Source organism: Salibacterium qingdaonense, from assembly GCF_900114715.1.
Classification (GTDB): domain Bacteria; phylum Bacillota; class Bacilli; order Bacillales; family Marinococcaceae; genus Salibacterium; species Salibacterium qingdaonense.
The window spans coordinates 1-57,671 of sequence record NZ_FOTY01000019.1 but is presented as its reverse complement, the minus strand read 5'-3'; the positions used below and the strand labels follow the sequence as shown (position 1 = coordinate 57,671).

Here is a 57,671-nt window from a genome sequence, read left to right as displayed (position 1 = left end):
TGTTTGTCTTTTGTCCCGGACTCTTTATCTTTCAGTTTAGTTCTGCATCACAAAATCTTTGTCAGCCGTTTCTTCCCCGTCAAACCGGCGGAGAACATTGTATTTCGTGTCCCGCTGGATCGGGGTCCGGCCTGTTTCACGGATGAGACGGAGGATTTCGTTCGTATTCACTTTATGTGTCGTGCCGGCGGCCGATACGACATTTTCCTCCATCATCGTACTGCCGAAATCGTTGCAGCCGTAATCGAGCGATTTTTTCCCGGTAACAGGGCCCATTGTTACCCAGGAAGACTGGAAGTTAGGAATGTTGTCCAGGAACAGACGGGAAATCGCAACGTTTTTCAAGTAACCTTCCGAGGAAATGATTTCCCCTTTCATGCCGTTATTCCCCGGCTGGAATGTCCATGAGATGAACGCCAGAAAGCAGTCGGCTTCATCCTGTGCGTCACGAATCCGCTGCAGGTGCAGGGCTCTTTCTTCATATGTTTCAGTAAGCCCGATGACCATCGTGGCTGTGCCGTGCATACCGACTTTCTTCACTGTTTTCATGCACTCAATCCACTGCTGCCAGGATGACTTCATGCGGCTTACTTTATGCCGCGTTTTTTCCGTCAGAATTTCTGCGCCGCCGCCCGGTACTGAGTCCAGTCCGGCATTTTTTAGTTCCTTCAGCACGTCTTCTATAGAAAGACCGGATACTTCCGACATTTTATAAATCTCCGACGGAGAGAATGAATGCATTGTCATGCCCGGGTAGCGGGCTTTGATTTTTTTCAGAAGGTTGGTGTAGTATTCAAACGGAAGATCCGGATTGGTTCCTCCCTGCATCAAAATCTCTGTGCCGTCCACGTCCTGTGTTTCCCCGATTTTTGCGAGGATTTCTTCGTCTTCCAGCACATAACCCTCTTCCGACCCCGGCTTGCGGTAGAACGCACAAAAACGGCAGTATGTATCACATAGGTTGGTATGGTTGACATTCCTGCCGATAACAAATGTCGTTTCCTCTTCCGGGTGCCATTTTTTTGTTATTTCGTTGGCAGCTGCGCCGATTTTTTCCGTCTCATCGCTTTCATACAGCTTGACAGCGTCTTCTGTCGTGAGGCGTTCGCCCCGCAGCGCCTTATTCAAAATCGGATCGATGCTCATTATAACTACCTCCACTTAAAAAATGTGACTCTCGTGCTCGTGGTCTGCATCTTCCTTCTTTTCCTATATTACCATATTTTCCATGGTACGGGGCACTCATTACGAAATTCTTCACATTTCCCGGCGGTTTTTTCCGTCTACAAATACAGGGGTCGTCATATGCCGGATCCGCTCCATAATCCGTTTCGCCTTCAATTCTTCGATCCCGCCTTTCTGGGAATAAGCGAGATGATTTTCCAGCTCATCGTAATCATAATTCGATGTATAAATCGTCGGCAGTTTTTCCATGAGGCGGTAATGAAGAATGACTCCAAGGACGTCATCCCGGATCCAGGCCGATGTCGTCTCAGCACCGATATCATCGAGCATCAACACTTCAGCGTTTTTCACTTCATCCATTTTCTCCTGAACGGTACCATCGGACAAAGCCTGCTTCATTTCCCGGAAAAAGTCGGGAGCATACACAATCATGGAGGAAATGTCACGCGCCATCAGCTCATTGGCAACAGCACCTATCATGAAGGTTTTGCCGACACCGAATTTGCCGTGCAGATACAGACCTGTGGCGTCTTCACCCGGCGTTGTCTCAAAAGCGAATTTAAGACAGGCATTGCTGGCGGAAAGACGGCTTGCATGATCCTGATCGATATCCTCAAACGTTGCTTCGAGTATTTCTTTGGGGATGTACATACTTTTGATCAAGGACTGCTGCCGTTTTTTTTCATCCGCCTGCTGCTTCAGCTGACACGGATGATAACGGACGGTAAGCTGTCCGGTTTCTGAGTACAGTTCCGGCTGATATCCCTGCATCATGTTCGGGCAGTTCTCAAGCCCCGGACAGGCATCGCAGTGTTCCCGCTCCCGTTTGTATTCAAAAAGTTTCATCATATTATTTTCAACCATGGAACGGTCAATTTCCTCATGCTGCTGTAGAAAGGACTGGATTTTGGGATATGCCAGTACTTCTTCACGCAGCTTCTCATATCGGCGGCGCCAATTTGAATCTTTCATGTATTGGTCCAGCGAAGACCGAATGGAATCCATACGCGTTCACCTCATTGCTGCCGGCTGCTTTTACGCAGCCTGAGCATTTCCTCGAATTGCTGTTTCTCTTTGTTGAGTTTCTCTTCATCCTCAGCTCCTGATGCTTTTGCATGTGCCTGCTCGTTCTGTTTATCCTGTTCGAGCCATTTCGGCAGTTTGTCTTTTCTTACGTAAGGCCGGGGCTGCGTGCCTGCAGCCTGGGCAGCTTTGGCCTGGCCGCGGTGTTTTTGCTGCTGGTACTCCCATTTGGCCAGCTGCATGGCGTCTTTCACCGTGTTAATCTGTTTGCGCGCCCACTGCCCGGCTATTTTCTGAACAAAATTCTGGTTCAGCTTCATATTGTTCATCCGCATCACATAATCGATCAGTACATTAACGACGCCGGGCTGAAGCTGGTAATCATGCATGAGGGATTCCACAAGCTTCACATCCGCCTGCGGCACTTTGGCACCATCAGCAATGGTTTCCAGAAAAGTAACCGGGGACGTCTGTTCACAGAAAACGGCCATCTGATCATTTTCATCGGCCGGTTCCTTATCATCCATCATACGGTGTTCTTCGGGCTGGGTTCTTCTTCCCAGGGCAGGTGGTTCATTGCCGTATTCGTTCCGGTACCATTCCTGTACCTGACGGCGGAATTCCTGTTCATCCAGCTTCTCCTCGTTATCCAGCGAGCGCTGGACGATCCTGCTGATCTGCAGGGGCTGCAGACGGTACACAAACGCCATACGCTGTATCGCTCTTTTCGCCTGCTCATCAAGAAGCTTGTCCCCATCAATAAAAACAGGAAGATCGGCTTTCAGCAGCTCGAAATCAAAGTCTTCCTGCCGGAATGGAAGATCCCCTTGATGCACAAGTCCCTGATAGGCATGATAATATTCTGTTTCTGTATCTGCTGCAGCCGACACCATCTCCGAATGATGAAGTGACGTATAAATATCATTAAATGCTGCTGTCACTTCGGTATAAGCCTCTTTATCCACCGATTCCATCATAAAACGGCGGCGCAGTTCAATATAGCGGTTTTTTCCGAGCCTGTTAAACAAAAATACACTCAACACATCATTTTGAAAAAACTGAGCCGGTGTCATTGGAGGCTGCAATTCATAGACAAACAATGTTGATGTCTCTTCTTTTCGTTGAAACGTCCGAAGCAGACCAATTCCTTCAAGACCGCGGCGGGCTTCGTAAATGTCGTCAAGCGGCTGATTCAGCATTGCCATCAGCTCATGGTGCACCGATTCACTGCTTGTGAAACTATCCTTTTCCAGTTTGCTCCAAAACATCGTGTAAAGGGAGACCGCCGTTGTTCCAATTAACGGCTGATACAAAAGCTGCAGTGTTTTGTGTTCCCGCTCCCCAAGTTGATCCGCCGTCTGTACTTTAAACCGGTCCACCGGAAGAAGTTCTGTCCAATGCGGCATCTCCAGCTGTCCTCCCCTTCCTTATCGTTCCCGGAACATACCGGCAGCTTTATTCTTCATCTTTTTTGATCAGGTCTTTCAATTCGTCGATAAACACGTTAATATCTTTGAACTGACGGTACACAGAGGCAAACCGAACGTAGGCCACGTCATCAACTTCAGCCAGACGTTCCATCACCCTCTCTCCGACTTCTTCACTTTTGATTTCAGATTTTCCCTCACTGCGGAAATCGTGTTCCACGTCACTCACAATCTGCTCAAGCGTCTCCAAAGCAACCGGACGTTTTTCGCACGCCCGGATCAGCCCCCGCAGTATTTTCTCGCGGCTGAATTCTTCACGGGTCCCCTCTTTTTTCACGACAATCAGAGGAAGTTCTTCTACAATCTCAAACGTCGTAAAACGATACCCGCAGGCGTCGCATTCCCTGCGGCGGCGTATGGACTTTCCTTCACTGCTCGGTCTTGAATCCAGTACCCTTGTCCCATTGGAATGGCAGGACGGACATTGCATTCTATCATCTCCACTACATGAACGGCTGCAGGCGTCCACGTTCGTTCATTCATATGTTTCATCATACCATTAACAAAAGCGGATTGGAAAGGCGGAGGCAGAAGGAGAAAATAGGTAAAGTATTGCTATTTGTTACACGACCTGATAAATTTCAGCTTCACACTGCGTTGTTCTCTCATGCGGCTCCGGTAAAAATAAAACAGCCAACCAGAAGAATCCGGTTGACTGTTTCAGCACGATGGCACATCTATCGTCATTTCAAACACTGACTGTGGATTCTTTTTTCAGAAACCGGCCGACATAACGTGCCAGATCCACGACACGGCAGGAGTATCCCCATTCGTTGTCATACCAGGCTATGATTTTGACCTGCCTGTCATTTTGCACCATCGTGGACATTCCGTCGATAACAGCAGAACGCGGGTCTTTGTTGTAATCGATGGAGACAAGCGGATCGCGGCTGAAACCGAGAATGCCCTCAAGCTCTGAAGATGCTGCCTCTTCCAGCCGCTTGTTCATTTCTTCTTCTGTAACAGTTTGTTTCAAATCTATAACCATATCTACAAGGGAAACATTTGGTGTCGGAACCCGGAGTGCCATACCGTTCAGTTTTCCCTGCAGCTGCGGAAGCAGTGCACCGATGGCAGAAGCAGCCCCGGTTGATGTCGGAATAATCGACTGGCCGCAAGACCGGGCGCGGCGGAGGTCTTTGTGCGGGTTGTCGATATTCATCTGGTCATTTGTGTAGGAATGCACTGTCGTCATCAAACCGCTTTCAATTCCAAACGAATGTTCCAGTATTTTTACGACAGGAGCCATACAATTCGTCGTACAGGAAGCATTGGATATCACATGGTGCTCCTCCGGATCATAATCCTCTTCGTTGACTCCCATTACAATCATGGCGTCTTCCTGTTTCCCGGGTGCGGTAATAATCACCTTCTCTGCTCCGGCTTCCAGATGGCGGGCAGCTGCTTTTCGTTCTTTGAATGCCCCGGTCGCTTCCACCACGATGTCTATGTTCAGTTCCTCCCACGGAAGATTTTCCGGACAGCGTTCATTCACAATCTGAATCCGCTTTCCATTTACAATAAGGGCATCACTGTCCACCCTTACTTCTGCTTCAAACAAACCGTGTGTGGAGTCATATTTCAGCAGGTGGGCCAGCGTCTCTGCCGGATACCCCGCATTCACCGCAGCTATATCCAGTTCATTCTCCGTGACTGCTTTACGGAACACCATCCGGCCGATACGCCCAAATCCATTCACAGCTACCCTAGGTTTCATACAAACATTTCCTCCTTTTATTGTGATATACATTTAATTCTTTTATATAAAATTAGTGTATCACATTTAAAGTAAATTGTGACATACTAATTTCAAATTATGATACCTTTTTTATGAATGATGCAGCAAAAATCGTATGTACGGAATCCGACACCAACTAAAAACCCCCCCCTTCACGATGAAGAGGGGTGGATATTCCATTTTTTCAGTATATGTTCAAGCTGGGCAAGCGAATCTTCCTGTGTATCGTTATTATCAATTACGACGTCTGCATATGTCCTTTTATCAGACATGGAAAGCTGAGAGGCCATACGTCTTTTGGCATCTTCTTCGCCGGCCTGATCGCGTTCCATTAATCTTTCTTTCTGCTGCTTTTCATCGACGTATACGAGCATCACTTTATCTACCATAAACTGCAGGTTGTTTTCGATAAGCAGTGGAAGATCAAGCACGATAACCTCATGTCCCTTCTTCTGCAGCTCGGCCTTGTTTTGCAGAATACGCTGGCGGATGGCCGGATGCATAATCTGATTCAGCATCCGGCGCTGGTTTTCGTCAGCAAAAATGCGGTCAGCCAGTTTTTTTCGATTCAACGTTCCATCTACTTCAAGAATGTCTATTCCAAATTGTTCCAGTATCTGTTCATACGCTCTTTCTCCAGGTTCCACAACTTCCCGCGCCGTCTGATCTGCGTCAATAACAGGGAAGCCGTATTGATGGAGAGCATCGGAAATGAAACTTTTTCCGCTTGCGATGCCTCCGGTCAACCCGATAATCATGTTCTTCCTCCTTTTACTGCCTGTTCACTGTAAATTCCACAATCCCATTCCTATCAGCAGAATACCCGGCAAAAAAGAGAACTGCTTCGTTAATCCTGTTCCGGCAAGGATTCGTCCGCCTTTCCTGCCAAGCGATAAAAATATCGCGCACATCACACCAACAGCGCCTGCGAGGTAAATGGGTGAGTATCCAAGCAAGGCTGCACCCATTCCCGCTCCCAGCGCGTCCAGCGACAATGCAGCCCCCAGAAATACGGCTTCTTTGACACTGATTGTCCCGGAGTGGTCCCAATCCGCTTCATCCGGCTTCTTTAACACGGTCATAAACTGTACCCATGCTCCTTTTTCCCGGTTTGTTTGAGGACCTGCAGGGGATGCATCCTGCTCCCGGAATACTTGAATAAGTGCCCATAACCCAATCAAAATCAAAATCAGGCCGCCCGCAGCTTCTGTTATCCAACCTGGAAGGTACTGTTTCAAAAACCCGGCTGCAGCCCCGCCGCCAAGAACGGATAAAGCAGAGCAGACGCTGATGCAAACGTAGGAATAAAAAGGCAGTTTCAATCTGCGCAGCCCGTAAGAAAGGCCGGCCCCGAAACTGTCTACGCTCACGGCAAAAGCCAGCACACATAACGAGAATAGTGACGCCATCGGAAGAGCCCCTTCCTGCTGTAATCTACGTTACTATATGGCAGGGGGGGCGCAGGCGTTCATATACGTCGGTCAGCGTCTTTGACAGCCTGGGCAGTAATGGGTACCGCGTCCGGCTGTTATGTTTTTTTCCACAGGGGTTCCGCAATGGCGGCAGGGTTCGCCGTTCCTTCCGTAAACATTCAATTCCAGTTGAAAATATCCAGTCTCCCCGTTTCCGTTCACATAGGAACGTACGGAGCTTCCTCCTTTTTCCACAGCTCGTTCCATGGTTTCGGTTATTCTGCGGCGGAGCAGGTTGACGCGTTTCTGCGATAATCCCTGCGCCCTTGCGTCCGGCCGTATACCTGCCTGAAACAGAGCTTCATCCACATAAATATTGCCAAGCCCGGCAATTTCCCGCTGGTCGAGAAGTACCGTTTTGATATCACGGGTCGTCTTTCGGAGGCGGCGGTAAAGGTATGCACCCGTAAACTGCTTGTCTTCAAAAGGTTCGGGACCGAGCTGCCGGAGCGGTAGTTCCTGCTCTTGGCGCCCCTTTTCAAACAGGTGCATCGTACCGAATTTCCGGACATCTTTGTAACGCAGCTCGGTTCCGTCTGTAAAATAAAAGCGCACGTGGGTGTGTTTATCCGGAGCCTCTGCTCCTGCCATTTCATATTTTCCTTCCATACGCAGGTGGGAAACGAGAACATAATCATCCAGATGAAACAAAAGAAATTTTCCGCGGCGTCCGATACGGTGAATGGTCTGTCCGCATACGAGCTGATTAAATGCTTGGACATCGTCCGGTTTTTTTATCATTTTAGGCCAGTTCACTTCCACGTCCCGAATGGCTTTCCCTCCAGTAAGCTCCTGGAGGGTACGTTTGACCGTTTCTACTTCCGGCAGTTCCGGCATCTTTCTTTTCTCTCCTCACTACTTTGCATCGTACCATGTTCCGCCGGTGGACACATCCGCTTTGAGAGGAGCATCGAGCTTCATCGTCTGCTCCATCATTTCCGGAACGAGGGTTTTCATCATTTCCATCTCCTCCGGCGGAACTTCAAATATCAATTCGTCATGCACCTGAAGAAGCAGCCTGCTTTTCACGTTCTTTTTCTCAAGCTCCCGGCTGACGTCCACCATCGCTTTCTTAATAATATCGGCTGCTGTTCCCTGAATCGGAGTATTCATCGCTGTCCGTTCAGCGAACGAGCGCATATTGAAATTACGGCTCGTAATCTCCGGAAGATACCGTCTCCGATGCAGAAGGGTGGTAACATATCCCTGTTCGCGGGCTTGTTCTTTAATGTCGTCCATGTATTCTTTTACTTTCGGATAACTCGCCAGATAACTGTCAATAAATTCTCCCGCTTCCTTCCTTGAAATGCCGAGACTCTGGGACAGACCGTAATCAGAGATACCATAGACAATACCGAAGTTTACCGCCTTTGCACTTCGCCTCATATTGGAGGTGACATCATCTGCAGCTGCGCCGAACACATCCATTGCCGTTTTTGTATGAATATCCATATCCCGCTGGAAAGCATCAAGCAGCCCCTGATCTCCTGCAATATGTGCAAGTACACGGAGTTCAATCTGCGAATAGTCCGCCGCGAGCATCTGCCACCCTTCTTCCGAGGGAATAAACGCTTTGCGGATTTTTCTTCCTTCTTCCAGCCGGACTGGTATATTCTGCAGGTTCGGCTCCGTCGAACTTAAACGACCCGTCTGGGTGATGGCCTGATTAAAAATCGTGTGAATCTTATGAGTGTCAGAATGAATGACTTTAAGAAGTCCTTCAATATAGGTGGATTTCAGTTTGGAAACCTGCCTGTAATGAAGCAGCTTCGGAATAATTTCATGCTGGTCTTCCAGTTTTTCAAGTATATCGGCAGAAGTCGAGTAGCCGGTCTTTGTTTTCTTGATCACCGGAAGGCCGAGTTCTTCAAAAAGAATCGGACCGAGCTGTTTCGGTGAATTAATATTGAACGTTCTGCCCGCCAGCTCATGAATGTCACTCTCGAGTTCTGACAGTTTCTTATCAAGCTCTTCCCCCATCGTTTCAATACGGGACTTGTCCACCTGTATACCGTTTGTTTCCATTTCTGCCAGAACGAGTGAAAGAGGCATTTCAAGATCGGTGAACAATGCATGCTGTTCATTGACTTTCAGCTCGTCTTCCAGTGTATCCTTTGTCGTAAACAGCGCCTCTGCTTTCCGGACAAGGTGATCAGCCAAATCGGCTTCGCCCGGTTTTTCCCGTTTTGCTCCCTTTCCGTATACAGCTTCATCGCTGTTCACGATCCTCTTATGTTTTCTGGCCGCGATATCGGCAGGACTGTGGGAAGAAACGGACGGATCAATGAGATAAGAAGCAATCAGCATATCAAACGTCACACCGGTCAATGTGATGCCCCGCCAGCCAAGCGCTACGACACCGCGTTTCGTGTCGACCATGTATTTCTCCTGTGAACTGTCCGCCACCCACTTTTGGAATATATCGGATTCAAGAGCAGTACCGGCTGGAATGTAATACCGGCCGTTTTTATTCACAACGGCGATACCCCATATCTCTGCATGATGGTAATTATCATCAGGCACTTCAATCATTAAAGCTGACGGAGAAACGAGCATGTCTTCCGTGATTTCGTCCACGATGTCATGCGGCAGTTCATCCATTTCTTCTGCCTCTTCTTCGTAACCGAACCTGGACAATAACGTATTAAATTCCATCTCTTTGAAAAAATCGGTTACGGTTTTTTCATTATAAGGTTCCCGTTTCAAGGATTCCAGCGTCAAGTCAAGCGGCGTGTCACGGTATATAACAGCAAGTTTCCTGCTCATCTCTGCCTGTTCCCGGTTTTCTTCGAGGCGTTCTTTCATTTTTTTACCGGAAATCTGGTCGATCGATGCCAGAACATTATCGACACTTCCGTATTCGGCGAGAAGTTTTAATGCTGTTTTCTCCCCGATACCCGGGACGCCGGGGATGTTATCGGAATTGTCCCCCATAAGACCTTTCATATCGACAATACGTTCCGGAGCGAAACCATACTTCTGTGCTATTGTTTCTTTGTCATACGTTTCGACGTCGGTAATTCCTTTTTTCGTTAAAGCGACAGAAGTCTGATCCGAGACGAGTTGAAGCAGGTCCTTGTCCCCTGTGAATATTTTAACATTCCATCCTTTTTCCTCTGCCTGTCTGGACAGAGTTCCGATAATATCGTCTGCTTCAAAATTATCTTTTTCTGTATAGGAGATCTGAAAAGCCTCCAGCATCTCCCTGATCACCGGCAGTTGTTCCGAAAGCTCCGTTGGTGTCTTCTGGCGTCCGGACTTGTATTCACCATATGTTTCATGGCGGAACGTTGTTTTCCCCGCATCAAACGCTACCATCAGGTGGGTCGGTTCTTCCTCCTCGAGTATTTTGAGAAGCATTGTCGTAAATCCATACACTGCATTCGTATAGACACCTTTTTCATTATTCAAAAGCGGCAGCGCAAAAAAAGCGCGGTACGCAATACTGTTGCCGTCGATCAGTACTAATTTATCCAAGTACTTCCACCTCCACTTTTCACTCCGAACTAGCATCCGTACTCATTTTACCACAGCTTTAAGAGAAAAAGAAAAAGAGACCGGGACAAAAGATAACGATGCGCAGGAAAACACGAAAGTCTTGAGTCGCTGTTCAGGAATCACATAGCAGCGACGCGGGCTTTTTGCTGCGTCGGCCCGTGCGTTTCTCCGCTGAACGCAGCCTCGATCCGCTCATGATGACGTTTACCGGGGCACGAAACCCTCTAAAGTGCTTTATGAACCATTCATAATGACGTTTATGGGGGCACCGAATACTAGAAAGTGCCTCTGGCGATGTCCCTAACGACGTTTTCGGGGGATCGAAACTCCCTAAAGTGCCTTCGGACTATTCAACCCTTCCTTCACGCAGCGGCAGGCGCGGTTTCGATTCCGGCAAACGGGCCCTGGAACGGCCGGGGGCCGCCGGCTTTAACAAGCAGCTGATCCGGCAGAACCGCGGCCGCAAGCCGTGGTCAGGCATAGAAGACACGATGAGCGCCAGCGAATCGATGTCGCCCTTGTACTCCGGAGTACAAGCGAAGTATGTTAGCGCAGCGGTTTGTCTCAAAAACGAAGAATGCCGAACGATTAAAAAATCGTTCGGCATTCTTCACTTCTTTTAAAGGTTTTCCCCTACGGTTGTTGATTATCCAAATATAGGAAGCGTTTCGTTGGACTCCGCCTTTCCTGCCCGCTTTCCGCGGGCGTCGCCTCAGCTACCGGGAAAATCACCCGGTGATCTTCGGCTGACGCTTCTCCCGCTGGAGTCGGGCAGACGGCTCCGTCCAACGAAAAAGAAGGGGGGATACATGCTTTGATCACAGATGCACCCTCCTCATAGAACCCTTTCCCATTCCTTTATATGGCAAATCAACAGGCGTGGTTTTCCCCAGTCTCTTCTTTTTTTATTCTACATATCCCATCAAAATACGGGCATACGGTGAATCGGAAGGAAGTACTATCACTGTTTCCTCATCCACTGTTGTTTCGTATGTCTGCAGTGTTTTGTACAACTCATAAAACTCCGGGTCCCGGCTAAAAGCCTCATTATAGACAGCAGCTGCTTCCGCTTCGCCTTCTCCGATAATTTCCTCGGCATCGGCTTCTGCGCTTGATATCAGCTCTTTCACTTCCCGATCGGTATTTGCCCGTATCCGGTTGGCTTCCGCATCTCCTTCAGACAAATATTCCTGTGCGGTGGATTCGCGTTCTGAGATCATCCGCTGATATACCGCTTCCTCATTATCTTCAGGGAGGTCTGTCCGCTTCATACGTACATCCGTGACCGATATTCCGTAATTATCTGCGGCCAGCAGCTCATTCACCCGTTCGCCGACCATTTCATTCACATCCCCGCGCGTCGATTGATCCTCTTCGTTGATGATTTGTTCAAAATTCATCTGCCCGAGCTGTGAACGGATTACCGAATTGATGAAATTCGCCATAATGGATTCAGCGTTTTCCACGGTGCGCGCGTTCGCTTTCATCGCCTGCGGGTCATCTACACTCCAGACGACGTAGTTATCAACAAGGACCCGCTTTTTATCAAGGGTATTGATTTCCGCTGAATTGATATCATAGTTCATCTGGTATTTCGGTATGGACGAAACCTGCTGGATAAATGGAATTTTCGCATTCAACCCCGGTTCCTCCGCAATCCGTACTACTTCACCAAACTGGGAAATGACTTTATATTCATCCTGTTTTACGATGAACACATTCATAATACTGATAACCACCAGCAACAGCAGTACCGCCACAACAATACCTGAACGTATCCATCTTCTCGTTGAGTCCGGGGAGAAGCGTCTTTCCTTCATTTCAAATACATTGTTGTTGTCATCCGTCATTCGAGCTGCTCCCCCCTTCCGGAACATCTTCGGGTTCAATATCTTCCGGTGCCACCGAAGGCTGTCCATTTTCCTGGTTTAATGGACGTATCGGCAGATAATTAACCGTCTCCTGCTGACTGTCAATGATATATAGTTCCGAGTCCGGCAGTACGTCCTCCAGAGTCTCCAGCACGAGGCGTTTTCTCGTAACATCCGGTTCATTGATGTATTCTTCATACAGTGCATTAAACCTTGATGTCTCCCCGCGTGCTTCCTCCACGCGTTCTGCGCTTTCTCCTTCAGCCCTTGAGATGATGGCATCTTCTTCCCCTTCGGCTTCATTGACTTCCTGGTTGCGGTACCGGTTTGCTTTATTAATTTTGGTCTGCCGTTCCTCCCGCGCATCCGTTACCGCAGTAAAGGCCTGTCTGACTTCTTCGGTCGGAAGTTCTACATTCTGAAGCTTGACATCCAGTACCGTAATGCCGATATTATACCGTCCCACAAGTTCTGTGAGAGATTCGAGTACGGTACCTTCAATTTCAGCCCGTTGATCCGTGAGCACATCATCCACTTCGGAATTACCAATCACACCACGCAGTGAAGCAGACGAAGCCTGATATAATATGTCTTCCGGCTGACTCGCATTATATAAGTACTGCTCTGGATTCGTAATCCGCCACTGAACGACCAGATCGACAAATAATATGTTTTCATCACCGGTGATCATTTTAGCCTCATCATTATATTCTGAGACCTCGCCGTCCTCCGATGTAGTGTAACCCACACTTGTCGTGTTCGTGGATCCCGGAAGAATTTCCGCTTTCTGAACCGGCCACGGCAATTTGAACTTCAGCCCCGGTTCCGTAATCGTTTCATCGACCTCTCCGAATGTAACGAGAGCGGCCTGTTCTGATTCATCAACAGTATACCAACCTGTTACCAAAAACAGAATCAGGATGGCAAGACCAATCAGAGAAAAGAAACCCACGATGATTTGTTTCATTGTAAACAAAGCTTGTCCCCCTTTTTGCATTACCCACGCAGGCGCATGTCACCTTTCCTATGTAAGCGGATAAAACATTGACTCTATCATTATATAATATTTACATTTGTATTCCACCCCGTTTTTTCACATTTGTCACAAAAAAACGGTTATACGCATGAAAAAGGACGAAAGCCAAGGGGAGGCCTTCGTCCTTAAAAGGGGATGTTGATTTCTACTATCCACTCAGCATTGAAGGGATGGTCAATAACCGAGGAAAAGGAATAGGAGAAATCGTTCAATCATTATGATAACGAACAGACGTAAATACATGATTTAGCAAGTGTTAAGTTTTTGTAAATTATTCCTTCTCCTGGTTTGCAGGAAAAGTAATGGTGAATATAGTGCCTTTATTTTTCGCGCTTTCGACATCAATACTTCCGTGATGAGCTTCGACGAGATGTTTTACAATGGCAAGCCCCAGTCCGGTTCCTCCGGAGTTACGGCTCCGGTCTTTATCCACACGATAAAAACGCTCAAAAATACGCGGCCATTCTTCTTTACTGATACCGATACCGGAATCAGCAACAATAAACACAATGCTGTCCTGTTTTTGTTTCACCTCTGCTCGTATCGTTCCATTTTCCGGTGTGTAGGCAATCGCATTATTCATCAAGTTAATTAAAATCTGTTTGATGCGTGCCGTATCACCTTCCATAATGAGGCCATCCTCTTTGTGAGAGTTAAGTTTCAGCCCCCTGCCCTGCACAGAAGGATATAAAAGTTCCATTACTTCATCGAACGTCCTTGTCACATCAACTTCCTGCCAGTTCAACTGAAAGAATTCCTGTTCTATGTGGGAGAGTTCCAGCAGGTCACTAATCAATCCCTGCAGCCTGTCTCCCTCTTTCCAGATGATATCAAGAAATTGCTTTCTCGCCGTTTCATCTTCCATTGCACCATCCAGCAGTGTCTCTGTGAATCCCTTCAGTGAGGTCACCGGCGTTTTCAGTTCATGGGAAACATTGGCGACAAAATCTTTCCGCACCTGTTCCAGCTTTTTCAGTTCCGTGATATCATGCAGAACCAAAACGATACCACGCAGTTGTTCTTTCTCTCCTACAATCGGAGCTCCATATACATCATAATGATGCACTTCAATCCGTGAATTCAATTGTACCTGCTGTCTTATTTTTGTTTCTGTCAAAAAAATCTGCTGAATCAATTTAATCAGTGCCGTATCCTGAATCACTTCATGATAAACAAGATGGAGCCATTGGTCGGTGTCTGCGTCAAATATGTCTTTGCAGTACTGGTTAATTAATGTAATATCACCGCGGTCATTGATGAAAATCAGACCGCTCCCCATATTATCAATTAAAGCTTCCAGCCTTTCCTGCTGCGTTTGGTAGCGGGTGGTGATCTGATCAAGGTTATAGGCAAGGATATTAATAGAACGGGTGAGTTGTCCTATTTCGTCCCGGCTTTCTACATATGTTCTTGCTTTAAAATTTCCTTTCGCCAGTTCGTTGGCCACATCTGTTACCTGACCGATTGGACGGGTAAGTTGATTGGTTATCCTGTAACTTAATGCCATAATAATAACAAAGGCAACCGAAAAGCTGATTCCAATAAAGAGCCAGATCCGCTGGTTAATTTCACCAAACCGTTCCACGGGCATTGCAAGCCGGATGTAGCCGTTTTCCCCATTCCGCGTGTAGGGATATGCGTAAAACAGCGATTCATCCTCGTTGACCGAGCTGTATCTTATGTGTGTCCCACCCGACTCATCTGCCTGTTCAATTTCGGGAACATCCACTCCCGCACCTTCATCTGCCCCTTCTGCTGTTTCCGCAAGGACTGTGCCGTCATTCCTGATGATTGTAACCCTGACATCCAGACGGTCCTGTATGTTTTCTGAAAACTGCTGAAAATCCTGTGTACCCATGTCCTCCATGGCAAGTGCTGCCAAAGCGGCTTCTTTTCCCAGCCTTTCTTCCAGCTGATCAACGTAAGACCCCTTTAAGAGTTGTCCTACCAGCACCCCCAAGGCTGCCAGTACAAATAAAATGACAATTAGAATACCAAATATCAGCCTTGTCCGAAATTTCATCATAAACTGGCAGGCTCCTCGAACTTATAGCCGAGCCCTCTCACCGTTTTGATATAAACAGGTTTTTTAGTATTCGGTTCAATTTTCTCCCGAAGGTGGCTGATATGGACATCCACGATTCTCGTGTCCCCTACAAATTCGTAATGCCAAACTGCATTCAGCAGCTGATCTCTTGTCATCACCCGGCCTTTGTTGTTTGATAGATACAACAGCAGCTCAAATTCCTTCGGTGTCAGTTCAAGCTGATCTTCATTGACAAACACTTCATAGTTCTCCGGATAAATGGTCAGGTGGCCGATTACCATTCTGGAGTCATCATGGGCAATATCCTCTTCTCCGGGAGCATAATGGATTCTCCGAAGAATGGCTTTTACCCGGGCTACCAACTCTCTTGGACTGAAAGGCTTGGTCATATAATCATCGGCTCCAAGCTCCAGACCAAGCACCTTATCAAATTCTTCATCTTTTGCTGTCAGCATTAAAATGGGAACTTTTATTTTTTCCTGACGTATTTCCCTGCACACCTCCAGGCCATCCATCTCCGGAAGCATAAGATCCAGGACAATGAGATCATAGGAATTCGTTTTTATTTTCTCCATGGCTGACTGCCCATCCATGGCTGTATCCACTTCATATCCGGACTGTCCAAGATTGTAAGAAATCAATGTGATGATTGATTCTTCATCATCTACAACTAGCAGTTTATGAGACATAGTATCCCCCATCCGGCCGGATTCCCCCCTTATGAATACGGCCATAAAAGTTAAGCTGTTTTTTGGTCGTTTGCGCGTGCGCATTTCACTGCAATGCGCTTGTTTTTTCTAAAAAAGTCAGCTGTTCCCAGAAACAGCTGACTTTTCATTTATTCTTCTGGAAGAGCTTCCATGACACTGCGGACAGAAGCCACAGATTTGGATAAGGAAGCCCTTTCTTCTTCTGTCAAATCCAGTTCGATAATCTGTTCGATTCCATTCCCGCCGATAATGGTTGGAACACCGAGGTAAAGATCTGATTCCCCGTATTCCCCTTCCAGGTAAGCAATGGAAGGTAGTACCCGTTTTTTATCTTTCACAATGGCTTCCACCATTTTCGTGAGAGATGCTGCAGGAGCGTAATACGCACTTCCGCTTCCGAGAAGACCGACGATTTCGCCGCCTCCTTTGCGGGTCCGTTCTACAATAGCGTCGATACGTTCCTGCGAAAGAAGTTTGGTAAGCGGTACACCACCGGCATTGGAATAGCGGATAAGAGGCACCATGTCATCACCGTGACCGCCCAGAACAAATCCTTGAATATCTTCAACGGAAATACCGAGTTCCTGAGATACAAAGGTTTGGAAACGGGCGGTGTCCAGCACTCCAGACTGACCGATGACCCGGTTCTTTGGAAAACCGGATTCTTTATACACGGTATACGTCATGGCATCGGCCGGATTTGTCAGAACGATGATGCAGCACTCCGGCGAATGGGCAGTAACCTGCCGGGTCACCGACTTCATGATATTTGCATTTGTATTCACAAGATCATCCCGGCTCATTCCAGGCTTCCGTGCTATACCCGCTGTAATAACCACCACATCGGATCCTGCGGTGTCCTCGTAATTGGATGTACCGGTAACATTCACATCGGAGCCTTCCACCGGTGTCGCTTCAAGCATGTCCAATGCTTTCCCTTTTGTCGGATCTTCCATATCCGGAACATCCACTAAAACGACATCTCCAAGTTCTTTCTGGGCCGTCATCAATGCGGTTGTTGCACCGGTGAAACCGGCGCCGATCACGGAAATCTTTCTGCGGTTAATTCCCATATGCCGGACCTCCTATTACTGCATGTTTTTGATTAATTCATCACCAAACTCGGAGCACTTCACTTCTTTTGCTCCGTCCATCAAACGTGCGAAGTCGTAAGTAACCACTTTGCTGCCGATTGTCTTATCCATGGATGAAAGGACAAGATCAGCTGCTTCATTCCATCCAAGATGGCGCAGCATCAGTTCACCGGAAAGAATAAGGGAGGAAGGATTGACTTTGTCCATCCCTGCATACTTCGGTGCAGTACCGTGCGTCGCTTCAAAAATAGCATGACCGGTTTCGTAGTTAATATTCGCACCAGGTGCGATTCCGATGCCGCCTACCTGTGCCGCAAGCGCGTCAGATACATAGTCACCGTTCAGGTTCATAGTCGCCACCACATCAAATTCCTTCGGACGGGTCAGAATCTGCTGGAGGAAGATGTCGGCAATAGCATCTTTGACAATGATCTTACCATCAGCTTTTGCCTTATCTTCTGCTGCGTTTGCCGCTTCTTTGCCTTCTTTTTCGACAATCTCATCGTATTCCTGCCAAGTGAAGACCTTATCACCATACTCGCGTTCGGCTAGTTCATATCCCCACGCTTTAAACGAACCTTCAGTGAACTTCATGATATTACCCTTATGAACAAGTGTAACACTCTCAAGATTTTCTTCCAGTGCATAATCAATAGCGGCACGGATTAGTCGTTCACTTCCTTCTTTGGAGACCGGCTTGATTCCAATGCCGGAAGTTTCCGGAAAGCGGATATTTTCTGTACCCATTTCATCCTGAAGAAAATCAATGACTTTCTTTACCTCAGGGGTTCCTTCCTTATATTCAATGCCGGCATAAATGTCTTCCGTATTTTCACGGAAGATAGCCATGTTTACATCTTCCGGTTTTTTAACAGGAGAAGGTACACCGGTGAAATGGCGGACCGGGCGCAGGCATGTGAAAAGATCCAGCTTTTGACGCAGTGCCACGTTCAGAGAACGAATGCCGCCGCCGATTGGTGTGCTGAGCGGTCCTTTAATAGCAATCAGGTATTCACGGATGGTTTCAAGTGACTCATCCGGAAGCCATTCGCCGGTATTGTTATAGGCTTTTTCACCTACAAGAGTCTCTTTCCAGTGAATCTTTTTCTTTCCGTTATAGGCTTTTTCCACTGCCGCATCAAGGACACGGCTTGCTGCCGCCCATATGTCAGGTCCGGTTCCATCTCCTTCAATATAAGGAACAACCGGCTCATCCGGCACATTCAATACTCCATTTGTTGTTGTAATTTTTTGTCCTTCAGCCATAACAAAAACCTCCTGTATTTATAATTCAAAGGATTGGGAAGAGGATATTACTACCGCTTTTCCACTGGAATGTATTCCTGCTTTTTTGGCCCTACATATTCTGCACGCGGGCGGATCAGCCGATTATCGGCGTACTGTTCAAGGATATGTGCGAGCCATCCGGAAACCCGGCTTGTCGCAAAAATCGGGGTGAACAAATCGTGGTCGATACCAAGGCTGTGGTACACCGAAGCAGAATAGAAATCAACGTTTGGCAGCAGTCCCTTTTCTTTTGTAACAATGTCTTCAATTTTAAGGGACATGTCATACCACTTGGATTCGCCTGTGATTTCTGTCAGCCGGCGCGACATGTCACGAAGATGTTTCGCGCGCGGATCCCCGTTTTTATAGACACGATGGCCAAAGCCCATGATTTTTTCTTTATTATCAAACATTTTCTGGATGTAGTCCTCTACATTGTCCGTATCCCCGATGTCCGAAAGCATGGCCATTACTCTTTCGTTGGCCCCGCCGTGAAGCGGTCCTTTCAAAGCACCGATAGCGGAAGTGACGCCGGAATAGATATCGGACAGTGTTGCTACGCAGACACGGGCGGTGAATGTTGAAGCATTCAACTCATGGTCGGCATGCAGAACCAACGCTTTATTAAAGGCGGTTACCGAAGTTTCATCCGGCTCCTCCCCATTCAGCATGTAAAGAAAGTTTGCTGCGAAACTCAAGGAATCTTTTGGTGCACCATTCAGCATGTAAAGAAAGTTTGCTGCGAAACTCAAGGAATCTTTTGGTGCAACCGGCTCTTTTCCGTCCCGGATCCTGCTGAATCCGGTAACAATAGCGGGTATTTTAGCCTGCAGACGCACAGCCTTTCGTTTGTTGGCTTCTTCTGTCATCTCATCCGCCTCGTCGTCATAAAGACCAAGCTGGGACACTGCTGTACGCAGTGCTGCCATTGGATGAACCTCGGTTGTCTTATAGGCCTTCATGTACTGAAGCACCTCATCCGGGATCTGCATATTATCAGCCAGATCTTTTGTCAGTTCATCCAGTTCACTTTTCTTGGGAAGACGGCCGTTCCACAGCAGAAAAATCACTTCTTCAAAGGAAGCATTCTCAGCCAGGTCGTCGATATTGTAACCTTGATACGTTAACACATCATCAATAATAGAGCTCACACTTGATGATGTTGCGACTATACCTTCAAGACCACGGGTTGCGCTCATACCTACCTCTCCTTTACTTGAAAATAAAAGACCAGCGTCTGTTGAAAAGAAAATGCTTACATATCACACTTCCCACCTTGTCTGCAGGGCGCGGGGGATTCATTAGAATACTCAGTCTGTTTTGGGTATACACAGCTGCAGCAGTCTTCCACCTGCACTGCATCAAGTGTTTCAAGCATAACCATCTATGTAAGAAGGACGGTCCATCCATTTCATTATAAACATTTTTGAAAAAGTTGTGAATGTAAACAGGCTTATTTTGTTCAACCGCCGGCTGATGAGAAAAATTCTACAGCTTTCATCGCCGCATAAGCTATGCCTGCACCGATTAAAGGTCCAACTGCTACACCATTAAACAGAGCTACCGCAAGGATCGTACCTATCACCAGTGCAGCGGTGATATGAGGGTCATTCTGCAGTAGTTCCACGCCGCCTTTTGCAATTAACGCTACAAATATACCGGAGGCCAGTGCTATCCAGGCATAATACGATTTCACTGCGTCACCAAGCTGTTTAAAACCAATTTCACCAGTTACAATCGGCACTAAAACAGAGACGGTAAGAATCGTAACAGCAATAGGAATTCCTTTTGCCTGTAGAAACGGGAACGCTTTGTCCCCCATACCGGTCCATTTCAAAAGAAGCAGAATACCGACTGCTGCTATCAGTGTCTGATTTTTCCCAAGTATTCCGACCGCAAGCAGAATAAGCATAAATATAGTTGCCTGCGATATCAACGCTTTGTACATCCTTCCACATAGACTTCGTAATTATCCTACCACATAACTATCATTTCTGTCATGCTTCAACAGACTGCCCGGTTTATTTTCGGTGCAGAAATACAATGCTTCCACTGTTCATCATTTTTTTGAATAATTTCTGCAGCAGGGCCTTTACAATCCCTCTGGTATAAGGAATGAGTAAAAAGAAACCTGCAGCATCCGTGATAAAACCAGGGGTGAGAAGCACTGCTCCGCCTACCAGTATGCAGATACCGTCCAGCACAAGCGTTCCGGGCACTTCATTGCTCTGCATCTGAAGACGGGCGGTGCGTATCGTTTCCATTCCTTCTTTTCTGGCAAGCCATGCGCCGAGGAGGCCTGTCAGGATAATCAGCAAAATGGTCGGCCATACCCCGATGATGCTGCCGGACAGAATCAGCACCCCTACCTCAACAGCCGGTACAATGATCAAAAGCAGCAGAAGCCATTTTCCCATCGTTTACAGACCTCCTCCACATCAATTATGATTCTTCACAAACGCCGCAGTTTTTAGAGAACACTTGCATGGCCGCGGTAAAGATCTCCACGGGCGCTGTCCACTGTAACCTCTTCTCCCTCTTCAAAGAGATTCATGGCTCCTTCCACCCCTACAACAACCGGTGTACCAAGATTCAAACCAACCACAGCAGCATGCGATGTCAGTCCACCTTCTTCTGTCACAACAGCTGCTGCTCTTTCAAATGCCGGTACCATATCTTTGTCCGTATTGTACGTAACTAAAATGCTTCCCGCCTGCACTTTTTCATTTGCTTCTTCGGCGGTGCGGGCTGTCACTACATGACCGGAGGCTGTTTTGCGTCCGATTCCCTGTCCTTTGCCGATCACTTCGCCGATCACATGAACTTTCATGATGTTGGTGGTTCCTGTCTCGCCCACCGGCACCCCTGCTGTTATGACAACCAGGTCGCCGTGGCTGACAAGACCTGCTCTAAGCGTCTCATACACAGTGCTGTCCAGCATTTCATCTGTTGTCTCAGCCTTTTGACCCAAGAGCGGTGTGACTCCCCACACAAGCGAGAGGCGCCGATATACTTTTTCACTGCTTGTTACCGCAATAATTGGTGACTCCGGTCTGTATTTGGAGACAATTTTAGCTGTATAGCCGCTTTCGGTAGCCGTCAGGATGGCTGCCGCATCCAGATCATGTGCCGTATGGGATACAGACTGACTGATCGAATTGGTGATCGAACGGTGGCTCTCTTTTTTGCGTTGGTCCAAAATCGTCTCATACTTCAAGGCAGATTCGGCTTTAACAGCGATATTTCTCATTGTCTGCACCGCTTCCACCGGATAATCCCCGGCAGCTGTCTCGCCGGAAAGCATGATTGCATCGGTACCGTCAAAAATGGCATTATCTACGTCGCTTGCTTCCGCACGCGTCGGACGGGGGTTCCACTGCATCGAATCAAGCATTTGCGTCGCAGTAATGACAGGTTTAGCCGATGTATTGCAATACTTAATTAATTCTTTTTGAACGAGCGGAACATCCTCAGCTGGAATTTCTACTCCAAGGTCTCCGCGTGCGACCATTAATCCGTCCGAAACTTCCAGGATATCTTCAATATTTTCAATGCCTTCCTGGTTTTCAATCTTTGGAATGATCTGCATATCTTCGGCACCTTTATCTTCCAGTATCTCTCTGATATCCAGGACATCGGAAGGGCGGCGTACAAAGGATGCGGCGATAAAGTCGACACTCTGTTCCACGCCGAATTTGATATCTTCGGCATCTTTTTCGGTGATACCCGGCAGATTGACTTTGACGTTAGGCAGATTCACACCTTTTTTATTTTTTAACTGTGCGTTATTCAACACCTTGGTTTTAACATCACTGCCCATGATCTCTGTGACTTCCAGTTCAATCAAGCCGTCATCAAGAAGTATCTTTTTGCCTGGTTCCAGATCTTCTGCTATGCCGGGATATGTAACAGATATTTTATCATTTGTGCCTGTCACTTCTTCCGGCGTTACGATAAGTTCATGTCCCTCCTGAAGATCAATTGCTCCGTTTTCCATCGTGTGCGTACGTACTTCAGGTCCTTTCGTATCAAGCAGTATACCTACATTTTTCCCGGTTTCGGCCGCGATCTCACGAATGGTATCAATGCGTGCTTTGTGCTCTTCAAAATCTCCATGGGAGAAATTCAGCCTTGCCACATTCATTCCTGCTTCAATAAGCTTTCTTATCATTTCCGGTGACTCACTCGCCGGCCCTATTGTACAAACAATCTTTGTTTTTCTCATCATTGTCCTCCTCTTCTCTCCAGATCCAATTGTATCACAGTTCCCTTTTCCATCGTTTGTTAAATGGATAGTTCCTGGGAAAGCCGGTACATCTCCTTGTCGATCTGGTGCTTTTCGCTTAATACTTCGCTGATGCCGCGGTGAACTACTTTATTGTTAATAATACCCACCATGCAGCCTGCCACACCATTGAGCAGCAGTTCTACAGCATTTGAACCGAGCCTGCTGGCAAGCACACGATCGTAACCCGTCGGAGAGCCGCCGCGCTGAATATGACCAAGCACAGTTACACGGGTTTCAAGTTCCGTCGCTTCTTTTATTTTCTGACCGACATCCGGACCGCTTCCTACACCTTCAGCCACGATGATGATACTGTGTTTTTTGCCTCGTTCATGGCCTCGGCGGAGCCTTTTTATGATATCGTCCATGCTGTATTCTTCTTCCGGAATCAGGATTGTCTCGGCTCCATCCGCAAGGCCGGACCATAACGCAAGATCTCCCGCGTTTCGGCCCATAACTTCAATGACATATGTTCTTTCATGGGAAGTGGCTGTATCGCGGATCTTATCAATCGCGTTAATGACGGTATTCAAAGCGGTATCGAATCCGATTGTGTAATCCGTCCCGGGGATATCGTTATCGATAGTACCCGGCACACCGATAGTCGGGAATCCAATTTCCGTTAACTTTTCTGCGCCGCGGAACGAGCCGTCCCCACCGATAACGATTAAGCCTTCAATTCCTACAGCATTCAGGTTTTCCACTGCTTTTTGTCTGCCTTCCGGAGTCTTGAATTCTTCACAGCGTGCGGTATAAAGTTTTGTACCGCCGCGGTGGATAATATCACCGACATCGCCAATCTCCAATTTTTCAATATCATTACTCAAAAGTCCGGCAAAGCCGTACTGTATACCGTATACCTCCATTTCATGATAGATGGCTTTTCTCACTACGGCACGGATTGCCGCGTTCATTCCCGGAGAATCGCCCCCACTGGTCAGCACTCCGATTTTTTTCAAATTGCTCACACCCTTATTTAAAAGTAATTATCCATCTTTTAGAAAATTATAACACGAGACGTTCTTATCAAGAAAAAATGCTTCCCGATGAATTCAGAAAGCATTGTTGTTAATCACCGGAAGATACAGCGCTTTCACCGGTCGTCTGTCCGATTTGTTTGTATTTTTCCCAGCGCTGTTGAACAAGTTGCTCTGCCGTTTGATTCCGTAAAGTATGTAACGAACGTTCTAGTACATCATCCATATAGGCAGCCTGCTGTTTCAGGTCTTTATGCGCCCCGCCTCTTACTTCCGGAACCATTTCGTCGATAACTCCCAGTTCTTTCAAATCAGGAGCGGTAATACGCATGGTCTCTGATGCCTGCTGTGCAAATGATCCGTCTTTCCATAGAATGGATGACGCACCTTCGGGGGATATCACGGAGTACGTGGAATTTTCGAGCATATGAATGTAGTTACCTACCCCAAGACCAAGAGCTCCGCCGCTCCCGCCTTCACCTATTACAAGGCATATAACAGGTACTTTCAGTCCTGCCATTTCTGCCAGATTACGTGCTATCGCTTCGCTTTGTCCACGTTCTTCAGCGGCTTTCCCCGGAAACGCGCCTTTTGTATCAATAAAGGTAACCACCGGCCGGGAAAATTTCTCCGCCTGTTTCATCAGCCGCAGTGCTTTGCGGTATCCTTCCGGATGCGGCATGCCGAAGTTCCGCCTGAGGTTTTCTTTTGTATCTTTTCCACGTTGGTGGCCGATGACTGTCACCGGTATTCCTTTATATCTGGCAATACCTCCTACAACAGCTTCATCATCCCCATACAGCCGGTCTCCATGCATTTCAAGAAAATCTGTGAACAGTTCGCCGATATAATCGAGAGTTGTCGGCCGTTCACTGTGCCTTGCGATCTGTACCCGCTGCCATGGCTGAAGATTACCGTAAATATCATTTTCAAGCTGTTCAAGACGTTCTTCCAGCTTGGTTATTTCTGTGGACAGGTCGATATCTTTTTCCTCGGTAAACGATTTAAGTTCTGTAATCTTTTCCTTCAGTTCAATAACCGGCTTTTCAAACGGAAGATAGCTGTGCACGTTTATTCCCCCCCTTCTGCTGTTTCTTTACAATGATGAAGATCAAGTATTGTCGATAGTTCCTGTTTTAATTGGTCTCTCGGGATGACCCGGTCCAAGTGACCATGCTGCAGCAGAAATTCTGCTGTCTGAAAATCTTCCGGGAGCTCTTCGCGGATTGTTTCTTCAATGACACGTCGTCCGGCAAAGCCTATCATTGCCTTGGGCTCGGCAAAATTATAATCTCCGAGGGAGGCAAAGCTGGCAGATACACCGCCGGTCGTAGGATCTGTCATCATCGAAATGTAGAGCAGACCGGCCTCATCCATCCTTTTCAGCGCAGCACTTGTCTTGGCCATCTGCATAAGGCTCAGGACTCCTTCCTGCATACGTGCTCCGCCTGAAGCCGAAAACATAATAAAGGGACGTTGTTTCTCCAGCGCGCTTTCAATAGCACGGGAGATCTTTTCCCCTGCCCCCGATCCCATACTTCCCATCCGGAATCTTTTATCCATGACAGCCAGTACCACAGGGCAGTCACTCACATATCCTTCACCGGTAACCACGGCTTCATTTAATCCTGTTTTCTGCCGGTCCTTTTCCAGCTTCTCCTTATACTCCGGAAAATCAAGCGGATCAGAAGAAGACATTTCCGGGTCGTATTCTTTGAATGTCTCTTCATCCAGCAGAAAATGAATACGGTCATGGGCATTCATTGCCAGGTGGTGACCGCAGCTGATACAGACCATTTTGTGTTTCTTTAGTTCTTTTGTATAGATAATGGACCGGCACTGCGGGCATTTGGTCATGACACCACTGTTCATCTGAGCGGGCTGTTCACGATCGGATGGAATCGTCGCGTATTTTCTTTTTTTATTGAAAAAATCTTTTAATGACACGAGGACACCTTCTTTTATCGTCTATGTGTGAAAACACGGAAGCCGGCTGTTTTTTTCTTCCGGTTTTCTATCCTGTTACTCTTTATCAATAATGGAAAGCCGGCTTGTTTTTTCTGCTACGTATTCTGGGTCCACCTCTTTACGTGCAACACCGGTCTCCATCGCCGTCTTGGCAACTGCCGAAGCTACAGCAGGAGCTACACGCGGATCAAAAGGAGCGGGAATGACATAATCCGAATTCAGCTCGCTCTCCTCAAGCAGATCTGCGATCGCATAAACCGCCGCTTTCTTCATTTCTTCGTTGATATGAGTGGCATTGACTTCCAGCGCGCCGCGGAATATGCCTGGAAATGCAAGAACATTGTTGATTTGGTTAGGAAAATCCGACCTGCCGGTTCCAATAACAGAAGCTCCTGCCTCTTTTGCTTCTTCGGGCATAATTTCCGGGTCCGGGTTTGCCATGGCAAAAACAATAGGGTCTTCATTCATACTCTGCAGCATTTCTTTTGTAAGAGCCCCGGCAACGGATACACCGATAAACACATCAGTACCGGCAGCCACATCGGATAGTTCTCCTGCAACTTTATCTTTGTTGGTTACTTTGGCGATCTCTACCTTCTGATCATTCATTCCGGTGGTTCTACCTTCATAGATTGCCCCTCTGGAATCACACAGAATCACATCGCGGACTCCCATACTAAGCAGGAGTTTAATAATGGCAATGCCGGCTGACCCGGCACCATTGACAATAATTTTAAGTTCGGACAGGGATTTTCCGCTCAATTTCAGCGCGTTAATCAGGCCGGCAGCCGTCACAATGGCTGTGCCGTGCTGATCGTCGTGAAAGACAGGGATGTTAACTTCTTTTTTTAACCGTTCTTCAATGATAAAGCAGTTCGGCGCCGCAATATCTTCGAGGTTCACACCACCGAATGTCGGCTGAAGCAGCTTGACCGTTTCCACAATTCTGTCCACCTCTGATGTATCAAGACAGATGGGAAACGCGTCCACTCCTGCGAAAGATTTGAATAATACCGCTTTGCCTTCCATAACGGGAAGAGCAGCTTCAGGGCCGATATTGCCAAGTCCCAGAACAGCGGACCCATCTGAGACGACAGCTACCATATTGCCCTTCATCGTGTAGTCGAATACCTTCTGTTTATCTTCAAAAATTGCTTTACAAGGTTCGGCCACTCCCGGGGAGTAAGCAAGACTTAAATCTCTTGTATTACGAACAGGAACTTTCGATTTTGATTCGAGTTTCCCCTGGTTTTCCCGATGGATCTGCAATGCTTCTTCTCTCGTCGTTGGCAAATTCTCCACTCTCCTTCTTCCTGATCCGCATACTGATAATTCCTCTGCAGGTTTTCAGCCACTGCAAAACTTATCTTATTATAACAGATGAGAATAACTTGTTCACCCTCTGTGTTTCTTCAATACTACAAATTCTTCGGGAAGAACAGTCTTCAAATCTTTCAGCAGAGCGTCTTTCTCAGAGACCCGGTATTTGTCTGACAGCCGGACAGCTGTTTTTTCGTTTTCATAATACAGACAGACAAGCGTCCCCCCGGGATACCGTTTTACAATATCCTTGATTTTTTTCGCTTTCTGTAAATCACCCTGACGGCTTGTGAGTTTTAAATAAAGGACATCGCCCGCTGTCTGATACAGTTCTTCAAGATCCAGCACTTCATCGACCAGAAGTTTGTTTCCCTCCGCCTTCTGGTCCGGGCGCCCGCGAATTAAAATAGGCCGCTGTTCCTGCAGGAGGCTGCGGGAATTCCGGTACACATCAGGGAAAAACACTGTCTCCATCGAACCCGTACCATCAGTCAAACCGGCAAAAGCCATCGACTGCCCCTGCCTTGTCCGGATATTTTTGACTTCTTCCACGATTCCTGCTGCCCAGACGTCCCTTTTCTTCCCGGGCAGTTCTCTATGAAAAGGTACCGGTTCAAATGGAGCAAGAACCTGTTCGTATTTGTGCAGCGGATGGCCGGTCAGATAAAAGCCGGCTGCTTCTTTTTCGGCTTCATAGTTCTCCAGTTCTGTGAACGGGGGCATATCTACAAACCTAAAGTCCATTTCACCTTCCGGGAGAAGCGCCCCTATATCTTTTTGAAATGCTGCATACTCCATCGCTCTGTCCAGAGAAGCAAGCAGTACAGCACGGTCCATGCCGAAATCATCAAAAGCCCCGGCTTTAATCAGCATTTCAAGCGGACGACGCTTTAACACTTCTGAATCCATTCTCATTAAAAAGTCAATAAAACCTCTGTATTTTCCATGTCTGCGCTCTTCTGTCAGCCTTCGTGCCATTTCTGCGTTCACATTCTTAACCGGTAGAAGTCCGAAGCGGATGGACTGGGAAAACGCCTGAAAGACAGTTGTGCTTTCATTGACAGATGGAGGGAGGACGGCTATATTTTTTTGCACAGCCTCCCGGATATACTCCCCCATCTTGTCCGGATTTCCATTATGAAGGGTAAGAAGAGCGGCAAAAAAATGAGCAGGGTAGTGAGCTTTCAGATACGCAAGCTGGTAGGCAATGAAACTGTAAGCTGCTGCGTGAGAGCGGTTAAACCCGTAATCAGCGAATTTTACAATCAGATCGTATACCGCTTCTGCGATTTGTTCATCATACCCGCGTTTTTGTGCACCTTCGAGAAACCTTGTTCTTTCCTGTTCAAGTACAGTACGGTCCTTTTTGCTCACAGCCCTCCGCAGAAGATCCGATTCACCAAACGTGTATCCTGCCATTGTGGACGCAATCTGCATAATCTGTTCCTGATACACAATCACTCCGTACGTAGGCGCCAGAATATGTTTCAGGTCTTCATGCGGGTACTCCGGGTCTGTCTGATTATTTTTCCTTTCAGCATAAACCGGTATGTTTTCCATTGGTCCCGGCCGGTACAAGGCATTGACTGCAGCTATATCCTCAAACCGGTCCGGCTGGATCTGCCGGAGAGCCCGGCGCATACCCGCGGATTCAAGCTGGAAAATGCCGGTGGTATCTCCATCTGAAAGCATCGTATACACAGCCGTATCATCAAGCGGGAGCCGGCGCAGGTCAATGATTTCATTTTCTTTGGAGCGGATGGAGGATGTCATCCGTTCGAGCAGACTCAGGTTTTTCAGACCGAGAAAATCCATTTTTAAAAGACCCAGTTCTTCCAGATCATCCATCGCATACTGAGTCAGCAGAACATTCCCGTCTTTTTTCATAAGGGGGACATGATCAAACAATCGGCTGCCGCTCATAACAACTCCCGCAGCATGAACAGAAGTATGCCTCGGCAGTCCCTCAAGCTGTACAGCGAGACGGAATATCAAATAGGCGGTCGACTCTTTTTCCAGCAGATCACGCATCATTTGATTTTCGTTGTATGTTTTCCGGAGGGAAGTCCCGGGACCCTGTGGAATGAACGAAGCCAGCCTGTCTACAAGAGCCTGCGGTGCCTCAAGAATACGCCCGGTATCGCGAAGGGCAGCACGTGCACCGAACGTTCCAAATGTGACAATCTGCGCGACATGATCCCTCCCGTACGTCCGGGCAGCGTATTCTATGACTTCATCGCGGCGGTAATCAGGAAAATCAATATCAATATCCGGCATATTCAAGCGCTCCGGATTCAGAAACCGCTCAAACAGAAGGTCATGACGGACCGGGTCGACATCGGTGATCTCAAGCACGTACGAGACAAGACTCCCGGCCGCCGACCCTCGCCCGGGACCAACGAGCATCCCCTGTCGTCTTGCAAAGTCAACAAAGTCGGCCACAAGCAGAAAATAATCCTCAAACCCCATATCATGAATAATACCGAGTTCATGCTCCAGCCGCTCCCGGACAGCTTGTTTTGGCTCGCCGTACCGGAAGTGGATTCCAGCATAGCAGCGTTCTCTCAACAGAGATTGTGCGGTGTAACCGGATGGAAGCGGAAAAGAAGGGAGCAGAGACTGGTTAAATTCAATCGTAACGCTGCACCGCTGTGCAATCCGGTTTGTTTCCCGGATGACCTCCGGTTCCTGCTCCAGAAGGCGGCGGATTCCCTCATCATCGTTCATCCATCCCTGGTGTTTTATCTGCTGCGCCGATACTTCCGGGAGTCTCTGCCCGGTTTCCACCGCTTTCAAAGCAAGAAGCACTTCCTGTTCTTCAGGCGACGTCATATGTACGTTAAACCCGGCAGCGAGAAGCAGGTTTTGTTCACCGGCCAGATCTTTCCATGCCTGTACCATATCGTCTTCCCCTTGTACCGGCTGTCTCTCCATATACATAGGGAGAGTTCCGGCGCGGTTCATCCATGTCTGCAGAACCTCTGCTGCCCCCGCTTTTTCTGCATCCCGGAGAAGAACCGCCGGCTCACTTTCAGCATAAGGAAATACCGTAACGGCATTTTCAAGAACAGCGGTTATTCTATCAAGCGTGATTGTCTGCTCCGTCTGTTTTACTGTGGACAGCCGCATCAGTTCACGGTATCCGCTGTTATTTTCCGCGAGAAACAGCACAGGATAACTTCCACTTCGTTTTATTCCTTCCACCCACAGTTCCATCCCGATAATCGGTTTAATACCGGCTTTTACACACTTTTTATAAAAAGGAACCACGCCATGCATCGCATTTTTGTCTGTGATGGCAAGGGCATGCATCCCTGCTTCTGAAGCCTGCTTGATAAGCGTGTCCATCCGGGCTGTACTTTCCAGGAGGCTGTATTCGGTATGAATATGTAAATGTACAAACTCCATATCCACCAGCTCCTTTTTAATCCTTCTACTATTAAGTATGAACAGCTTTTCCAAGGAAAACAAGCATATCCTGTTCGTTTATTTCTTATATTTATACTATAGACGATGCGGCGCTTGTCAACAGAAAGGAGATGCACAGAACATGGGCAGGGATTTTGCAGGGACACTTGTTATGGATTTTTTTGTCGCTTTCGGCGTTATTATCGGTGGTTCTCTTATAGGAGGAATGGGGGCGCTTTTGATAGGAAAACCGCCGCTTTCCACGATTCATGATCTCGCTTCCGGCCTGAAAATCTGGGCTCTGGTTGCAGCCATCGGCGGCACATTCGATGCCATCACATCGCTTGAAAGAGGCCTGTTTGCCGGCACCCACGCCGATATGTATAAGACTATTGCCATGATATGCGCAGCACTCGGAGGGGCCAACACCGGCACCTTGATTATTCAATGGATCACCCAGGAACAGATATCTTCATGAGAATTCCTCCCTATTACAGGAGACCGGGATGGCAGCGTTTTTTTGCCGGTGCTGTGATCGGCGGCCTCGGAGGATGGGCTTTTTTTCTATTTCAGTTCGGGGCTGTTCATGAAGAACTGGTCATTGAAATAAATAAGCAGCGGCTTCAGATTGAAGAGCAGGAGGAGCAGATTGAGGTCCTTCGAAGCGAGGAGCGCCGGCGCAATCAGGAGAATGAACAAAAGCTTACCATTCAGGACATTGAGCTGCTTTTCACAAATGAAAAAACTATGGAGTTGAATGAACTGGCTCTCTATGAGTTAAAGCAGCAGGCGGAAAACGAAGTGAAATTTTTAAACGGGAAAAACATTGAAAGTGTTGTCGAAGGGAAAGAATTAATAAAAAAAGCAGTGGAAAACAAGCTCTACGAAACCGGGGACAACGAGTTCCGACTCAGCATCCGTGAAATGCACATTTACACTACTCTGGAACTTCATTTAAAAATTCTTCCCCCGGAACAGGAAACGTCATAATGGCGCCTTGAGATGGAACGTGAGTTGTTCCGGGCTTCAAGTGACGTTTCCATCCGGAGGAATCTGCACATGAAACATTAAGCCTGGTAATCCCGGCATACCTCTTTCAATTCCTGAATCACCGCCTGTACTTCCTGCTCATCCACAGCTTTTGCTCCGGATGCCATTGGATGCCCTCCTCCATCATGAGCTGCTGCGATATGGTGAATGGCAGGACCTTTGGAACGGAGGCGGACGCGGTAATTCTCATCCTGTTCGACAAAGAAGACCCACGCTTTCAATCCTTTGGTTTCCGAGAATGAATTAACAAGCGCAGAGGACTCATTTATCGAAATATCATATCGTTCAAGCATTTCTTTTGTCAGGCGCGCGATACCGACCCCCTCCGGTGAGAGTTCAAATTGCTGAAGCACTTCCCCCTTCAGGCGTACCAGCTTTTCATCACTTTCATAGAAGCGGGTGAATAACTCCGTCGGATCAAATGGAAAACGAAGAGCCTCGGCAGCGAGCTCCAGTGTTTGAGGAGTTGTATTGGAAAATTGAAAACGCCCCGTGTCTCCGACAATTCCCGCATATAAAAGACGGGCCGCCTGCGTTGTCATTTCCCACCCTTTGTCTTCCCGGGCAGTTAGAAATAAATCTATAATCATCTCGGATGTGGAGCTTGCTTTGGTATCCACCCAGCTGTCCTGTCCGTAAACCTCCACTTCGGGATGGTGATCGATTTTCACAACGTAATCAGCACACTGCCACTTTTCTCCATCGACTCGTTCTGTGTTCGCCGTATCACATATGACAGCGAGAAACGAATCCGATGCGGTCAGTGCCTCTTCTTCTCCCTGCATCTCTGCCAGAAAAGAGAGAGAGGGTTCGTCTTCACCAATGGTATATATTTTTTTTTCCGGATAATTGTGCTGCATTAATGCCGCAATCCCGGCCTGGGATCCCAGCGCGTCCGGATCCGGCTTCTCGTGGCGGTAAATGCCGATAACAGAATACCTCTCGATTGTTTGCAATATTCTCTGTTTCATGCTATCTTCCTTTCTGTCAGCTTTCATGTTCAATCGATTTTGTATTTTCTGATAAGAGCAACCAATATCAGTCCTTGGAGGGAAAAGAGTGACCCCTGTTTTTATCGTTATTCTCACGGCAGCCATTGCAATGTATGTCTATTACAAAGTAAAAGCCGTCCGGACAAAAACCCATGCCTACAAAAGATGGGTACAGGCCAAGGCTAACATCAGTCTCGGGCTTTTCATGGCCGCTTTTGGAGCAAATCTGCTGCAGTTGGTCCGCGGACCGGTGGATATTATTGTAGGAGTCGTTTTTCTTCTTGTCGGTGCCGCCAACATCATATTTGGCTGGAGAGCCTATCGTATACACGGCCCTTACGCGGCAGAAGAAGCAAAAAAACAACGACGGGATAATCAGCAGAAGCCGGGACGTTCTTAAAGGGTGCGGGATGCCGCACCCTTTTTTTTTGAAACGTATAATTTTTGTTTTACCGGTCCAGCATTTGTGCCATCATGAGAGCCTTACCGACAATGCCGCCCTCATGATACAATTCCACATCCACTTTTCCATGCCGCCTCCCCACTTCAAGCAGTTTCCCTTTCATATCAACCGTACTTTCAATCTGAACAGGCTTGATGAAATACAGGGTAATATTCTCTACGACAATATCCCCCCGCTTATACTGACGGAGCAGGCGGCTTCCTGTCTCTGTAACAAGGGTGGAAAGAACACCGTAAGATATCATCCCAAGGTGATTGGTCATCTGAGGAGTGACATCACACTGATAGTGGTAATCGGAATCCGGACCTGTTTCATGGAACCGGCCGGTGATTAAATCATCTATCGTCTCCCCGACATGAGGCTGCCGCTGTGTCATCTGGAGGGCCTTAAGCACATCCTGACGGCTGATCACGCCCAGAAGCCGGTTCTGTTCATCTATCACCGGCAGCAGTTCAATACCTTCCCAGACCATCACATGTGCAACAGAGGCGACGGAGGTTCTCTCTTTGACAGTGATAGGATTTTTAGTCATGATCTGTTCAATCGGAACTGTCATATCTGCACCGAGAACGTCTTTGGCAGCTACCATCCCCCGTACTTTCATGTCTCCGTCAATAACAGGATAACGACTGTGGCTGGTACGGCCGTTTATTTCGTGCCACTTTTTCACATCGTTGTCGATAGAAAGGAAAAACGTATCCTGCAGGGGGATCAGTATATCATCAACAAGTACAATCTCCTTTTTGATTAACTGGTCATAGATCGCCCGGTTAATCATGGTTGCTACCGTAAACGTATCATATGTAGTAGAAATAACCGGCATCCCGAGTTCATCGGCCAGTGCAATGACGTTCTCGTTGGTATCAAATCCTCCGGTTATCAACACTGCCGCACCGGCTTCAAGCGCCAGCTTGTGAACCTGATAGCGGTTACCGACAATCAAAAGGTTCCCAGGCTCTACGTAACGCATCATGGCCTCGAGTTTCATAGCTCCTATCACAAAACGGTTCAGCGTTTTGTGAAGACCGTTTCTTCCTCCAAGCACCTGCCCGTCTACAATATTAACTACTTCTGCGTATGTCAGCTTTTCAATATTATCTTTTTGTTTTTTTTCAATACGGATGGTGCCGACCCGCTCGATCGTGCTGACAAGCCCTTGATTTTCCGCTTCTTTTATTGCCCGGTAGGCTGTTCCCTCACTGACGTTCAGCGATTTGGCCACACGCCGCACCGATATTTTTTCTCCTACACCGAGCTCGGTAATATGCTGTAAAATTTGTTCATGTTTTGTCGCCATTCTGCTGCTCACCTCTTCTCCGGCTGATACTGTATCATTTCCCATATGACTCTGTATTACTTTTCATTATACGCAGGCCTGTCCGGGAAAGCAAGATGATTCAACAGTTGACGTTTACAATTCAATGATGGAAGCGTTCTCTTTATGTAACGGAGATATCTTTCAGCATAAAAAAGCTGTTCCAATGGTAAATGTATTTACCTTGAAACAGCTCTTCATTCTTTTCGTTACAAATTGATGGATCCGCCGGGCTTCAATGCCTGCCCTTTTACCGGAGAAATCGATTCAATAAAGGCATCGCCGTCCTGATTGATTAATGGAAACGTGTTGTAATGAACCGGCACAACGTGTCCCGGCTTTATCCATTCAACAGCCTTTGCTGCGTCCACAGGACCCATCGTGAAGTTATCACCAATCGGGATGAAAAGAAGATCGATGTTATACCGTTCCCCGATCATCTTCAAGTCCGAAAACAGACCGGTGTCTCCCATATGGTAGATGGTTTTTCCTTCGGCTTCAAAAATGATTCCAGTCGGCATTCCGGTATAGATCATTTCCCCGTTATCTCCGGTATAAGACGAACTGTGGAAAGCCTGTGTCATCGATACTCTGCCAAAGTCAAACGTGCATCCTCCGCCGATGTTAAGAGGATGCGTCTCCAGGCCTTTCGTACCCAGATAAGAAGCCAGTTCAACCGGCGCTACAACAAACGCGTTATTACGTTTTGCTATGTCTATGGTGTCCCCGACATGATCGTCATGTCCGTGTGTCAGCAGAATGACATCCGGATTCACTTCATCTGCGTTTAAATCCGTATTTCCATTACCGGTAATGAAAGGATCGATTAAAATACTTTTTCCATTCGCTTCAATATGAACCACAGAATGGCCGTGATAGGTTACATTCATCATTCATGCCTCCTTTACTTGATACCGATAATGGTGTTCCCCTTTTCTTTTGATATTTAAACCTCTTTTCGGGAAAGTTTCTGCCTTATTCTTCATTTTTCCAAAGCCAGGTGTGAAGCTCCCCCTCTTCATCCTGCCATCGCACATCCAGACGTTCGAGTGGAGGAAGCTCCGTACCGCGGAAAGCTTCAGCCAGCTCTTCTTTCGTCGATTCCGGGGAGATGCCGGTTTGTTCGTATAGTTTCTCAACATGAGGTTGTGCCTTTCTTCCATGCCAGGCTCTGCCTTGGGCATGGTATTCATACGAATCGGGACTGTTGTATTCCCAGTGAAAATAGGTTCCATCCTCTGTCTCGGCGGTCGCCTGAAAAAGAAACACTTCTTGGAGAGAAACTGCAGCTGCACTGCTGCTATCTACTGCCAATATCAAAAAGACGGCGGCTGCCGCGCGTAAGCTTTTCATATTTATCACCTCTGCCGGATAGGATGCGCGGCAGCGTCCGCATTTATACCCGGAGGTCAACGCCATTTATGCAAAACATCTACACCGCCTGTTACTTCCAGTACCGTGCCGGTAATCATATCGGAGTGCTCTTCGCATAAAAAAGCAATAGCCCGGGAAATATCTCCGCCCGATGCCGGTCTTCCCACCGGTGTCTCAGGATCCTGTACGCGGCGGGCTTCCGGGATAGAAGATTCTTTATAATCTGACGTCACGACACCCGGACAAACCATATTTACCGTAATTCCATTTTCCGCTTCTTCAATCGATACCGTTTTTGTAAGGGAGACAAGTCCGGATTTCGCAGCCGCGTAGGCCGAACGATAGATCCACGCCGGAGCATCACCTGCCCCTTGAAATCCATATGTCACGATACGTCCGTACTGCTGTTCTCTCATTACAGGGATGACTTCCCGGAAAAGATGGAACACCGCAGACAAATTCCCCTGGACCATCTCGTTCCACTCTTCTGTGGAATAGTCCATTAATTTTTTTCGTTCAAATACATAAGGGCCGGCGTTGCATACGAGTATGTCCAGTCTGCCGAACTGTTCAACAGCAGAAGCAGCGAGCTTTTTTATATCTGCCTCTACTGTTATATCAGCCTGAACAACGTGAAGGCGGCCGCGGCTGGACACCCACTCCTGCTGCATCGTTTCGGCAGCTTCTGTGTCCCGGAAATAACTGACTGTCACCGCGTACCCATTTTGAAGAAACTGCTCGGCTGCTTTCTTTCCAAGTCCTTTCGTTCCCGCTGTAATCAGTGCGTGCCTCATCCTGTAAACCTCCTTCAATCTACAGAACTATTATACATGATTCAAAAACACGTGGAAAAAATATCGACGTTTGTTTCCAGCAAAAAGAGGGAATGTTATTATAAAATTCAGAGTTATCGAGTGCTCTGAATCACAGGAGGGATAGCATGACAGCATACAAAAATATTCTCATTGCTGTAGACGGTTCCAAAGAGTCGAATACTGCTTTGAACAAAGCGGTAAATATGGCTGTCGATCAGCAGGCCGTTCTCGTCATTGCTCATATTATCGATACCCGTACCTTTGCGACGATTGAACAGTATGACAGAACAATCGTTTCCCGTGCGGAACAGTACGGACAGGAGCTTGTGCAGCAGTACAAGGAAGAAGCAGAAAAAGCCGGAGTGGAAAAGGTGCATACTGTGGTCGATTTTGGCTCACCGCGGGTGAAAATTCCTAAAGATATTGCCAAACAATACGAGGTTGATTTGATTTTGACAGGAGCAACCGGGTTGAATACAGTAGAACGTATTTTAATAGGGAGTGTATCGGAAGCGGTTGCCAGACAGGCATCCTGTGATGTGCTGATCGTCCGCTCCTGATTATTTTTCTGTAACGAAAAACCAGCCGTCACGGCGGCTGGTTTGAATGAAACAATACCTCTTTTATTTCTCCTGTACTTTCTGCTGTGCTTTTTTTATGGCGCTTCGAACCTGCTCAAATCCGGTTCCACCGGCGCTGTTTCGTCTTCCCACGACAGTGGACGGTTTAAGTACTTCATAAATATCTTCTTCAAACAGCGGACTGGCTGTTTGGTATTCTTCCAAAGAAAGATCCAGCAGGTATATTCCTTTTTCGATACACTGGAGTACCAGTTTTCCTACAACTTCATGAGCTTCCCGGAACGGCAGGCCTTTTGCCGCAAGATAATCAGCGAGTTCGGTTGCATTGGAAAAATCCGAATGGGTCTCTTTTTCCATGACACCGGTGTTTACGTTCATCGTTTCAATCATGCCGCTGAATATCTTAAGAGAACCTTCAAGCGTTGTAACGGTATCAAACATGCCTTCTTTGTCTTCCTGCATATCTTTGTTATAAGCAAGAGGAAGACCCTTCAAGAGCGTCAGCAGAGATACAAAATTGCCGTACACGCGGCCTGTTTTACCGCGTACGAGTTCTGCCATATCCGGGTTTTTCTTCTGGGGCATAATACTGCTTCCGGTAGCAAACGTGTCATCTAGCTCCACAAAGTTGAACTCCTGGCTCGACCATAGAATCAACTCCTCGGAAAAGCGGGACAAATGCATCATAACCATGGAGGACGCGCTCATGAATTCCAGAATGAAATCGCGGTCACTTACCGCATCCAGACTGTTGTCGTATACCCCGTCAAATCCAAGCAGGTCCGCCGCATATTCCCGGTCAATCGGAAATGTTGTGCCGGCAAGCGCTCCGGCTCCGAGCGGCGAAACATTCAGTCGTTTCAGACTGTCTTCAAGTCTTGTGTAATCCCGCTCAAGCATCCAGAAATAAGCCATTAGATGATGGGCAAACGAGACCGGCTGCGCCCGCTGCAGATGGGTGTAACCCGGGATAATGGTTTCCACGTGTTTTTCAGCCTGCCCAAGAAGTGCCTGCTGCAGCTGTTTGATATTATCCATGATTTCAAGTGTATGTTTTTTTAAGTAAAGATGCATGTCCGTTGCAATCTGATCATTACGGCTCCGTCCGGTGTGGAGTTTTCCACCGATCGGTCCGATTTCATCTGTAAGGAGTTTTTCGAGATTCAAGTGAATATCTTCATTTTCTACAGAATACTCGAGTTCTCCCTGTTCTGCTTTTTCCTTCAGCGTTTCAAGCCCTTTTTTTATAGTGGATGCTTCTTCTGTCGTCAGGATATTACAATATTCCAGCATACTGACATGGGCCAGACTTCCTTCAATATCTTCATGTACCAGTTCCTGATCAAAAGGAATGGATGCCCCAAAGGCATCCACCCATTCTTCCGCACTTTTTGTAAATCTTCCGCCCCACAGTTTCATCAGACATTAACACCGTTTCTATTAACCATGCTGTGTACTTTCGTCGGAAGTCCCCATAGATTAATAAATCCGATAGCTGATTGATGATCGAATTCATCATCTGGTGTATAGGTGGCAAGCTTTTCATTGTAAAGCGAAAGATCGGACTTTCTTCCTTCCACAACAGCGTGCCCTTTAAACAATTTCACTCTGACAAACCCTGTTACATTCTGCTGGGTTTCTTTCAGGAATGCTTCCAGACCATCTCTGATCTGGGAGAACCACAGCCCGTCGTAAATGACTTCCGAAAGTTTTTTCTCAATAACCGGCTTGAAGTGCGCCACTTCTTTTGGAAGCGTTAGATCTTCCAGTTCCTTGTGGGATTGAATAAGGGTCATCGCGCCCGGGCACTCGTAAACTTCTCTTGATTTGATGCCGACCATTCTGTTCTCCACGTGATCGATTCTGCCGACGCCGTGTTTCCCGGCAACACTATTCAACTCCTGAATCAAATCATCCAGTTCATAGGTCGTGCCGTTCAGCGCCACTGGTCTGCCCTGCTTGAATTCAATTTCCACAATGTCCGCTTCATCGGGTGTCTTTTCCAAAGGATTCGTTAATGCGTACGCGCCTTCCGGAGGAGTCGTCCATGGATCTTCGAGAATGCCGCACTCATTACTTCTGCCCCATAGATTCTGGTCCACCGAATACGGGTTGTCGAGGTCAATTGGAATCGGAATCTCATGCTGCTTCGCATATTCGATTTCTTCATCCCTGGACCAGCCCCAGCTTCTCACCGGCGCAAGAACTTCCAAATCCGGATTAAGCGCCTGAATGGAAACTTCAAATCTAACCTGGTCGTTTCCTTTGCCGGTACAGCCGTGAGCTACCGCATCGGCATTAGTCTGTTCCGCGATTTCAACCAGTTTCTTCGAAATAAGAGGTCTGGAGAGAGCGGAAACAAGCGGATATTTCTGTTCGTATAATGTATGAGCCTGCATAGCCGGAAGGACAAATTCTTCGGCGAACTCTTTCGTTGCATCCACGGTATACGATTGAACCGCACCTACCTGCAGTGCTTTATTCTTTACAGATTCCAGATCATTTCCTTCTCCTACATCAAGGCCTACCGCCACTACATCATATCCCTGATCCGCAAGCCACCGGATCGCTACAGATGTGTCGAGTCCCCCGGAATACGCCAAAACAACTTTTTTGTTCGCCATGTTTATGATTCCCTCCATCTTCAGGTGAATATTAATACTGAAGTTATTATTTTTATACATAAATGAGCAAAAATAGGAGAGGCTTCTGCCTCACAATTCATTTGTCTGTCATTCTTGTTTAACTGTTATTGATAACTTTAACAAGAGTTTTATGATTTTGCAATACTTATTCATGAAAAAGCATAAAAATTTATAGAGCCATATCTATGTAAGAGGTGCCCATGAAGAGAAAAAAAGACCGGAATTACAGGGATATTCTTGTTATTCACAGCGCCTTGCTGCTGTGGACGGATCCTCTGCACTTCTGGTCTTTTCACCCATCATGATACATTTTTATTCATTATTCATTGAATCAATCAAATCCAAGTCTCATGGTATCTCTTGCAATCATCACTTCTTCATTGGTAGGAATAATAAGCACTTTGACAGGCGATCCATCCTTATTGACAAAGGTTTCTTCCCCGCGTGTGTCATTTTTGGACTCATCGAGATGAATGCCCATAAATTCCAGCCCCTCGATAACCTCTTTGCGGACCGTGCTGCTGTTTTCTCCCACACCGGCTGTGAAAATGACAGCGTCCAATCCGTTCATGCTTGCCGCATACGTGCCGATGTACTTATGAATACGGGTTGTATAAATGTCGAGTGCTGTGCGGGCTTTCTCGTCTCCTGCATTTCTTTTCTGTTCGACATCGCGCAGGTCGCTTGACGCTCCGCTCACACCGAGAAGACCGCTCTTTTTATTCAGCATCGTAATGATATCTCCGGCGGACTGTCCGGTTTTATCCATCATATATGGAATAAGGGCCGGGTCAATATTTCCGGAACGGGTGCCCATCGCTGTGCCGGCGAGGGGGGTGAAGCCCATGGACGTATCCACTGAGAAGCCGCCGTCAATGGCAGTAACACTTACCCCGTTTCCGATATGGCAGGAAACAAGTTTAAGATCTTCCTGCGGCTGATCCAGAAGATCTGCCGCGCGCTCTCCCACGTATTTGTGTGAAGTCCCGTGAAATCCGTATTTGCGGATACCATATTGTTCGTAGTATTCATAAGGGACACTGTACATGTATCTGGATTTTGGCATCGTCTGATGAAATGCGGTATCAAACACGGCGACATCCGGTACGTTTGGCAGCATATCCCGGAAAGCGCGGATGCCCGTCAGATTTGCCGGATTATGAAGTGGGGCCAGCTCACTGACTTCTTCAATGGCTTCCACCACGTCATCTGTTATTTTGACAGAGTCCGCAAACTTCTCACCACCGTGAACGACCCGGTGTCCAACGCCTTCTATATCATCGAGGGAGTTTATAATTTGGTTGTCAGTCAGACTGTCGAGCATTTTTTTAACCGCCTCTTCATGGTCGGAAATATCGAGCTGTTCCTGGATTTCTTCTTCTCCCCATTCCAATTCCATTTCCGCTCCATCGAGTCCTATTCTTTCTATCTGGCCTTTGGCAGCCAGTTCTTCTTCAGGCATGCGCAGAAGTTGAAACTTAAGCGACGAACTTCCCGCATTTACAGCCATGATCATTGACATGGAAAACGCTCCTTTTACACTTCATTCTCATTTTCACTTTTTTCATTTAAACACCCGGATTTTCAAATTGCAAGGCAGCGGGCGGGGTTGCGCCCATATTCAATACTTTCATCCAATTCAGACTTGTATGCGTTACAAAAGCAGCCGGGTTTCTGCCCGGCTGCTTTTATACCAATATTACGATGTGAAGCCTTCTTCTTTAAACCAGTTTTCCATCTGCTTCATCATGTCCAAAAGAGCGTCCTGGTTGTTGAACGATGGCAGTTCAGCAAGCAGTGCCTGACCGGGCTGCACGACATCGGGACCTTTCTTTTGAAGGAGCCAGATGCTTTTTGCAGCCTGGGTATTTTTGAACATCGACGACGGAAGCTGGAGCAGACCAAGAATGACTGCTTCATCTTTAATGTACGTATGCAGCGCATCCGCCTGATCGCTTTCAAACATATAGTTTGGAATCAACAGAACGAAGAAGCCGCCTGGTTTCACCTGCGTCATGCATTTTTCAATAATCAGGTGGTGAACGTACGAATGTCCTTCCTGTGCCTGCAGCCGGAATGATGCGGCAACATCATCCTTCGGGTAATAGCCGACAGGAAGATCAGACACAACAACATCTGCTTCCGGCGGAGCAAGCTGCTCAATACTGTCCTGGTGAAACAGCTCCACGTCGTGTTCCTGCAGGTTCGACAGGACATAGGCCACTTTCAGCAGCGTCTCATCGACTTCTGCCCCGTATGCCGCCGTTTCTTTGGATACTTGATTCAACACCGCGCTTAAGAGATTCGCTGTGCCGGCCGCCGGGTCAAGCAAAGCAAGAGTTTCCCGTTTGGAGGTGAGCTTTTCTACGATATAACCCATAAACATCGCCACCGCATCCGGGGTCATCGCATGGTGCGGCTGGACAGCTTCTTTCATTCCTTTAATAACCGCCAGCTGAAAAGCTTTCCGGATTTCTTCACGTTTCATTTCTTCCGGAAGTTCCTGATCCAGTTTTTCGCGGAGACGTTCTGTCTCTTCCTCGGGGAGTGATTGTACAATGCTGTGCTGAAATACGTTTTCACCGGCTTCGGCAAGTGCTTCCAGATACGTCACATCGGTGTGCTGCTGAATCGACACTGCCATTTCATCTATTAAAACGTGTAGTTTTTCCACTCCTGTAGCTGCTTCCACTTTCGTACCGCCCTTTCTCGTTTCGTGCATGTCTTTGGAAAGTATAGCAGAAAAGCTGCTGCGGTTAAAATGAGACGCTGAAAAAAGACCTTCCCCTGCTGCAGGAGAAGGTCTTTGATTCGTTTATTCCGCTGCTTTCGCCGCAGCAATCGCTGCCTCGTAATCAGGATGGTTGGTCGCTTCCGGTACGTATTCTGCATACGTTACTTCACCTTGGCTGTTTACAACGAATACAGAGCGGGCCAGCAGACGGAGTTCCTCCATAGCTGTGCCGAAATTCTGTCCGAAAGAAAGATCGCGGTGGTCGGACAGCACCTGAATGTTGTCGATACCGGCGGCCCCGCACCATCTTTTCTGGGCAAACGGGAGGTCGCAGCTGATAGTAAGCACTTCTACCCCGTCCAGATTTGCTGCTTCTTCGTTAAAACGGCGCGTCTGCTGATCGCATACACCGGTGTCAAGCGAAGGTACGACACTGATCAGTCGTACGTTTCCTTTCGAATCACTGAGCGCCACTTCTGACAAGTCGTTTGCCAGCACTGTGAAATCCGGTGCCTGATCTCCCGGTTTCACTTCTTCTCCCATCAATGTCATCGGGTTTCCTTTAAATGTTACTTCCGCCATTGCATATTCCTCCTCTTCCAAATATATGTACCCTTTCATCGTACGCTCTTGCAGTGATTTTATCAATCATGACGGAGTTCCTGAGTCGGTAGAAAGTTCCAAGAGGATTATATACCAGCCAAACATTGCCGTTTACCTGCCGGATACTGCCAATTACATGCCAAATAAACCGGCGTACCAGCCAAATTTTTTGTTACCAGCGGACTATGCTCTTTTACCAGCTGAATAGACAAAAATACATGCCAATCACGTGTCATTACAAGCCAATAAATCACCAGCACCAAATACGGGCTGCACTCAATATAAAAAGACAGAGCGGGATCATAATCCCAACCTCTGTCTTTTCGAATATACTGGACTCTTCTTTGTTAAATAGGCGGCTCTTCCTTGTTTTCAGCCGGTGATGCGGATTTTTCCGCCTCCGTTCCTTTCAGCATATCCTGGATTTTTTCCACTACCTGAGGGGCGAATTCCAGCAGTTTTTCGTATAGATGTGTATTTTCATCCAGATGAACCATATTAATGCCCTTGGAGCCTACAATCAAAAATGCGATCGGCGTGATGGATACACCGCCGCCGCTCCCTCCGCCGAATGGATGTTCAAGAGCGGTTTCTGATGGATCTTTTCCATAAAATTCACTGCCGCCCGCGGCAAATCCAAAACCAACTTTCGTTACAGGAATAATGACACTGCCGTCCGGGGTTTCTACAGGATCGCCCACGATTGTATTAACATCCACCATTTCCTTCAAATTTTCCATGGCTGTTCTCATTAATCCTTGAATGGGATGATCCGTCATCAGGATGCTTCCTCCCTTCTTCTTTCATCTCGCGTTTTTTTCCAGAGGGCGAACACGTCTCCCCTGACATGTTTCATCACCCGAATGCCGGTAATGATAGCATGTCCCACGCGTACGGTGACCATACATACAAACTCGCTTTCAAATGTACGACGCTGAAATTCCGGAGACACGGATACTTCCGGGCTGCAGTTCAGCTTCATTACCGCCGACAGCAGGCCGCCTGTGGTTTGTTTAACCGACCATGCCACTCCGGAAATAAGCCCTGTCCAAGCCGCATCTCCAGTTCCAAACCGGGTCTTCCAGCGAAACTTATTAATTTTCCATGTATACAAAAACCGAAAGAGGAGCGGGCGAAGATCGTTCATGTGCCGCAGCCACAGCTGTATGGTTTCCCACTGGCTTCTCATTTCCTCCGGTGTTTCTCTCACCTTTTTTTCCTGTTCTTTTCCCATGCTCGATTCTGTCTTTTCCCGGGCAAGAATGGATCCTGTTTCCTCGTCCAGCGCAAGAAGGGGCAGGTGAATGGTTTTATAAAAAAGGTGCCAGAGTGTGATGGTCACCTGAATATCCTGTTTTTGCTGCTTGTACTTCACACGGAGCGTCAGCGTGACTGGTGTCGCTGCAGTAACAAGGCACAAGACAAGCAGTACCGCAGCCGCTGCAATAACCCAACCCATATCTTCCGCCGCCTTTTTCATTTTCTTCCTATTATGACCAACTATTCCCTTTTTTAATCATAAAGACAATCAACTTCTAAGAACATATGGTACAGACCTTGGACGGCTGTTTATTATTCAAATATAGGAAGCGTTTCGTTGGACTCCGCCTTTCCTGCCCGCTTTCCACGGGCGTCGCCTCAGCTACCGGGAAAATCACCCGGTGATCTTCGGCTGACGCTTCTCCCGCTGGAGTCGGGCAGACGGCTCCGTCCAACGAAAAAGAAGGGGGGATACATGCTTTGATCACAGATGCAGCCTCCTCATAGACCTCTTTTCCATTCCTTTATATGGTAAATTAACAGGCGTGGGAACAGACATGTAACTTAAAAAAGCTCCCGGTAATCATTTTTGATAACCGGAAGCGTCTATACTCTTCAGAAATGTTATTCTACATGAATTACGCGGGTATCCGCGATAGAATCGTGGACGCCTTCTTTCTGCTCCGTAAAACCGATAATGATATACAGTACATTCGTTATCCAGAGACTTCGATGGATAAAGCGGCCGATAACCTCCCGGAACACAAGGTCCATCCAACGCAGCGGAAGCTGGTCTTTGCGGATGACGCGCAGACCGAATACCATTTTACCAAGCGTCTGGGTACGCCATTTTGTCATCAGCAGGAAATAAAGATACGCGGTGGCAGCACTCAATATTCCCTGCAGCGTGAACCATCCCAGCACCGACATCGTCTCCGCCCCGGAAAACCAAAGCGGGCTGATCAAGAGTCCGTTCACACTGAACACGATAAGAAGATCCAGAAGATACGCCCAAAATCTCATCCAGAAGCCGGCATACCTGACGGGCAGCGGTTCTTCCCGGATTTCGGTCCTGGAAACACCCTGGTCTTCCTCCTCTGACTGTTCCCATGTTTCTTCATGTTGATCGGAATAATTGTCCATTGGACTCCCTCCTATTCCGTATAAAGATACATCGCTCTTGGAGCATTAGTATCCATCATCAAATCTTTAATGCCAAGCAGATCCGTATCTTCAAGAATTAAACTTCTTGCCGACGATCCGAGAAATTGGTTAAAACTGAATGCATTGGATTGGTAACGCACAACCGTTGGATCGTTCATTCCTTCTTCTTCTTTCATTAATGAGATGGTATCATCCAAACTGCCGAGTTCATCGACCAGATCGAGCTCTTGTGCCTGTTCGCCTGAATAGACACGACCATCTCCGATGTCACGCACTTCTTCTTCCGACATGCCCCGGCCGTTTGCGATAACAGAGACAAAGTCCTGATAGAAGTCATCTACAAGCCGCTGCAGAATCTGCTCTTCATTTTCCGTCATATCTCTGCTTCCGGACATGATGTCTTTATACTGACCGCTCTTGATGGTTTGAAAGTCAATCCCGAGCTCTTCTGCGAGACCAGAGTAATTAACACTCTGCATAATGACACCGATCGAACCGGTAACGGTCGCAGGATGAGCGACAATGTTATCGGCAGGAGCGGCAATGTAATAACCGCCGGATGCCGCCGTGTTCCCCATTGACACATAGACAGGCTTCCCTGTCTCTTCCTGAATGTCTACAATCTTGTCGTGAATCTCATCGCTTTCCACTACACCGCCGCCCGGAGTGTTCACTTCGAGGATTATCCCTTTTATGGAGGAGTTTTCTCCAGCACTTTCCAGAGTGCGGAGAAACTGCCGGTGATTGTAGGTTCCTGCACTCATAATGCCGGATGTCTGCCCTGTATCCTGAATGGTTCCCTGCAGTTCAATAACTGCGATTTTTCCACTTCCTCCCTGCTCCATCACTTTTTGCTGTGCATTGTTTTCACTACCTGACACCACGTTATCCATGTTCGTTGTTGCGAGCGATCCGGCAAACTGAAAGCTTATGGAAACAACAAACAGTAGAGCGGCGATTCCTAAAGCGACCCAGCGTTTGGCTTTCAATATGATAACCTCCCTTTATGTAGTTAACGTTCCGTATTGCAACGTATCATCCACCACGACAGCCTTCACTGCTGTGGTGACGATCTCATCCAGCGGTACTTGAAAAATATCGTTCTCGAGTATCGTAAAATCCGCCCGGAATCCAGGAGCGATGATCCCGTATTCTTCTTCAGCCGAGACAGCTTTTGCACTCCCTCGTGTATACAGCTGCACTGCTTCAAAACGGCTCAGCTTCTCCTCCGGCAGCCAACCACTATGAGAGACTCCGGGTTTGCGGCGCGCCACCGCTGCATGAATTCCTTCAAGCGGGGAAACAGGTTCAATTGGTGCATCGGAACTTCCCGCGCAATGCAGCCCTTCATCCATTAGTGTTTTCCATGCAAAGGAACAGTGCAGACGTTCCTCTCCCAGCCTTTCCTGCACCCAGGGAAAATCAGACACAACAAAGCGGGGCTGCAGATCAAAAGCGACGTTCATCTGCTGCAGACGTCCAATGAGATCCGCCGGTGTCACCTGTCCGTGTATCAAGCGGTCTCTTGTGCCTTCAGGCGGCGGATTCTTCTCCAGCACATCGACCGTATACTCAAGAGCTGCATCGCCGATGACATGAACAGCTGCCGGCATGCCTTTGTCCCGTGCTCTTTTCACAATGCTTTCCATATCTTCTTTTGACGTGACAGTGACGCCGCAGGTTTCCGGGGCATCATTATATGGTTTTTGCAAAAGAGCTGTTCTTGCGCCCAGTGCCCCGTCTGCAAAAATTTTCACAGCACCAAAAGAGAGAGAGTCGTTCACCGGACCGAAACGAAAGCCATGATAATGCATATCTTCAAGCACTTCGTGGTGCACGAGCAGATTGGTCCGGAACTTCAGGCTTTTATGATTGATTAAATCTTCAAAGACTTGAAACGTTCTTTTGAATCCACCGTAATAGTTCAAATCTTCAGTATGTCCGCCTGTCAGACCTTTTCTCAGCATTTCCTGTACTGCCGACTGCAGTGCCTCCCGAAGCTCTTCATCACGCACCGGCGGCATCACCTGTTTTACGAGATCCACAGCGGTATCAAGAAGATATCCTGTCGGACGGCCCTGTTCATCCCGCACGATAATTCCCCCAGGCGGATCGGGAGTGTCCTCTGTAATACCGGCCAGATGCAGCGCTTTTGAATTGACAAGCGCTGCGTGCCGGCATATTCTGGTCAGCAGCACCGGAGAATCGCCGGCGATTTCATCAAGTTCCCATCGATGAAAAATTTTGCGATCGGTGAAATTGTTTTCATTCCATCCTTCTCCTGTCAGCCACTGTCCCGGTTCAAGCTGGTTTTTTTTCTCCTGAAGCGCCTGCTTCATCTTTGCTGCCGACTCCATGGCGGAAAAATCAAGACTCAGCAGCGTTTCACCCAGTCCAAGCATATGTAAATGGCTGTCCTGAAAACCCGGATACATAGAAGCTCCCTGAAGGTCCATTTCTTCAAGCGGTGCATGTTCACTGCGGAGTTTCTGAGCAGAACCGGCATCAACCACTTTCCCATTTTCTGTGTAAACCGCTTCAACTGTTCTGTTTTCTGCTTCCATGGTATAGATGGCCCCGTTAAACCACAATCTTCCCATCAAGTGCCCGCCGCCTTTCTATCTATTTTACGTGTGATACAAAGAAATGTTTCAGAATCCCCTGTAAAAAATGTTCAAATATCCCTCTTTCTAAATAAAGAGGGACATCTACATTAGAGCAGCGAGTCCATGTCTCTTTCTGTTTCTCCGGATTCTCCGCCGAAAGTAATCATTTCCGTGTTTTCAACCGCTTCCTCAATATATGACTGAAAATCCATAGTATTTTCAAAACGAACTGCTTTTTCGCGCCGCGGCTTCGTAACAGATTCAGACGGCAGAAATATTGTACAGCAGTCTTCATAAGGACGAATGGAAATAGGATAAGTCCCTATTTTCTCTGATATATCCACCACTTCCTGTTTATCCATCGTGACGAGCGGCCGCAGAATAGGCATATTGGTGACTTCATTGATAGTATACATACTTTCGAGTGTCTGCGAGGCCACCTGTCCCATACTTTCCCCATTAGCCAGCGCCAGCACGCCGCGGTCCGCCGCAATTCTTTCCGTGATACGCAGCATCATCCGCCGCATAATCGTCATGGAATAATTAGAAGGGATGGAGGAGTGAATGGCTTTTTGAAGCTCCGTAAACGGAACAACATGAAGTTTCACCGAACCACCGAACGTGGTGAGCACCTTTGTCAGATCCTCCACCTTTTTTCTCGCCCGTTCGTTTGTATACGGCGGGCTGTGAAAATGGACTGCCTCCAGCTCCGCTCCTCTTTTCATGGACAGGTAGCCGGCCACCGGGCTGTCTATGCCTCCTGAGAGCATCAGCATCACACTGCCGGCCGTTCCAACCGGAAGTCCGCCGGCCCCTTCGATTCGTCCACATGTGATATACGTACCCTGTTCCCGGATTTCAACGTTGATTTCCACATCCGGGTGGTGAACATCCACCGTGGTCTCTTCCGTATTTTTGAGAATATGGCTTCCTATCATAGGATTGATATCCTGAGAAGAAATCGGAAACGGTTTATAGGATCTCCGGGCATTGACTTTAAATGTCTTCGTATCACCCTTATGCTGGAGAAGCGCCTGCAGCGCCGTTTCCTTTATTGCTTCGATGTCATTGGATGCCCGCATAGCCGGACTGAATGAAGAAATACCGAAAACATGACGGAGCGGTTCCATTACCTCATCAAGCGGTTCGCCATGCAGTTCAATGATGGCACGTCCAAACGTCCGTTTTACTTTTGCACCTGGAGTCCCCTGCAGGGCAAAACGGATGTTGCGGACGAGGGTTTGTTCAAACTGTGTTCTGTTTTTTCCCTTAAGCGCCAATTCACCGTATCTTACTAAAATATGATCATATTGCATTACTTTTTCTCTCCCATTACCAGCATCATTTCTGACACAGCTTTTTGCAGAATACGAACAAATTCATCGACTTCCCGTTCTTTCGTGTCATGGGAAAAACTTGCCCGGATCGCGCTTGACGCCCGTTCCATACCAACTCCCGCTGCCAGCAGAACAGCACTGGGTTCCTGGAGTTTGGAAGAGCAGGCGGATTTGGTTGATACGTGGATGTGATTTCTCGTCAACTCCTGAACAAGCACTTCCGGTTTCATACCAGGAAAAGACACATTCACAATATGCGGAGCGGATCCTCTCTGCGGTGTGTTGACCACTGCACCCTCAAGGTCTTGAAGGCGGTGGATAAGGTTCTGTTTAAGATGTTCGAGACGCCCGTTCTGCTGCTGTCGTTCATTTTCGGATAGACGCAGTGCTTTTGCCATTGCTGTAATACCCGGCACATTTTCCGTTCCTGCTCTGTACTGCTGCTCCTGGCTTCCTCCGTGAAATAACGGAGATAATGAGGTCCCCCGTCGCACAAACAACACACCTGTGCCCTTCAAACCATGAATCTTATGAGCGGATATTGTACACAAATCAACGCCCTGCAGATTCAACGGAACATGCCCCGCTCCCTGCACGTGATCCGTGTGGAAAAATAATTTAGGAAATGCTGTTAAAGCTTGAGCTATATCTTCCACCGGATTGATTGTTCCCAATTCGCTGTTCACATGAATGATAGATACCAGAATCGTATCCTCACGCACAGCATGCAGCACATCTTCCACCGAAACCCGGCCTTCCTGGTCCACATCCACATACGTAACATCGAATCCAAACGATTCCAGGGCCTGGAAAGCCTGCATAACCGAGGGGTGTTCCACCGATGACGTTATCAGGTGTTTTCCCCTCTCCTGATGCTCCATCGCAATCCCTTTAATTGCCGTATTATTGCTTTCCGTTCCTCCCGAAGTAAAAACAATTTCCTCCGCATTAACATTTAGAAGCTGCGCCACGGACGCCCGTCCTTTACTTAGGAGAGTTTCTGCCTCTACCCCTGGATGATGAAGCGAAGAGGGATTGCCGAAATAATCCGAGGCTACTTTATAATAAGCATCCAGCACTTCCGGCCACGGTTTTGTTGTTGCGCTGTTATCCAGATAAACCATTCCACCCTCTCCTTTTTTTATATTATAAACTTATTTTTTTAACAGAAATGCAACACCTTATCTTATCACATGTTTTTATCCAAGAAAAACTCGTGATTACGTTCACAGCTTCCTTCACAATAGAAAAGCTGCCCCGTCTCAAGGGGCAGCTTTTCTGTGTTTATTCTTCCATCCTCTGCAGCAGTTCATCCACTGAGATTCTTCCTTCTTCCGGTCCAAGAGAAATGGCATCCGATTTTTTATTACTTTCTTCTCGTTCTGTTTCGGTTGACGAAACATTCGGAGTATCTGTGGATGGATCGCTTGCTTTATCGGTATCCGGGGTTTGACGTGCTGTCCTGTTGTCTTTTGGTGTCTCCGGGCTGGAATCGGTACTGTTGTCTTCCAGTGTTTCTTCTTCAGCGGGCGGATTCACACCTAAAGCCTCATCGAGTTCGGCCGCCAGTTCTTCGGTGCTCCGTTCTTTTTGCGGGTCTGCTTCTTCCTCTGAATCATAAAGAAAGATGACTCCGGCCGCCCCGAAAATCGCAAAACATATCATTATAACTGTCCCTAGCATGTAAATGGGTTTCAATATCCGCCCTCCTTCTAAACAAGACGATTGTATCATATCCACCTTGTTTTAAAAAGGACTTTTGTTCCTTAAACCAAAACATTACAGCTATTCCCTAGTTAATAATACCTAATTAGCGCATTTCCAGTTTCTGCACTGCATTTGGTTCTTTTTGCTCTACAGCCTGTACAGCAGCGTTGACCGCTTCATCATAATAACCTTTTTTAAAAAGGGATTCAGCCTCTATTAATGCATTATGAATAGCTTCTGAATCACTTCTGTGCCGGTTTCCAAGCTGAATGACCCGCTCTGCCAGTTGTGCCTGTTCAATCGTAGCATGCAGCTGCTGATGTACTTTCTGAGCGTAGTGCTCGGCGTCTTCCACCGCAGCGTTGACTTTCCCCATTTCCACCGGGGTTTCTTCCAGACTGGACGCTGCCGCATTCAAGCGTTCTTCAGCCGCATCCATCTCATTCAGCAGACTGGATGGGACTTTCGGCAGGTAAGAGCGCTGCAGCGTCATCCGGTCCCGGAGCAGCTGCCTGCGCAGCGACCTGAGGGTTTCCAGGGCTTTTAGTTCATCTTTGCGGAGCGTGTGCAGCTTTTCCTTCGAACGGCGGATACTCTGGTCGATACCTGTAATATCTTTTTTCAGCTGTTCCAGTGTTTTTTTCAGTGCGGTAAAAGGCTGTTTCTGATTGTCATGAACATCCTGAAAGACCCGCCATTCCTTCATGGCATCCTGGATGGATGTATCCACTTTTTCCTGTTTTCTCTGTTCATCCTCAGGAATACGGTAGCTTCGTTCGACTTTCCGGCGTTCCTCACCGAGGGAGGCAGCCTGTTCTTCAAGACGTGTCAGCTCTTCCCGTGTCTCTGCGGCATTCTCTTCCACAAAACGACGGGCTTCGACCTCTTTTTCCAGGGTATCGTACGTTTCTTCAATAAAGGTTCTAATTTCGTGCAGTCGTTCCCGCACCCATTCCAACTCAAGGTTTTCCACTGCCTTCTTCAGTGCCGGAAGCTCGTCCCGGATGTTTTTGACTTTATCCTTGAATTCATAGTGGCTGATAATGTAGCCTTCCTGCTCCATCTCCTGGAGTCCGTTTTCAAGTTCTGCACACTCTGACGGGATGTCTGTTTCAATGTCTACAAGCACTCCCGGTACCGTGTTCATATTATGTTCTTCCTGCTTCAGTTCCGTATGAACCCGGCTTAAAATCTGGTTTGCTTTTGTGTAATTCCCGGCGTCTCTTTCTTCCTGAAACTCCGTAAAAGCAGCTTCCATCTCCTTAAGTTTCCGCTCGAAAACGGGTGCTGTGCTGCCAAGAGAGAGGCGGTTCTCAGCTAGATTCCGCTGCAGTTTCTCAAGTATTTCACGGTTTTCTGTAATACCGGTCCGGTTTTCTTCTTCGCTATGTATAAGTTGTTCCACTTCACGGAAGATTTTCTGAATATGAGCGTCCATATCCTGAAGCTGCTTGTCCACGCCTTCTATCAGCGCACGCGCTTTACCGAAGCGGTACTTGTTTGCCAATTCTTCGATATCAAAAAGGGCTTCTTCAATGTCGGGAAGATGTTTTCCCAGAATATCGTCCCATTCTTTGCGCCATTCTTCGAATTTTTCTTCCGTTTCCCCGGACATTGTCAAGCCTTTTACTTTTGCTATTTCATCAGCCACCGGTTTGTTCGCGATTTCTGATTTCCACTTTTCCAGCCGATCCACACTTTTATAAATGCCGCGGCGCGAGACCGCTCCATAGATAATAACGGCTGCTGTGATTAAAACTGCCGCTATGATAACGTAATATACCATGAGTCCTCACTCCAGTTTGCGTACACTTTTCTGTATTTTTCGTCAGGACCCGGGCATTTTCCTGCTGCGTAAGTTAAAATATTTATACCGGCACAGGATGTGCGCGGGTGCAGCAGAAAATCATCCTGTCAAACTTTGTCCTTTTGGTTTTCAGAAAGGGCAGGCCCTGTAAAATTCCTCTTACATTCTCGTGTTTTTTATGTAATAGTTACCTTTATGATAACATGGAAATACTTATCATGTGGGAGAAGTTTAAATAAAATTATAAATCAATAGGAAATGGATGGAGGAGAGGAGATGCCCATTACACGTGACGGTCATATTCATACACCGTTCTGCCCACACGGTTCGACAGATTCCTTTCATGCGTATATCGAGCGTGCCTTAAAGGAAGGGCTTGAGACCATCACTTTCACTGAGCACGCGCCGCTTCCGGAAGGGTTTACGGACCCTGTCCCGGAGAAAGACAGTGCAATGGCTGAAAGCGACCTCGAACAATATATCGAAACACTTCATGAGCTGAAAAAAGAGTATCACAGCGACATTACGATACTGACTGGTCTGGAGATAGATTATATTGAAGGGTTTGAAGCACGTACGAAGGCCATGCTGAATGAGATCGGCCCTTACCTGGATGACAGTATTTTATCTGTACATTTTCTTCAAGCAGCTGATACCTGCTTCTGTCTCGATTACAGCCTCGACAGTTTTGGAGATTTTGTTCATGCAGCAGGATCAGTGGAGAATGCCGTGAAAATCTATTTTGATACCGTTCACCACTCGATAAAGTGCGATCTCGGTCCTTATAAACCAAACCGACTGGGCCATATGACACTCATCAAAAAATTCCAGAAAAAATTCCCAATGCCCGATATAACTCCTTACACCCGGGCAGTTCTCGATGCCGTCCGCCTGCAGAACATGACCATTGACTTTAATGGGGCGGGTACTGCAAAAACATGGTGCGGGGAGCCTTATCCGGATCTTGATACCGCCCGGGAGGCCTTAAAAAGAGACATCCCGCTCGTCTACGGATCCGACGCCCATCAAGCTGATGACATGATGCAGGGAGCAAAAAGTACAGCTGCCCTTTGATTATTAAAAATGGACCGGTTGTGCAGCTCTGCGCTCTGTATACGCCGGTGTTACAAGAGCGCTGTACATCCAGTTCCTGATTTCTTTAAGGTACAGCGTAACAAAAGGGGCCTGCTGGGGCTGCATATGAAACACTTCCCGTACATACTGATGATGCAGAAACGGCATCAACACCATACTGCGAAAATGCATGATGGTCCAGTGGGACACAGCAGGATGAAACACTCCTTCTTCCACCCCATCCTGCAGTACAAGCGAATAAAGATGCTTTTCCTTCATCAAGTAGGTGGAAGTGAGCTCCCGGACGAACATCGAATCCAGCGTCATTTCACGCAGGACAAACCGTGCCCGCTGATGACGCTGCTGCATATAGAGAAGCATGTGTTCGGCCATATCCATTAATGTGTCAAACGCATTGCTTCCTTCACGCACCGATATTTCTTCCAGGCCCTCCATATATCCTTCCAGAAAATCAACCACGAGTGCTTCAAGAAGTCCCTGTTTCCCTCCAAAGTAGTAAGATATAAGAGAAAGATTCACACCTGTCCGCCCTGCAATGTCGCGCACAGACGTCCCATCAAATCCTTTATTGGTAAACAATACAGCTGCTTCCTGAATTATTCTGCCGCGGGTATTTTCCATTTCCGGCATCTTGTACCTCCTTTATGCTCCTCTTCTGTACTGGACATGCTGTAACATATCTTCCGTATGGCCGGGCTTTTTTCCTTTAAAAATCTCTCGACATTTCCCTTTATATTTCGCAGGCACTATGAAAAGACGATGCCGGGGGGTTTATGCTATACTCCTTTTTGAAAGGTGTATCGAAGGAGGTTGACGTATGTTTGAACCCGTTTCCTACCAAGGAACTCTGAAGAATAATTTTGACATGTTGAATAAACAGCTTGTTTCCCTTATTGAAGGGGAAACAGACCGTACAGCAAACCTGGCCAATGCCTCTGCATTACTTAACCAGTTTCTGGAAAATGTGAACTGGACAGGGATTTATCTTTACCATGAGGAAGACGGAGAGCTCGTACTCGGGCCGTTTCAAGGGCTTCCTGCCTGCATCCGGATCCCTTTTGAAAAAGGAGTGTGTGGAACAAGTGCTGCTGAAAAACGCACTGTCCGTGTGGATGATGTGAATAGTTTTCCGGGACATATTGCCTGTGATGCTGCTTCCCGTTCCGAGATTGTCGTCCCTCTCCTGAAAGAAGGAAGCCTCATCGGGGTTCTTGACATCGACAGCCCTGTTTACCACCGCTTCAGTGAAGAAGATGAACAATATCTGGAACAATTCGCTGAAACACTATCCGCACATCTCTGAACGGAAGAGCCCCAGCGAACCGATCCCGTTTTTATACTCCGGAGTGCAGGCAAAGTGTTTTGACGAAGCAGCGTATGAGACACAGTAAAAAGTTCCGAACGATTCCTTAGGTAATCGTTCGGAACTTTTTGTGTCATTAATAGGTTTGTCTCAGACTCTTCTTATATCTCATACATAACCTGATTTTTCCCTTTTCGTTTCGCGCGGTACAAAGCCTGATCGGCGCTGAAAAACAGATTGTCAAGCGTGATATACTCTCCACTCATCCATGAAGATGCACCGCATGATATTGTCACAGACGGGGACGAGGCATGTTCTACATGTCTAACAATGCGATCTGCTACTTTCCGCCCTTCTTCCAAAGACGTATCCGGGAGGTAAACAGCCAGTTCTTCGCCGCCCCACCTGGCCGCGGTATCCTCTGAGCGTATATTCTGCTCCAGGATTTCTCCGACCTGGACAATGATGCTGTCACCGGTCTGATGGCCGAAATTATCATTGATTTCCTTGAAGTTATCAATGTCAAAAAGAAGAAAGGTTCCCCGTTTTTCCTTATGGAGAGATTCATTCATTTTCTGTTCCAGGTAACTCCTGGAATGAAGCTTGGTCAGGTGGTCGGTAATAATAAGTTTCTCAAGTTTTTCATGAAGCACTGCATTCATGAAAGCGAGAGTGGAGTGATGGACGAGAGACTGGAGCAGTTTGAACTGATGAAAGGTGAAGGTTTTGGTTTCCCTGCCAAGAACAATGACCGCTCCCTTCAGTTCATCGCTCTGTTTCATCGGAACAGCCATCATGGAGCGGAATCCATCAAAATCGTACGACGATTCATTCAAAAGGTCTCCAATGAAAACTGCTTCGTGATTACGTTCAAAATGATCCATAACACGAAAAATCGTCTCCATCCGCTCCGGTGCCTGAAAATATTCATCGTTAAGCATCCGCACATTACGAACATCATCCATTAGAATGTATCCCTGCCTGCTGTCGGGTATGAACTTTTCAATTTGCAGCTGCATGCTGTCTACCGTTTCCTCAAACTTTCTTGTAGAATTGAGAAATTGGGATGTTTCGTTAATGAGTTGTAAATCTTTTATCAATGTCCGCGACTGTTGGTAAAGCTCCGCATTTTCAAGCGCACTCCCACCAGTGTCAGCCAGTGTTTTGATGTAATCCCTTTCCATCTCATCTTCTACCAGCTGCCGGCCGGCTTCCATGGCCAGCACCCCGTAAACCCCCTGCTTGCCAAGCAGTGGGATGTAAAGAACGGAATTTTCCTCTTTTTTTGTCTCAGCTGTCTGAATCTGACCGAGAAGATATGTTTGCTTCATTTTTTCATTAATGTTCTGAAAACCAAAGGAACAGTCAATATGGCCCAGTTCCGAATGTACTTCCCAGTCCTGGGCAAGATGAAGAGCGATACGGCTTCCTGGATAAATAAATTCAAGAGCCTGGACAATTTCTTTCAGTACAGCCGCTGCTTTCATCGAAGAATGGAATTTCTTCGTAACCTGCACCATAAGAGCATATCTCTTATCTCTTCCGGGGCCGTTTCGGTACTGTTCCTGAAGCCGGTGCTTCAAAAATGGAATCAGTCCGCTCAGGAAAAAAACAAGCCCTGTGCTGTTTGGATGACTTTGTTTGACAATCGCACCCGCGGTCCAGAAACGCCCCTCTAATTGAAACAGTTTTTCTTCCTGACAAATTTCAGTTCCTTCTGGAAGATTTGCATCGGTGTAAGTAGATACTGTTTCACCATGGTCATTTTTCAAAAAAAAGATGAATGAACCAAACAAGTCTCTAACCTCTTTTGTGTCCAGAATCTCTTCCCACATCCACTTGTATTGTTCTGTGTCGTCCGATGAGAACTGTACATTCTTCATATTTTTACACCACCGCTTGCTTTTTTCCCTTGGATATTTCCGGTCCCCTGTCTATATACAACTGTCTATGAATGTGATTCTTTATACCTGTGACTTATTTCTATATTGCATTGTAACTTATTTTCATTAAAATTTCTGTGATTTTTTTCAATTTGTAAAAATAATATTATCCGCTTAGATTGCAATAATAAATGCAACAACCACCTCAATTCCATTATTTGTAACTAAAGAACAGATGCCAACCCCTGTTCGAATCGGTCGTTAGGAGACTGGTATCCCAGTATTTTACGGGGGAGGGTGTTGCACCAATTCTCCACATAGGCAATGACGGTATCGTCCAGGTCATCGATGGATTGTCCTTTGGGTATAAACCGTCGGATCAATCCGTTATGGCGTTCGTTCGTGCCTCTCTCACTGGAAGTATAGGGGTGCGTATAATAGACGCTAACCTGATCACAGTCAACGGCTTCGGTAAGTTCGCTGAATTCGGAACCGTTGTCGGATGTGATAGATTGAAAAATGGATGAAAAA

General features: G+C 47.3%; 55 protein-coding genes. 7 read left to right on the top strand and 48 right to left on the bottom strand.

The genetic code is table 11. The features are described 5' to 3' along the window. Nucleotides 1-36: 36 nt before the first annotated feature. The 9 genes from mqnC to polA all read right to left on the bottom strand — a co-directional run bounded on the left by mqnC (nt 37) and on the right by polA (nt 10,418). Nucleotides 37-1,146 carry a cyclic dehypoxanthinyl futalosine synthase gene (mqnC, locus tag BM058_RS13230; protein WP_090927528.1) on the bottom strand — a complete coding sequence of 370 codons (1,110 nt, stop codon included), beginning with the start codon at nt 1,144-1,146 and terminating at the stop codon, nt 37-39. Nucleotides 1,147-1,257: 111 nt separating this feature from the next. Then, nucleotides 1,258-2,190 carry a primosomal protein DnaI gene (dnaI, locus tag BM058_RS13225; protein WP_090927527.1) on the bottom strand — a complete coding sequence of 311 codons (933 nt, stop codon included), beginning with the start codon at nt 2,188-2,190 and terminating at the stop codon, nt 1,258-1,260. Nucleotides 2,191-2,201: 11 nt separating this feature from the next. Next, entirely contained in the window at nt 2,202-3,614 is a 1,413-nt protein-coding gene (locus tag BM058_RS13220) for a replication initiation and membrane attachment family protein (RefSeq protein WP_090927526.1), read from the bottom strand. Between the two features lie 49 nt (nt 3,615-3,663). Continuing rightward, nucleotides 3,664-4,125, bottom strand: coding sequence for a transcriptional regulator NrdR (nrdR, locus tag BM058_RS13215; RefSeq protein ID WP_090927525.1), 462 nt, complete (start codon nt 4,123-4,125; stop codon nt 3,664-3,666). Between the two features lie 258 nt (nt 4,126-4,383). Continuing rightward, nucleotides 4,384-5,412 (bottom strand): glyceraldehyde-3-phosphate dehydrogenase, encoded by a 1,029-nt coding sequence (locus BM058_RS13210; RefSeq protein WP_090927524.1) that lies wholly within the window; start codon nt 5,410-5,412, stop codon nt 4,384-4,386. A gap of 173 nt (nt 5,413-5,585) precedes the next feature. Then, a complete protein-coding gene (gene coaE, locus BM058_RS13205) occupies nt 5,586-6,191 on the bottom strand; it encodes a dephospho-CoA kinase (RefSeq protein WP_090927523.1) in 606 nt (201 codons plus the stop codon). 24 nt (nt 6,192-6,215) lie between these two features. Continuing rightward, nucleotides 6,216-6,842, bottom strand: coding sequence for a sporulation membrane protein YtaF (gene ytaF / locus BM058_RS13200; RefSeq protein ID WP_090927522.1), 627 nt, complete (start codon nt 6,840-6,842; stop codon nt 6,216-6,218). 72 nt (nt 6,843-6,914) lie between these two features. Beyond that, nucleotides 6,915-7,742 carry a DNA-formamidopyrimidine glycosylase gene (mutM, locus tag BM058_RS13195; RefSeq protein ID WP_090927521.1) on the bottom strand — a complete coding sequence of 276 codons (828 nt, stop codon included), beginning with the start codon at nt 7,740-7,742 and terminating at the stop codon, nt 6,915-6,917. Between the two features lie 18 nt (nt 7,743-7,760). Further along, the gene (gene polA / locus BM058_RS13190; RefSeq protein WP_407690187.1) at nt 7,761-10,418 is read right to left on the bottom strand and encodes a DNA polymerase I; all 2,658 of its coding nucleotides are present in this window, start codon (nt 10,416-10,418) and stop codon (nt 7,761-7,763) included. Nucleotides 10,419-10,738: 320 nt separating this feature from the next. Between polA and BM058_RS13185 the strand changes: the two genes are divergently transcribed. Beyond that, nucleotides 10,739-11,026, top strand: a complete 288-nt coding sequence (locus BM058_RS13185) for a hypothetical protein (protein WP_090927519.1) — start codon at nt 10,739-10,741, stop codon at nt 11,024-11,026. 10 nt (nt 11,027-11,036) lie between these two features. Here BM058_RS13185 and BM058_RS13180 read toward each other — a convergent pair whose 3' ends face one another. The 16 genes from BM058_RS13180 to dnaE form a co-directional block, all read right to left on the bottom strand. Then, nucleotides 11,037-11,225: a hypothetical protein gene (locus BM058_RS13180; RefSeq protein WP_090927518.1), complete on the bottom strand. Its 189-nt coding sequence runs from the start codon at nt 11,223-11,225 to the stop codon at nt 11,037-11,039. A gap of 83 nt (nt 11,226-11,308) precedes the next feature. Beyond that, complete coding sequence (hflC, locus tag BM058_RS13175; RefSeq protein WP_090927517.1) at nt 11,309-12,253, bottom strand: protease modulator HflC; 945 nt, start codon at nt 12,251-12,253, stop codon at nt 11,309-11,311. After that, nucleotides 12,243-13,241 carry an FtsH protease activity modulator HflK gene (hflK, locus tag BM058_RS13170; protein ID WP_090927531.1) on the bottom strand — a complete coding sequence of 333 codons (999 nt, stop codon included), beginning with the start codon at nt 13,239-13,241 and terminating at the stop codon, nt 12,243-12,245. Before hflK ends, hflC begins: the two co-directional genes overlap by 11 nt. Nucleotides 13,242-13,581: 340 nt before the next feature. Beyond that, complete coding sequence (gene pnpS, locus BM058_RS13165) at nt 13,582-15,336, bottom strand: two-component system histidine kinase PnpS (RefSeq protein ID WP_090927516.1); 1,755 nt, start codon at nt 15,334-15,336, stop codon at nt 13,582-13,584. Next, complete coding sequence (locus BM058_RS13160) at nt 15,333-16,046, bottom strand: response regulator transcription factor (protein WP_090927530.1); 714 nt, start codon at nt 16,044-16,046, stop codon at nt 15,333-15,335. Before BM058_RS13160 ends, pnpS begins: the two co-directional genes overlap by 4 nt. 149 nt (nt 16,047-16,195) lie before the next feature. Then, nucleotides 16,196-17,140, bottom strand: coding sequence for a malate dehydrogenase (gene mdh / locus BM058_RS13155; RefSeq protein ID WP_090927515.1), 945 nt, complete (start codon nt 17,138-17,140; stop codon nt 16,196-16,198). Between the two features lie 15 nt (nt 17,141-17,155). Then, nucleotides 17,156-18,445, bottom strand: a complete 1,290-nt coding sequence (gene icd, locus BM058_RS13150; protein WP_322787884.1) for an NADP-dependent isocitrate dehydrogenase — start codon at nt 18,443-18,445, stop codon at nt 17,156-17,158. A gap of 32 nt (nt 18,446-18,477) precedes the next feature. Further along, nucleotides 18,478-19,647 carry a citrate/2-methylcitrate synthase gene (locus BM058_RS13145; protein WP_090927513.1) on the bottom strand — a complete coding sequence of 390 codons (1,170 nt, stop codon included), beginning with the start codon at nt 19,645-19,647 and terminating at the stop codon, nt 18,478-18,480. A 263-nt stretch (nt 19,648-19,910) separates the two neighbouring features. Next, entirely contained in the window at nt 19,911-20,384 is a 474-nt protein-coding gene (locus BM058_RS13140) for a DUF441 domain-containing protein (RefSeq protein ID WP_090927512.1), read from the bottom strand. A gap of 85 nt (nt 20,385-20,469) precedes the next feature. Next, nucleotides 20,470-20,865: an FxsA family protein gene (locus BM058_RS13135; RefSeq protein WP_090927511.1), complete on the bottom strand. Its 396-nt coding sequence runs from the start codon at nt 20,863-20,865 to the stop codon at nt 20,470-20,472. Between the two features lie 53 nt (nt 20,866-20,918). Further along, nucleotides 20,919-22,673, bottom strand: a complete 1,755-nt coding sequence (gene pyk / locus BM058_RS13130) for a pyruvate kinase (protein WP_090927510.1) — start codon at nt 22,671-22,673, stop codon at nt 20,919-20,921. Nucleotides 22,674-22,732: 59 nt separating this feature from the next. Continuing rightward, nucleotides 22,733-23,692, bottom strand: a complete 960-nt coding sequence (pfkA, locus tag BM058_RS13125) for a 6-phosphofructokinase (protein WP_090927509.1) — start codon at nt 23,690-23,692, stop codon at nt 22,733-22,735. A gap of 109 nt (nt 23,693-23,801) precedes the next feature. Continuing rightward, on the bottom strand, nt 23,802-24,779 hold the full coding sequence (gene accA / locus BM058_RS13120; protein ID WP_090927508.1) for an acetyl-CoA carboxylase carboxyl transferase subunit alpha: 978 nt from the start codon (nt 24,777-24,779) through the stop codon (nt 23,802-23,804). A 2-nt stretch (nt 24,780-24,781) separates the two neighbouring features. Further along, entirely contained in the window at nt 24,782-25,657 is an 876-nt protein-coding gene (gene accD, locus BM058_RS13115; protein ID WP_090927507.1) for an acetyl-CoA carboxylase, carboxyltransferase subunit beta, read from the bottom strand. Nucleotides 25,658-25,732: 75 nt separating this feature from the next. Beyond that, a complete protein-coding gene (locus BM058_RS13110; protein ID WP_090927506.1) occupies nt 25,733-26,971 on the bottom strand; it encodes an NAD(P)-dependent malic enzyme in 1,239 nt (412 codons plus the stop codon). Between the two features lie 102 nt (nt 26,972-27,073). After that, the gene (gene dnaE / locus BM058_RS13105) at nt 27,074-30,406 is read right to left on the bottom strand and encodes a DNA polymerase III subunit alpha (RefSeq protein WP_090927505.1); all 3,333 of its coding nucleotides are present in this window, start codon (nt 30,404-30,406) and stop codon (nt 27,074-27,076) included. Nucleotides 30,407-30,548: 142 nt separating this feature from the next. Here dnaE and BM058_RS13100 point away from each other — a divergent pair, with 142 nt between their 5' ends. Both BM058_RS13100 and ytrI read left to right on the top strand, forming a co-directional pair. Then, on the top strand, nt 30,549-30,884 hold the full coding sequence (locus BM058_RS13100) for a YtrH family sporulation protein (RefSeq protein WP_090927504.1): 336 nt from the start codon (nt 30,549-30,551) through the stop codon (nt 30,882-30,884). After that, nucleotides 30,881-31,396 carry a sporulation membrane protein YtrI gene (ytrI, locus tag BM058_RS13095; RefSeq protein ID WP_090927503.1) on the top strand — a complete coding sequence of 172 codons (516 nt, stop codon included), beginning with the start codon at nt 30,881-30,883 and terminating at the stop codon, nt 31,394-31,396. The genes BM058_RS13100 and ytrI overlap by 4 nt, the downstream gene beginning before the upstream one ends. A 77-nt stretch (nt 31,397-31,473) precedes the next feature. Here ytrI and BM058_RS13090 read toward each other — a convergent pair whose 3' ends face one another. Continuing rightward, nucleotides 31,474-32,427, bottom strand: coding sequence for a DHH family phosphoesterase (locus BM058_RS13090; RefSeq protein ID WP_090927502.1), 954 nt, complete (start codon nt 32,425-32,427; stop codon nt 31,474-31,476). Between the two features lie 88 nt (nt 32,428-32,515). Here BM058_RS13090 and BM058_RS13085 point away from each other — a divergent pair, with 88 nt between their 5' ends. After that, nucleotides 32,516-32,848, top strand: coding sequence for a YtpI family protein (locus tag BM058_RS13085; RefSeq protein WP_090927501.1), 333 nt, complete (start codon nt 32,516-32,518; stop codon nt 32,846-32,848). A 49-nt stretch (nt 32,849-32,897) separates the two neighbouring features. Here the strand turns inward: BM058_RS13085 and BM058_RS13080 are convergent, their stop codons facing one another. The 4 genes from BM058_RS13080 to BM058_RS13065 form a co-directional block, all read right to left on the bottom strand. Next, complete coding sequence (locus BM058_RS13080) at nt 32,898-34,208, bottom strand: CBS domain-containing protein (RefSeq protein WP_090927500.1); 1,311 nt, start codon at nt 34,206-34,208, stop codon at nt 32,898-32,900. Nucleotides 34,209-34,435: 227 nt separating this feature from the next. Continuing rightward, nucleotides 34,436-35,116, bottom strand: a complete 681-nt coding sequence (locus BM058_RS13075; protein WP_090927499.1) for a metal-dependent hydrolase — start codon at nt 35,114-35,116, stop codon at nt 34,436-34,438. A gap of 85 nt (nt 35,117-35,201) precedes the next feature. Next, nucleotides 35,202-35,579 (bottom strand): hypothetical protein, encoded by a 378-nt coding sequence (locus BM058_RS13070; protein WP_143083025.1) that lies wholly within the window; start codon nt 35,577-35,579, stop codon nt 35,202-35,204. A 56-nt stretch (nt 35,580-35,635) separates the two neighbouring features. Next, entirely contained in the window at nt 35,636-36,394 is a 759-nt protein-coding gene (locus tag BM058_RS13065; protein WP_090927497.1) for an SDR family oxidoreductase, read from the bottom strand. 146 nt (nt 36,395-36,540) lie between these two features. Here BM058_RS13065 and BM058_RS13060 point away from each other — a divergent pair, with 146 nt between their 5' ends. Next, nucleotides 36,541-36,975 carry a universal stress protein gene (locus BM058_RS13060; protein ID WP_090927496.1) on the top strand — a complete coding sequence of 145 codons (435 nt, stop codon included), beginning with the start codon at nt 36,541-36,543 and terminating at the stop codon, nt 36,973-36,975. Nucleotides 36,976-37,038: 63 nt separating this feature from the next. On the opposite strand, the gene argH is transcribed toward BM058_RS13060, so the two are convergent. From argH to ezrA, 15 genes are all read right to left on the bottom strand, one after another. Then, a complete protein-coding gene (argH, locus tag BM058_RS13055) occupies nt 37,039-38,418 on the bottom strand; it encodes an argininosuccinate lyase (protein WP_090927495.1) in 1,380 nt (459 codons plus the stop codon). Continuing rightward, complete coding sequence (locus tag BM058_RS13050) at nt 38,415-39,620, bottom strand: argininosuccinate synthase (protein WP_090927494.1); 1,206 nt, start codon at nt 39,618-39,620, stop codon at nt 38,415-38,417. Before BM058_RS13050 ends, argH begins: the two co-directional genes overlap by 4 nt. 352 nt (nt 39,621-39,972) lie before the next feature. Continuing rightward, a complete protein-coding gene (locus BM058_RS13045) occupies nt 39,973-41,163 on the bottom strand; it encodes an acetate/propionate family kinase (protein ID WP_090927493.1) in 1,191 nt (396 codons plus the stop codon). Nucleotides 41,164-41,340: 177 nt separating this feature from the next. After that, nucleotides 41,341-42,363, bottom strand: a complete 1,023-nt coding sequence (locus tag BM058_RS13040) for a class I SAM-dependent methyltransferase (RefSeq protein WP_090927492.1) — start codon at nt 42,361-42,363, stop codon at nt 41,341-41,343. Nucleotides 42,364-42,456: 93 nt separating this feature from the next. Further along, nucleotides 42,457-42,957 carry a thiol peroxidase gene (gene tpx, locus BM058_RS13035; protein ID WP_090927491.1) on the bottom strand — a complete coding sequence of 167 codons (501 nt, stop codon included), beginning with the start codon at nt 42,955-42,957 and terminating at the stop codon, nt 42,457-42,459. A gap of 368 nt (nt 42,958-43,325) precedes the next feature. After that, complete coding sequence (gene ytfJ, locus BM058_RS13030) at nt 43,326-43,757, bottom strand: GerW family sporulation protein (RefSeq protein WP_090927490.1); 432 nt, start codon at nt 43,755-43,757, stop codon at nt 43,326-43,328. Further along, nucleotides 43,757-44,437 carry a DUF2953 domain-containing protein gene (locus BM058_RS13025; protein ID WP_177195556.1) on the bottom strand — a complete coding sequence of 227 codons (681 nt, stop codon included), beginning with the start codon at nt 44,435-44,437 and terminating at the stop codon, nt 43,757-43,759. Before BM058_RS13025 ends, ytfJ begins: the two co-directional genes overlap by 1 nt. Before the next feature lie 76 nt (nt 44,438-44,513). After that, nucleotides 44,514-44,726 carry a hypothetical protein gene (locus tag BM058_RS13020; RefSeq protein WP_090927488.1) on the bottom strand — a complete coding sequence of 71 codons (213 nt, stop codon included), beginning with the start codon at nt 44,724-44,726 and terminating at the stop codon, nt 44,514-44,516. A gap of 136 nt (nt 44,727-44,862) precedes the next feature. Next, on the bottom strand, nt 44,863-45,381 hold the full coding sequence (locus tag BM058_RS13015; RefSeq protein ID WP_090927487.1) for an RDD family protein: 519 nt from the start codon (nt 45,379-45,381) through the stop codon (nt 44,863-44,865). A gap of 11 nt (nt 45,382-45,392) precedes the next feature. Then, nucleotides 45,393-46,391 carry a signal peptide peptidase SppA gene (sppA, locus tag BM058_RS13010; protein ID WP_090927486.1) on the bottom strand — a complete coding sequence of 333 codons (999 nt, stop codon included), beginning with the start codon at nt 46,389-46,391 and terminating at the stop codon, nt 45,393-45,395. Nucleotides 46,392-46,406: 15 nt separating this feature from the next. Continuing rightward, a complete protein-coding gene (locus BM058_RS13005; protein ID WP_090927485.1) occupies nt 46,407-48,002 on the bottom strand; it encodes an amidohydrolase in 1,596 nt (531 codons plus the stop codon). Between the two features lie 113 nt (nt 48,003-48,115). Next, the gene (thiI, locus tag BM058_RS13000) at nt 48,116-49,324 is read right to left on the bottom strand and encodes a tRNA uracil 4-sulfurtransferase ThiI (protein ID WP_090927484.1); all 1,209 of its coding nucleotides are present in this window, start codon (nt 49,322-49,324) and stop codon (nt 48,116-48,118) included. Further along, nucleotides 49,324-50,469 (bottom strand): cysteine desulfurase family protein, encoded by a 1,146-nt coding sequence (locus BM058_RS12995; protein ID WP_090927483.1) that lies wholly within the window; start codon nt 50,467-50,469, stop codon nt 49,324-49,326. The genes thiI and BM058_RS12995 overlap by 1 nt, the downstream gene beginning before the upstream one ends. Before the next feature lie 160 nt (nt 50,470-50,629). Then, nucleotides 50,630-51,043: a hypothetical protein gene (locus BM058_RS12990; RefSeq protein ID WP_090927482.1), complete on the bottom strand. Its 414-nt coding sequence runs from the start codon at nt 51,041-51,043 to the stop codon at nt 50,630-50,632. 112 nt (nt 51,044-51,155) lie between these two features. Next, nucleotides 51,156-52,838, bottom strand: a complete 1,683-nt coding sequence (ezrA, locus tag BM058_RS12985) for a septation ring formation regulator EzrA (RefSeq protein ID WP_090927481.1) — start codon at nt 52,836-52,838, stop codon at nt 51,156-51,158. A 297-nt stretch (nt 52,839-53,135) separates the two neighbouring features. Between ezrA and hisJ the strand changes: the two genes are divergently transcribed. Continuing rightward, nucleotides 53,136-53,933 carry a histidinol-phosphatase HisJ gene (gene hisJ, locus BM058_RS12980; protein ID WP_090927480.1) on the top strand — a complete coding sequence of 266 codons (798 nt, stop codon included), beginning with the start codon at nt 53,136-53,138 and terminating at the stop codon, nt 53,931-53,933. Between the two features lie 3 nt (nt 53,934-53,936). Here the strand turns inward: hisJ and refZ are convergent, their stop codons facing one another. Continuing rightward, a complete protein-coding gene (gene refZ, locus BM058_RS12975; protein WP_090927479.1) occupies nt 53,937-54,584 on the bottom strand; it encodes a forespore capture DNA-binding protein RefZ in 648 nt (215 codons plus the stop codon). 187 nt (nt 54,585-54,771) lie between these two features. Here refZ and BM058_RS12970 point away from each other — a divergent pair, with 187 nt between their 5' ends. Then, nucleotides 54,772-55,257, top strand: coding sequence for a GAF domain-containing protein (locus BM058_RS12970; protein ID WP_090927478.1), 486 nt, complete (start codon nt 54,772-54,774; stop codon nt 55,255-55,257). Nucleotides 55,258-55,418: 161 nt separating this feature from the next. On the opposite strand, the gene BM058_RS12965 is transcribed toward BM058_RS12970, so the two are convergent. Then, complete coding sequence (locus BM058_RS12965) at nt 55,419-57,140, bottom strand: sensor domain-containing diguanylate cyclase (protein WP_090927477.1); 1,722 nt, start codon at nt 57,138-57,140, stop codon at nt 55,419-55,421. 224 nt (nt 57,141-57,364) lie between these two features. After that, the coding region (locus BM058_RS12960) for an IS30 family transposase (RefSeq protein ID WP_143083024.1) at nt 57,365-57,671 on the bottom strand (307 nt) is incomplete at its 5' end.

Coding starts and splice junctions, on each gene's coding strand:
- pyk (WP_090927510.1), bottom strand. CDS start 22,673: ATGAGAAAAACAAAGATTGTTTGTACAATAGGGCCGGCGAGTGAGTCA.
- dnaE (WP_090927505.1), bottom strand. CDS start 30,406: ATGGAGTTTGTACATTTACATATTCATACCGAATACAGCCTCCTGGAA.
- ytrI (WP_090927503.1), top strand. CDS start 30,881: ATGAGAATTCCTCCCTATTACAGGAGACCGGGATGGCAGCGTTTTTTT.
- BM058_RS13080 (WP_090927500.1), bottom strand. CDS start 34,208: ATGGCGACAAAACATGAACAAATTTTACAGCATATTACCGAGCTCGGT.
- BM058_RS13100 (WP_090927504.1), top strand. CDS start 30,549: ATGGGCAGGGATTTTGCAGGGACACTTGTTATGGATTTTTTTGTCGCT.
- BM058_RS12965 (WP_090927477.1), bottom strand. CDS start 57,140: ATGAAGAATGTACAGTTCTCATCGGACGACACAGAACAATACAAGTGG.
- hflK (WP_090927531.1), bottom strand. CDS start 13,241: ATGAAACAAATCATCGTGGGTTTCTTTTCTCTGATTGGTCTTGCCATC.
- BM058_RS13015 (WP_090927487.1), bottom strand. CDS start 45,381: ATGGACAATTATTCCGATCAACATGAAGAAACATGGGAACAGTCAGAG.
- nrdR (WP_090927525.1), bottom strand. CDS start 4,125: ATGCAATGTCCGTCCTGCCATTCCAATGGGACAAGGGTACTGGATTCA.
- BM058_RS13075 (WP_090927499.1), bottom strand. CDS start 35,116: ATGAATGTAACCTATCACGGCCATTCTGTGGTTCATATTGAAGCGAAT.
- BM058_RS13065 (WP_090927497.1), bottom strand. CDS start 36,394: ATGAGGCACGCACTGATTACAGCGGGAACGAAAGGACTTGGAAAGAAA.
- hflC (WP_090927517.1), bottom strand. CDS start 12,253: ATGACGGATGACAACAACAATGTATTTGAAATGAAGGAAAGACGCTTC.
- refZ (WP_090927479.1), bottom strand. CDS start 54,584: ATGCCGGAAATGGAAAATACCCGCGGCAGAATAATTCAGGAAGCAGCT.
- BM058_RS13160 (WP_090927530.1), bottom strand. CDS start 16,046: ATGTCTCATAAACTGCTAGTTGTAGATGATGAAGAATCAATCATCACA.
- thiI (WP_090927484.1), bottom strand. CDS start 49,324: ATGCAATATGATCATATTTTAGTAAGATACGGTGAATTGGCGCTTAAG.
- BM058_RS13220 (WP_090927526.1), bottom strand. CDS start 3,614: ATGCCGCATTGGACAGAACTTCTTCCGGTGGACCGGTTTAAAGTACAG.
- BM058_RS13025 (WP_177195556.1), bottom strand. CDS start 44,437: ATGGGTTGGGTTATTGCAGCGGCTGCGGTACTGCTTGTCTTGTGCCTT.
- BM058_RS12995 (WP_090927483.1), bottom strand. CDS start 50,469: ATGGTTTATCTGGATAACAGCGCAACAACAAAACCGTGGCCGGAAGTG.
- mdh (WP_090927515.1), bottom strand. CDS start 17,140: ATGGGAATTAACCGCAGAAAGATTTCCGTGATCGGCGCCGGTTTCACC.
- BM058_RS13135 (WP_090927511.1), bottom strand. CDS start 20,865: ATGGGAAAATGGCTTCTGCTGCTTTTGATCATTGTACCGGCTGTTGAG.
- hisJ (WP_090927480.1), top strand. CDS start 53,136: ATGCCCATTACACGTGACGGTCATATTCATACACCGTTCTGCCCACAC.
- BM058_RS13145 (WP_090927513.1), bottom strand. CDS start 19,647: ATGAGCGCAACCCGTGGTCTTGAAGGTATAGTCGCAACATCATCAAGT.
- polA (WP_407690187.1), bottom strand. CDS start 10,418: ATGCTAGTTCGGAGTGAAAAGTGGAGGTGGAAGTACTTGGATAAATTA.
- mutM (WP_090927521.1), bottom strand. CDS start 7,742: ATGCCGGAACTGCCGGAAGTAGAAACGGTCAAACGTACCCTCCAGGAG.
- tpx (WP_090927491.1), bottom strand. CDS start 42,957: ATGGCGGAAGTAACATTTAAAGGAAACCCGATGACATTGATGGGAGAA.
- BM058_RS13050 (WP_090927494.1), bottom strand. CDS start 39,620: ATGGCGAACAAAAAAGTTGTTTTGGCGTATTCCGGGGGACTCGACACA.
- pnpS (WP_090927516.1), bottom strand. CDS start 15,336: ATGATGAAATTTCGGACAAGGCTGATATTTGGTATTCTAATTGTCATT.
- ytfJ (WP_090927490.1), bottom strand. CDS start 43,757: ATGACGGATCATCCCATTCAAGGATTAATGAGAACAGCCATGGAAAAT.
- BM058_RS12970 (WP_090927478.1), top strand. CDS start 54,772: ATGTTTGAACCCGTTTCCTACCAAGGAACTCTGAAGAATAATTTTGAC.
- BM058_RS13070 (WP_143083025.1), bottom strand. CDS start 35,579: ATGAAAAGCTTACGCGCGGCAGCCGCCGTCTTTTTGATATTGGCAGTA.
- BM058_RS13090 (WP_090927502.1), bottom strand. CDS start 32,427: ATGAAACAGAGAATATTGCAAACAATCGAGAGGTATTCTGTTATCGGC.
- BM058_RS13040 (WP_090927492.1), bottom strand. CDS start 42,363: ATGCACGAAACGAGAAAGGGCGGTACGAAAGTGGAAGCAGCTACAGGA.
- ezrA (WP_090927481.1), bottom strand. CDS start 52,838: ATGGTATATTACGTTATCATAGCGGCAGTTTTAATCACAGCAGCCGTT.
- BM058_RS13060 (WP_090927496.1), top strand. CDS start 36,541: ATGACAGCATACAAAAATATTCTCATTGCTGTAGACGGTTCCAAAGAG.
- ytaF (WP_090927522.1), bottom strand. CDS start 6,842: ATGGCGTCACTATTCTCGTTATGTGTGCTGGCTTTTGCCGTGAGCGTA.
- BM058_RS13005 (WP_090927485.1), bottom strand. CDS start 48,002: ATGGGAAGATTGTGGTTTAACGGGGCCATCTATACCATGGAAGCAGAA.
- BM058_RS13210 (WP_090927524.1), bottom strand. CDS start 5,412: ATGAAACCTAGGGTAGCTGTGAATGGATTTGGGCGTATCGGCCGGATG.
- mqnC (WP_090927528.1), bottom strand. CDS start 1,146: ATGAGCATCGATCCGATTTTGAATAAGGCGCTGCGGGGCGAACGCCTC.
- dnaI (WP_090927527.1), bottom strand. CDS start 2,190: ATGGATTCCATTCGGTCTTCGCTGGACCAATACATGAAAGATTCAAAT.
- BM058_RS13045 (WP_090927493.1), bottom strand. CDS start 41,163: ATGTCAATGATCATGGCTGTAAATGCGGGAAGTTCGTCGCTTAAGTTT.
- coaE (WP_090927523.1), bottom strand. CDS start 6,191: ATGATTATCGGGTTGACCGGAGGCATCGCAAGCGGAAAAAGTTTCATT.